Annotated in this window: 59 protein-coding genes and 1 other RNA gene (2 of these 60 cut by a window edge); 40 read left to right on the top strand and 20 right to left on the bottom strand. The window is 59.8% G+C overall.

The genetic code is table 11. The features are described from left to right. Positions 1–957: the 3' portion of a metalloprotease PmbA gene (gene pmbA / locus Q8K09_RS10990; protein ID WP_305255004.1), read on the top strand. 390 nt of this gene lie to the left of the window's left edge; the window shows 957 of its 1347 coding nt (coding positions 391–1347); its start codon lies beyond the left edge, outside the window; it ends in the stop codon at positions 955–957. 91 nt (positions 958–1048) lie between these two features. Here pmbA and Q8K09_RS10995 read toward each other — a convergent pair whose 3' ends face one another. From Q8K09_RS10995 to Q8K09_RS11040, 10 genes are all read right to left on the bottom strand, one after another. Then, complete coding sequence (locus tag Q8K09_RS10995; RefSeq protein WP_305255005.1) at positions 1049–1321, bottom strand: HPr family phosphocarrier protein; 273 nt, start codon at positions 1319–1321, stop codon at positions 1049–1051. Positions 1322–1334: 13 nt separating this feature from the next. Further along, on the bottom strand, positions 1335–2192 hold the full coding sequence (rapZ, locus tag Q8K09_RS11000; RefSeq protein ID WP_305255006.1) for an RNase adapter RapZ: 858 nt from the start codon (positions 2190–2192) through the stop codon (positions 1335–1337). Between the two features lie 2 nt (positions 2193–2194). Beyond that, positions 2195–2668: a PTS IIA-like nitrogen regulatory protein PtsN gene (ptsN, locus tag Q8K09_RS11005; protein ID WP_305255007.1), complete on the bottom strand. Its 474-nt coding sequence runs from the start codon at positions 2666–2668 to the stop codon at positions 2195–2197. Between the two features lie 16 nt (positions 2669–2684). Next, positions 2685–2993, bottom strand: a complete 309-nt coding sequence (hpf, locus tag Q8K09_RS11010; protein ID WP_305255008.1) for a ribosome hibernation-promoting factor, HPF/YfiA family — start codon at positions 2991–2993, stop codon at positions 2685–2687. Between the two features lie 155 nt (positions 2994–3148). Then, entirely contained in the window at positions 3149–4657 is a 1509-nt protein-coding gene (locus Q8K09_RS11015) for an RNA polymerase factor sigma-54 (protein WP_305255009.1), read from the bottom strand. 133 nt (positions 4658–4790) lie between these two features. Continuing rightward, positions 4791–5516, bottom strand: coding sequence for an LPS export ABC transporter ATP-binding protein (gene lptB, locus Q8K09_RS11020; protein WP_305255010.1), 726 nt, complete (start codon positions 5514–5516; stop codon positions 4791–4793). After that, on the bottom strand, positions 5517–6059 hold the full coding sequence (gene lptA, locus Q8K09_RS11025; RefSeq protein ID WP_305255011.1) for a lipopolysaccharide transport periplasmic protein LptA: 543 nt from the start codon (positions 6057–6059) through the stop codon (positions 5517–5519). It lies immediately after the preceding gene. Then, positions 6046–6615, bottom strand: coding sequence for an LPS export ABC transporter periplasmic protein LptC (lptC, locus tag Q8K09_RS11030; protein ID WP_305255012.1), 570 nt, complete (start codon positions 6613–6615; stop codon positions 6046–6048). The genes lptA and lptC overlap by 14 nt, the downstream gene beginning before the upstream one ends. A gap of 8 nt (positions 6616–6623) precedes the next feature. Continuing rightward, a complete protein-coding gene (locus Q8K09_RS11035; RefSeq protein WP_305255013.1) occupies positions 6624–7163 on the bottom strand; it encodes an HAD family hydrolase in 540 nt (179 codons plus the stop codon). Beyond that, positions 7163–8137, bottom strand: coding sequence for a KpsF/GutQ family sugar-phosphate isomerase (locus Q8K09_RS11040; RefSeq protein ID WP_305255014.1), 975 nt, complete (start codon positions 8135–8137; stop codon positions 7163–7165). Before Q8K09_RS11040 ends, Q8K09_RS11035 begins: the two co-directional genes overlap by 1 nt. Before the next feature lie 275 nt (positions 8138–8412). On the opposite strand from Q8K09_RS11040, the gene Q8K09_RS11045 reads away from it, so the two are divergent. The 10 genes from Q8K09_RS11045 (at position 8413) to hisC (ending at position 16458) form a co-directional block, all read left to right on the top strand. Further along, positions 8413–9222 carry an ATP-binding cassette domain-containing protein gene (locus Q8K09_RS11045; RefSeq protein WP_305255015.1) on the top strand — a complete coding sequence of 270 codons (810 nt, stop codon included), beginning with the start codon at positions 8413–8415 and terminating at the stop codon, positions 9220–9222. After that, the gene (gene mlaE, locus Q8K09_RS11050) at positions 9222–10019 is read left to right on the top strand and encodes a lipid asymmetry maintenance ABC transporter permease subunit MlaE (RefSeq protein WP_305255016.1); all 798 of its coding nucleotides are present in this window, start codon (positions 9222–9224) and stop codon (positions 10017–10019) included. Before Q8K09_RS11045 ends, mlaE begins: the two co-directional genes overlap by 1 nt. Next, positions 10019–10489, top strand: a complete 471-nt coding sequence (gene mlaD, locus Q8K09_RS11055) for an outer membrane lipid asymmetry maintenance protein MlaD (protein WP_305255017.1) — start codon at positions 10019–10021, stop codon at positions 10487–10489. Before mlaE ends, mlaD begins: the two co-directional genes overlap by 1 nt. 14 nt (positions 10490–10503) lie before the next feature. Then, positions 10504–11136 (top strand): phospholipid-binding protein MlaC, encoded by a 633-nt coding sequence (locus tag Q8K09_RS11060; protein WP_305255018.1) that lies wholly within the window; start codon positions 10504–10506, stop codon positions 11134–11136. Continuing rightward, positions 11133–11441, top strand: a complete 309-nt coding sequence (locus Q8K09_RS11065; protein WP_305255019.1) for a lipid asymmetry maintenance protein MlaB — start codon at positions 11133–11135, stop codon at positions 11439–11441. The genes Q8K09_RS11060 and Q8K09_RS11065 overlap by 4 nt, the downstream gene beginning before the upstream one ends. 175 nt (positions 11442–11616) lie before the next feature. Beyond that, positions 11617–11856 carry a BolA family protein gene (locus Q8K09_RS11070; protein ID WP_305255020.1) on the top strand — a complete coding sequence of 80 codons (240 nt, stop codon included), beginning with the start codon at positions 11617–11619 and terminating at the stop codon, positions 11854–11856. A 12-nt stretch (positions 11857–11868) separates the two neighbouring features. Further along, positions 11869–13134: a UDP-N-acetylglucosamine 1-carboxyvinyltransferase gene (gene murA, locus Q8K09_RS11075; protein WP_305255021.1), complete on the top strand. Its 1266-nt coding sequence runs from the start codon at positions 11869–11871 to the stop codon at positions 13132–13134. A 78-nt stretch (positions 13135–13212) separates the two neighbouring features. After that, positions 13213–13848 (top strand): ATP phosphoribosyltransferase, encoded by a 636-nt coding sequence (gene hisG, locus Q8K09_RS11080; protein ID WP_305255022.1) that lies wholly within the window; start codon positions 13213–13215, stop codon positions 13846–13848. A gap of 123 nt (positions 13849–13971) precedes the next feature. Next, the gene (hisD, locus tag Q8K09_RS11085) at positions 13972–15282 is read left to right on the top strand and encodes a histidinol dehydrogenase (RefSeq protein ID WP_305255023.1); all 1311 of its coding nucleotides are present in this window, start codon (positions 13972–13974) and stop codon (positions 15280–15282) included. 123 nt (positions 15283–15405) lie between these two features. Beyond that, positions 15406–16458: a histidinol-phosphate transaminase gene (hisC, locus tag Q8K09_RS11090; RefSeq protein WP_305255024.1), complete on the top strand. Its 1053-nt coding sequence runs from the start codon at positions 15406–15408 to the stop codon at positions 16456–16458. Positions 16459–16518: 60 nt separating this feature from the next. On the opposite strand, the gene Q8K09_RS11095 is transcribed toward hisC, so the two are convergent. The 3 genes from Q8K09_RS11095 to algW form a co-directional block, all read right to left on the bottom strand. Then, on the bottom strand, positions 16519–17235 hold the full coding sequence (locus tag Q8K09_RS11095) for a DUF4198 domain-containing protein (protein WP_305255025.1): 717 nt from the start codon (positions 17233–17235) through the stop codon (positions 16519–16521). Between the two features lie 49 nt (positions 17236–17284). Then, entirely contained in the window at positions 17285–18451 is a 1167-nt protein-coding gene (locus Q8K09_RS11100) for a DUF1624 domain-containing protein (RefSeq protein WP_305255026.1), read from the bottom strand. Between the two features lie 260 nt (positions 18452–18711). Further along, a complete protein-coding gene (gene algW / locus Q8K09_RS11105) occupies positions 18712–19854 on the bottom strand; it encodes a Do family serine endopeptidase AlgW (protein WP_305255027.1) in 1143 nt (380 codons plus the stop codon). 110 nt (positions 19855–19964) lie between these two features. Between algW and Q8K09_RS11110 the strand changes: the two genes are divergently transcribed. The 3 genes from Q8K09_RS11110 to cysN all read left to right on the top strand — a co-directional run bounded on the left by Q8K09_RS11110 (position 19965) and on the right by cysN (position 23687). Beyond that, complete coding sequence (locus Q8K09_RS11110; protein ID WP_305255028.1) at positions 19965–20723, top strand: Nif3-like dinuclear metal center hexameric protein; 759 nt, start codon at positions 19965–19967, stop codon at positions 20721–20723. A gap of 143 nt (positions 20724–20866) precedes the next feature. After that, entirely contained in the window at positions 20867–21784 is a 918-nt protein-coding gene (gene cysD, locus Q8K09_RS11115) for a sulfate adenylyltransferase subunit CysD (RefSeq protein ID WP_305255029.1), read from the top strand. A 1-nt stretch (position 21785) separates the two neighbouring features. Continuing rightward, entirely contained in the window at positions 21786–23687 is a 1902-nt protein-coding gene (gene cysN / locus Q8K09_RS11120) for a sulfate adenylyltransferase subunit CysN (protein WP_305255030.1), read from the top strand. A 241-nt stretch (positions 23688–23928) separates the two neighbouring features. Here the strand turns inward: cysN and Q8K09_RS11125 are convergent, their stop codons facing one another. Beyond that, positions 23929–24375, bottom strand: a complete 447-nt coding sequence (locus Q8K09_RS11125) for a YhcB family protein (RefSeq protein ID WP_305255031.1) — start codon at positions 24373–24375, stop codon at positions 23929–23931. Between the two features lie 133 nt (positions 24376–24508). On the opposite strand from Q8K09_RS11125, the gene Q8K09_RS11130 reads away from it, so the two are divergent. The 3 genes from Q8K09_RS11130 (at position 24509) to zapE (ending at position 27772) form a co-directional block, all read left to right on the top strand. Continuing rightward, positions 24509–25144 (top strand): alpha/beta hydrolase, encoded by a 636-nt coding sequence (locus Q8K09_RS11130; RefSeq protein WP_305255032.1) that lies wholly within the window; start codon positions 24509–24511, stop codon positions 25142–25144. Positions 25145–25167: 23 nt separating this feature from the next. Continuing rightward, positions 25168–26514: a tryptophan--tRNA ligase gene (locus Q8K09_RS11135; RefSeq protein ID WP_305255033.1), complete on the top strand. Its 1347-nt coding sequence runs from the start codon at positions 25168–25170 to the stop codon at positions 26512–26514. 163 nt (positions 26515–26677) lie between these two features. Then, positions 26678–27772 (top strand): cell division protein ZapE, encoded by a 1095-nt coding sequence (gene zapE, locus Q8K09_RS11140; protein ID WP_305255034.1) that lies wholly within the window; start codon positions 26678–26680, stop codon positions 27770–27772. Between the two features lie 17 nt (positions 27773–27789). On the opposite strand, the gene Q8K09_RS11145 is transcribed toward zapE, so the two are convergent. Beyond that, positions 27790–28695 (bottom strand): GlxA family transcriptional regulator, encoded by a 906-nt coding sequence (locus Q8K09_RS11145; RefSeq protein ID WP_305255066.1) that lies wholly within the window; start codon positions 28693–28695, stop codon positions 27790–27792. Positions 28696–28933: 238 nt separating this feature from the next. Here Q8K09_RS11145 and Q8K09_RS11150 point away from each other — a divergent pair, with 238 nt between their 5' ends. Continuing rightward, complete coding sequence (locus Q8K09_RS11150) at positions 28934–30070, top strand: acyl-CoA dehydrogenase family protein (RefSeq protein WP_305255035.1); 1137 nt, start codon at positions 28934–28936, stop codon at positions 30068–30070. A 179-nt stretch (positions 30071–30249) separates the two neighbouring features. Here Q8K09_RS11150 and Q8K09_RS11155 read toward each other — a convergent pair whose 3' ends face one another. Then, positions 30250–31287 (bottom strand): NADP(H)-dependent aldo-keto reductase, encoded by a 1038-nt coding sequence (locus tag Q8K09_RS11155; protein ID WP_305255036.1) that lies wholly within the window; start codon positions 31285–31287, stop codon positions 30250–30252. A gap of 248 nt (positions 31288–31535) precedes the next feature. On the opposite strand from Q8K09_RS11155, the gene rplM reads away from it, so the two are divergent. The 7 genes from rplM to Q8K09_RS11190 all read left to right on the top strand — a co-directional run bounded on the left by rplM (position 31536) and on the right by Q8K09_RS11190 (position 36345). Further along, entirely contained in the window at positions 31536–31964 is a 429-nt protein-coding gene (gene rplM / locus Q8K09_RS11160) for a 50S ribosomal protein L13 (RefSeq protein ID WP_305255037.1), read from the top strand. A 14-nt stretch (positions 31965–31978) separates the two neighbouring features. Further along, positions 31979–32371 (top strand): 30S ribosomal protein S9, encoded by a 393-nt coding sequence (gene rpsI, locus Q8K09_RS11165; RefSeq protein WP_172144122.1) that lies wholly within the window; start codon positions 31979–31981, stop codon positions 32369–32371. A gap of 253 nt (positions 32372–32624) precedes the next feature. Further along, entirely contained in the window at positions 32625–33218 is a 594-nt protein-coding gene (gene petA, locus Q8K09_RS11170; RefSeq protein WP_305255038.1) for a ubiquinol-cytochrome c reductase iron-sulfur subunit, read from the top strand. After that, positions 33218–34429, top strand: a complete 1212-nt coding sequence (locus tag Q8K09_RS11175; protein ID WP_305255067.1) for a cytochrome bc complex cytochrome b subunit — start codon at positions 33218–33220, stop codon at positions 34427–34429. The genes petA and Q8K09_RS11175 overlap by 1 nt, the downstream gene beginning before the upstream one ends. Next, positions 34429–35208, top strand: a complete 780-nt coding sequence (locus Q8K09_RS11180; protein ID WP_305255039.1) for a cytochrome c1 — start codon at positions 34429–34431, stop codon at positions 35206–35208. The genes Q8K09_RS11175 and Q8K09_RS11180 overlap by 1 nt, the downstream gene beginning before the upstream one ends. Before the next feature lie 89 nt (positions 35209–35297). Next, a complete protein-coding gene (locus Q8K09_RS11185) occupies positions 35298–35915 on the top strand; it encodes a glutathione S-transferase N-terminal domain-containing protein (protein ID WP_305255040.1) in 618 nt (205 codons plus the stop codon). Positions 35916–35931: 16 nt separating this feature from the next. After that, a complete protein-coding gene (locus tag Q8K09_RS11190; protein WP_305255041.1) occupies positions 35932–36345 on the top strand; it encodes a ClpXP protease specificity-enhancing factor in 414 nt (137 codons plus the stop codon). A gap of 96 nt (positions 36346–36441) precedes the next feature. On the opposite strand, the gene Q8K09_RS11195 is transcribed toward Q8K09_RS11190, so the two are convergent. From Q8K09_RS11195 to Q8K09_RS11210, 4 genes are read right to left on the bottom strand one after another with little or no spacing between them, the layout of a single operon-like run. Continuing rightward, positions 36442–36975 (bottom strand): BON domain-containing protein, encoded by a 534-nt coding sequence (locus Q8K09_RS11195; protein ID WP_305255042.1) that lies wholly within the window; start codon positions 36973–36975, stop codon positions 36442–36444. Further along, positions 36972–37565, bottom strand: coding sequence for a phosphoheptose isomerase (locus tag Q8K09_RS11200; RefSeq protein ID WP_305255043.1), 594 nt, complete (start codon positions 37563–37565; stop codon positions 36972–36974). Before Q8K09_RS11200 ends, Q8K09_RS11195 begins: the two co-directional genes overlap by 4 nt. 29 nt (positions 37566–37594) lie before the next feature. Next, on the bottom strand, positions 37595–37969 hold the full coding sequence (locus Q8K09_RS11205; RefSeq protein ID WP_370869507.1) for a YraN family protein: 375 nt from the start codon (positions 37967–37969) through the stop codon (positions 37595–37597). After that, entirely contained in the window at positions 37966–39777 is a 1812-nt protein-coding gene (locus Q8K09_RS11210) for a penicillin-binding protein activator (protein ID WP_305255044.1), read from the bottom strand. Before Q8K09_RS11210 ends, Q8K09_RS11205 begins: the two co-directional genes overlap by 4 nt. 90 nt (positions 39778–39867) lie before the next feature. Between Q8K09_RS11210 and rsmI the strand changes: the two genes are divergently transcribed. The 15 genes from rsmI to Q8K09_RS11285 all read left to right on the top strand — a co-directional run. Beyond that, on the top strand, positions 39868–40773 hold the full coding sequence (gene rsmI / locus Q8K09_RS11215) for a 16S rRNA (cytidine(1402)-2'-O)-methyltransferase (protein WP_305255045.1): 906 nt from the start codon (positions 39868–39870) through the stop codon (positions 40771–40773). A 41-nt stretch (positions 40774–40814) separates the two neighbouring features. Further along, positions 40815–41173, top strand: an RNA gene (gene rnpB / locus Q8K09_RS11220) — RNase P RNA component class A. A 309-nt stretch (positions 41174–41482) separates the two neighbouring features. Then, a complete protein-coding gene (gene mraZ / locus Q8K09_RS11225) occupies positions 41483–41938 on the top strand; it encodes a division/cell wall cluster transcriptional repressor MraZ (RefSeq protein WP_305255046.1) in 456 nt (151 codons plus the stop codon). A gap of 2 nt (positions 41939–41940) precedes the next feature. Next, complete coding sequence (rsmH, locus tag Q8K09_RS11230) at positions 41941–42882, top strand: 16S rRNA (cytosine(1402)-N(4))-methyltransferase RsmH (protein ID WP_305255047.1); 942 nt, start codon at positions 41941–41943, stop codon at positions 42880–42882. Then, positions 42879–43172, top strand: coding sequence for a cell division protein FtsL (gene ftsL / locus Q8K09_RS11235; RefSeq protein ID WP_305255048.1), 294 nt, complete (start codon positions 42879–42881; stop codon positions 43170–43172). The genes rsmH and ftsL overlap by 4 nt, the downstream gene beginning before the upstream one ends. After that, the gene (locus Q8K09_RS11240; protein WP_370869508.1) at positions 43169–44902 is read left to right on the top strand and encodes a peptidoglycan D,D-transpeptidase FtsI family protein; all 1734 of its coding nucleotides are present in this window, start codon (positions 43169–43171) and stop codon (positions 44900–44902) included. The genes ftsL and Q8K09_RS11240 overlap by 4 nt, the downstream gene beginning before the upstream one ends. Then, positions 44902–46365, top strand: coding sequence for a UDP-N-acetylmuramoyl-L-alanyl-D-glutamate--2,6-diaminopimelate ligase (locus tag Q8K09_RS11245; RefSeq protein ID WP_305255049.1), 1464 nt, complete (start codon positions 44902–44904; stop codon positions 46363–46365). Before Q8K09_RS11240 ends, Q8K09_RS11245 begins: the two co-directional genes overlap by 1 nt. Then, positions 46358–47728, top strand: a complete 1371-nt coding sequence (murF, locus tag Q8K09_RS11250) for a UDP-N-acetylmuramoyl-tripeptide--D-alanyl-D-alanine ligase (RefSeq protein ID WP_305255050.1) — start codon at positions 46358–46360, stop codon at positions 47726–47728. The genes Q8K09_RS11245 and murF overlap by 8 nt, the downstream gene beginning before the upstream one ends. Beyond that, the gene (mraY, locus tag Q8K09_RS11255) at positions 47728–48810 is read left to right on the top strand and encodes a phospho-N-acetylmuramoyl-pentapeptide-transferase (protein ID WP_305255051.1); all 1083 of its coding nucleotides are present in this window, start codon (positions 47728–47730) and stop codon (positions 48808–48810) included. The genes murF and mraY overlap by 1 nt, the downstream gene beginning before the upstream one ends. Before the next feature lie 7 nt (positions 48811–48817). Beyond that, a complete protein-coding gene (murD, locus tag Q8K09_RS11260; protein WP_305255052.1) occupies positions 48818–50164 on the top strand; it encodes a UDP-N-acetylmuramoyl-L-alanine--D-glutamate ligase in 1347 nt (448 codons plus the stop codon). Further along, on the top strand, positions 50164–51390 hold the full coding sequence (gene ftsW / locus Q8K09_RS11265; RefSeq protein ID WP_305255053.1) for a putative lipid II flippase FtsW: 1227 nt from the start codon (positions 50164–50166) through the stop codon (positions 51388–51390). Before murD ends, ftsW begins: the two co-directional genes overlap by 1 nt. Further along, positions 51380–52450: an undecaprenyldiphospho-muramoylpentapeptide beta-N-acetylglucosaminyltransferase gene (gene murG / locus Q8K09_RS11270; protein WP_305255054.1), complete on the top strand. Its 1071-nt coding sequence runs from the start codon at positions 51380–51382 to the stop codon at positions 52448–52450. Before ftsW ends, murG begins: the two co-directional genes overlap by 11 nt. 28 nt (positions 52451–52478) lie before the next feature. After that, positions 52479–53903: a UDP-N-acetylmuramate--L-alanine ligase gene (murC, locus tag Q8K09_RS11275; protein WP_305255070.1), complete on the top strand. Its 1425-nt coding sequence runs from the start codon at positions 52479–52481 to the stop codon at positions 53901–53903. Further along, entirely contained in the window at positions 53900–54850 is a 951-nt protein-coding gene (locus Q8K09_RS11280) for a D-alanine--D-alanine ligase (protein WP_305255055.1), read from the top strand. Before murC ends, Q8K09_RS11280 begins: the two co-directional genes overlap by 4 nt. Positions 54851–54853: 3 nt before the next feature. Further along, a protein-coding gene (locus tag Q8K09_RS11285) for a cell division protein FtsQ/DivIB (RefSeq protein ID WP_305255056.1) crosses the window boundary here: on the top strand, positions 54854–54976 show its start. 735 nt of this gene lie beyond the right edge of the window; only the first 123 of its 858 coding nucleotides appear in the window; its start codon is at positions 54854–54856; its stop codon lies off the right edge, out of view.

A 54976-nucleotide genomic window follows, 5' to 3' on the forward strand; every position in this document is an offset into this window, starting at 1 on the left:
AGTCCAGAGCAGGCGATCGAGCAGGCGCTGCGCTGTGAAGCGGCAGCCTTTGCCACGGATAAGCGGATCAAGAACGCCGACGGCACCACCCTCAACACCCATCAGGGTTGCCGGGTGTATGGCAATAGTCATGGTTTTATCGCAGGTTATGCCAGTACCCGGCACAGTTTGAGTTGCGTGATGATCGCCGAAGATGGCGGGCAGATGCAGCGCGACTACTGGTATGACGTTAATCGCCAGGGTGAGCTGCTGGCCGACGCCGCGGGCATTGGTCAGCGTGCTGCGCAGCGTGCGGTCAGTCGGTTGGGCGCGCGTCCGGTACCGACCTGCGAGGTGCCGGTGTTATTTTCCGCTGAGCTGGCGACCGGATTGTTCGGGCATTTTCTCGCGGCCATTTCCGGTGGCAACCTGTATCGCAAGTCATCCTTCCTCGAGGGCTCCCTGGGGCAGCAGTTGTTCCCCGAATGGCTGAGCCTTGATGAGCGTCCGCATATCCCGCGCGCCTTGGGCAGTTCGGCTTTCGATGGTGATGGTCTGGCGACCTACGCCAAGTCGTTCGTCGACGGCGGTGAACTGGTCTCCTATGTGCTGGGTACCTATTCGGGGCGCAAACTGGGAATGCCGAGTACGGCCAACGCTGGAGGCGTGCACAATCTGTTCGTCAGCCATGGGGCGGAAGATCAGCAGGCGCTGCTCAAGCGCATGGGTCGTGGTTTGTTGGTCACTGAGTTGATGGGCCAGGGCCTGAACATGGTCACCGGCGACTATTCGCGCGGGGCAGGCGGCTTTTGGGTGGAGAACGGCGAAATCCAGTTTCCGGTGCAGGAGGTGACCATCGCTGGCAACCTGCGCGACATGTTCAAGCAGATAGTCGCGGTGGGTAACGATCTGGAACTGCGCAGTAATATCCGCACCGGCTCGGTGCTGATCGAGAAGATGACGGTGGCGGGTAGTTAGGGCTATTTGCAGCAGGCCTGCGTAGGGTGCGCTGTGCGCACCAGTCTTTTAAATCAGTGGTGCGCGCGGCGCACCCTACGGGTGATTCTGCCTATTCGCCTTCATCGAAAAAGTTGTTGATCAGTTCGATAAGGGCATTGAGTGCGTCATCGTCCTGCTCACCGTCAGTGTGCAGGTGGATTGGCGTGCCTTTGCCAGCGGCGAGCATCATCACGGCCATGATGCTTTTTCCGTCCACCAGGCTCTCCGGCGCGCGACCGACCTTGATCTGGCAGGGAAAGCGTCCGGCGACACCGACAAACTTGGCCGCTGCACGAGCATGCAAGCCCAGTTTGTTGATGATGGTGATTTCGCAGGAAGGCATCGCGGCAGGATCCTTAGCTAAGGTCGCGGTGGCGAACCTGGACGTTTTTCAGAATGGGTTTTAGGGTCTCGCCCAGGCGACTGGCCAGGTATACCGAGCGGTGATGCCCACCCGTGCAACCGATTGCTACCGTGACATAGGCGCGGTTGCTTGCAGCGAAGCGCGGCAGCCATTTCTTCAGGTAGGCGAGGATGTCCTGGAACATTTCCTCGACATCGGTCTGGGCCGCCAGGTAGTCAGCCACAGGCTGATCGAGCCCGGAAAACTCGCGCAGATCCGGCCTCCAGTAAGGGTTGGGCAGGCAGCGCACATCGAACACCACGTCGGCGTCCACCGGCATGCCGCGCTTGAAGCCGAACGACTCAACCAAAAATGCAGTTCCTGGCTCCGGTTGATTAAGCAGGCGCAGCTTGAGGCTGTCGCGTAACTGGTAAAGATTAAGATGGGTGGTGTCGATCTGCAGGTCAGCGAGATCGGTTATCGGTCCAAGCAGCAGGCTTTCATCGGCGATGGCCTCGGCCAGCGAGCGGTTTTCGTTGGTCAGCGGATGGCGGCGGCGGGTCTCGGAAAAGCGTTTGAGCAGGGTTTCTTCGTCGGCATCCAGATAGACCACGTCACACTTGATGTGCCGCGCACGCACCTCTTCGAGAATTTCCGGGAAACGCTTGAGTTGGCTAGGCAGGTTGCGCGCGTCGATCGACACGGCGATTTGCGAGTGGAGCAGTTCGGTGTCCTGCAGGGTGCGCTCCGCCAGTTCGGGGAGCAGGCCAGCCGGCAGGTTGTCGATGCAGTAGAAGCCGTTGTCTTCGAGGACGTCGAGGGCGGTGCTTTTTCCGGAGCCGGAACGGCCGCTAACGATGATCAAGCGCATGATTAGGCCCGGTTGAGCTGGCTTTGTATGTCCACCACGACCTGATACAGCGCTTCGCTGCTCTGGGCTTGGCGCAAGCTTTCACGCACATCGCTGCGGTCGAGCATGCTGGCGATTTGGCGCAGAAGTTCGAGGTGTTCGTCAGTGGCCGCTTCTGGCACCAGCAGGACGAACAACAGGTCGACAGGGGCGCCGTCAATAGCGTCGAAGTCTACCGGTGCATTGAGGCGTAGAAGCGCGCTGATCGGTGCATTGCAGCCTGGAAGGCGGCAGTGCGGAATGGCTATGCCATTGCCAAAGCCGGTCGAGCCAAGCTTTTCACGGGCGATCAGGCTTTCGAAAATGTCTTGGCCATCCAGGTCGGGCAGTTCACGTGCCACCAGGTTGGCTATCTGTTCAAGTACGCGTTTTTTACTGCCACCCGGCACGTTCACCAGGGAACGGCCGGGGGTCAGAATATTTTCGAGTCGGATCATAGGAGGGGAGGCGATCTCAGCGGGCTGTAGCGCCCTGCTGGCGGTCGATCTGCTTTTCCTTGTGCTTGATGAGTTGGCGGTCGAGTTTGTCGGTAAGTAGGTCGATGGCTGCATACATGTCATCGTGCTCGGCATTGGCGACTACCTCGCCGCCAGCGATGTGCAGCGTAGCTTCGATTTTCTGCTTGAGCTTCTCGACCTCCATAGTGACTTGCACGTTGGTGATCTTGTCGAAATGGCGCTCCAATCGACCAAGCTTTTCGTCGATATAGTCGCGTAGGGCGTCGGTCACATCCAGCTGATGTCCACTGATGTTGACTTGCATACCGCTTCTCCTTGTTGCCGCGTATAAGAAGCAGGCTATCGGGCCTGCCACCGGAATACTTTGACGTGAAAGATACTGCTGAGACTTGCCTGGCACCGTCGCTCTTCGGATTCAGGCTGTGCTGCTAGCGAGAGCACGATGCTGAATCGGCCAACTTACATCAAGCGCTTGCGCTCACTGGACGGTGCTATACCAAGCGATTCACGGTACTTGGCGACTGTGCGGCGGGCTACTTGTATGCCTTGTGCTTCCAGTAAACCAGCGATCTTGCTGTCACTCAACGGCTTTTTTGCATTTTCCGCAGCGACCAGTTTTTTGATGATGGCGCGGATCGCCGTTGACGAGCATTCGCCGCCTTCGGAGGTGCTGACGTGGCTAGAGAAGAAATATTTCAGCTCATAAATGCCACGCGGCGTGTGCATGAATTTTTGCGTGGTGACCCGTGAAATAGTCGATTCATGCATGCCCACCGCTTCGGCGATGTCGTGTAGGACCAGTGGCTTCATCGCCTCGTCGCCGTAGTCGAGAAAGCCGCGCTGGTGCTCGACGATCTGGGTGGCGACCTTCATCAGAGTTTCGTTGCGACTCTGCTGGCTCTTGATGAACCAGCGCGCTTCCTGCAGCTGGTTGCGCATAAACGTGTTGTCGGCGCTGGAGTCGGCGCGTTTGACGAAGCCGGCATATTGCGCGTTGACCCGCAGGCGAGGCATGGCTTCCTGGTTTAGTTCCACCAGCCAGCGTTCGTTGTGCTTGCGCACGATGACATCGGGCACCACGTATTCTGGTTCGCTCGACTCGATCTGCGAGCCGGGGCGCGGGTTGAGGCTCTGGATCAGTTCGATGACCTGGCGCAGTTCGTCTTCCTTGAGTTTCATGCGGCGCATCAGCTGGCCATAGTCACGGCCGCCAAGCAGGTCGAGGTAGTCGTGGGCAAGGCGCTGGGCTTCGGTCAGCCAGGGCGTCTTGGCAGGCAGCTGGCGCAGTTGCAGGAGCAGGCATTCGCGTAGATCACGGGCGGCAATGCCCGCCGGTTCGAACTGCTGGATGCGGTGCAGTACGGCTTCCACTTCGTCGAGTTCGATGTCCAGTTCCGGGTCGAACGCGTCGACGACTTCCTCGAGGCTTTCTTCCAGGTAGCCCTGATAGTTGATGCAGTCGATCAGGGTGACCCCTATCAACCGATCCTTGTCGGACATCGGAGCCAGATTGAGCTGCCAGAGCAGATGGCTTTGCAGGCTTTCGCCAGCCGAAGTGCGCGTGGTGAAATCCCACTCGTCATCGTCGTTGCTTGGCAGGCTGCTGGCGCTGGTCTGGTAGACATCTTCCCAGGCCGTGTCGACGGGCAGTTCGTTGGGGATGCGCTCGTTCCAGTCGCCTTCTTCCAGGTTATCCACGGTCTGTGGGGTTTCCTGGTGGCTAGTGTCTTGGTAGGCGTCTTCTTGCTGTGTAGCGGGCGCCGGGTTTTCGGCACCGTCAGCCAGGGGGTTCGAGTTGTCGAAGTCGTCACCGTCTTCTTCGCGCTCGAGCATCGGGTTTGACTCCAGGGCCTCTTGGATCTCTTGCTGCAGATCCAGGGTGGACAGTTGGAGTAGGCGAATAGCCTGTTGCAGCTGCGGGGTCATCGTCAGCTGCTGGCCCATTTTCAGGACTAGCGATGGTTTCATTGCAGACCTTATTTGCTGGCGTCTGTGCGCAATCCACTACAGGGCGCCGCAGCGCCACTAGGAAGCAAATTATATGCCTGATCTGCAGTGGTTTGCCTAGCTCTGGCTGCTGTTCGGTTGAGAAAAACCGCTGTTACAGGCGGAACTCGTGCCCCAGGTAAACATCTTTGACCAGTTGGTTGGCCAGGATGGCGTCAGAATCGCCTTCGGCAATCAGTTGGCCGTCACTGACGATGTAAGCGGTTTCGCAAATGTCCAGGGTCTCGCGGACATTGTGGTCGGTGATCAGCACGCCAATGCCCTTGGCCTTGAGGTGGTGGATGATCTGCTTGATGTCACCCACCGAGATTGGGTCAACCCCGGCGAAGGGTTCGTCGAGCAGGATAAATTTCGGTGCGGTTGCCAATGCCCGGGCAATTTCAACCCTGCGGCGTTCGCCACCGGACAAGCTCATGCCCAGGCTGTCGCGGATGTGGCTGATATGGAATTCCTGCAGCAGGCTTTCCAGTTCCTTGCGGCGGCTGGCGCGATCCAGTTCCTTGCGGGTCTCGAGGATGGCCATGATGTTGTCGGCTACGCTGAGCTTGCGGAAGATCGATGCTTCCTGCGGCAAGTAGCCGATACCGGCGCGAGCGCGACCATGCATCGGCAGGTGGCTGACGTCGAGGTCGTCGATCAGGATACGGCCCTGATCAGCCTGTACCAGGCCGACGATCATGTAGAAGCAGGTGGTCTTGCCCGCTCCGTTAGGGCCGAGCAGGCCGACAATCTGCCCGCTGTCGATGCTCAGGCTGACGTCGCGCACGACTTGGCGACCTTTGTAGCTTTTGGCCAGATGCTGGGCTGTCAAAGTAGCCATTTACTGCGCCTGCTGTTCGGCGGGTGGGTTCTTCGGCTGAATCACCATGTCTATGCGTGGGCGTGGCGTGGTGATGTCGACGCCCGTGGCGCGGCCGGCATTGACGATCTGGCGCTGGGTGTCATAGACGATTTTCTCGCCCTCGAAGGTGTTGCCTTCCTGGACAACCTTGGCCTGGTCGATCAATACGATGCGTTCATTGGCAACGAAATACTGGATGGTCAGGCCGTAGGCCTTGACGATCTGCTTGTCTGCGGATGGCTTTTGCTCGTAGTAAGCGGGCTTGCCAACCGAGGTGAAGATTTCGATGTCGCCCTGGGCATTCTGGGTGATGGTCACGGTGTCGCCCGTGATCTTCAGGGTGCCTTGGGTGATGATTACGTCGCCGCGATAGACGGCGACGCCTTGCCGGTCATCGAGCTCGGCACTGTCGGCCTGGACGCGGATCGGCTGCTCACGGTCGGTGGGCAATGCCCAAGCGCTAGCGCTGCCGAGCGCGACGCTCAAGCTGAGCAAAAAGGGGAAGGTTTTAACGAACCTCATGCTGGCCTCTTACGTTGGACAGCAGGAGCATCCTGCCGTCATTCAAGTACGCTTTCATTCCTTGTGCCGTGGTCACTCCATTGGCCGCAACGATTCTAACGGCTTGCTCGGTCTGCGCATATTCCTTATCCGGGAATACAGTCAGGCGGCTGGTAGTCAGGATGGTTGGGCGGCCCTTGGCATCGGTGCGTTCGACGCGGACGTTGTCGATCAATTCCACTTCCTTGCCTTGTGGTGCCACTTCGGCGCGCTCGCTGTTTATTTTCCAGGGCAGTTCGGTGCCGCGATACAGGTGCAGGAACGGGTTGGTCAGCAGGCTGATGTCGCTGACCTTGATGTGTTCCAGTTTGTCGGACGTCATCTCGTAATGCAGCTTGCCGTCTAATTGGTATTGCACGGTAGTGGCATTGATTACGTAGAAGTCGATAGCGTTCTCGGCGCCGGACTGTGCCGGGCGCTCGGAGAAACTGTCAGGATTGATATTCCAGTAGCCGACGGCGGCGAGCAGTGCGGCTGCTACAACATAAAGGATGGGGGTCAGGAGTTTTCGCAGCATAGTGAGCTCTACAGGTAGGCGGCTTGGGCGGCATCGAGGCTGCCTTGGGCGCGCATGATCAGCTCGCAGAATTCGCGGGCGGCACCTTCGCCACCGCGGGCCTGGGTCACGCCATGGGCATGCTGGCGCACAAACGGATCTGCGCTGGCGACTGCCATGCCCAGGCCAATCCGGCGGATCACCGGTAGATCCGGCAGGTCGTCACCCAGGTAGGCGACCTGTTCGTAGCTCAGGCCGAGTTCGCCGAGCAGTTCGTCGAGTACCACCAGCTTGTCTTCGCGGCCCTGATACAGGTGTTGGATGCCCAGATTTTTTGCACGGCGCTCGACCACCGGGGTGGTGCGTCCGCTGATAATTGCGGTGCGCACGCCTGAGGCGATCAGCATTTTTATGCCGTGGCCGTCGAGGGTGTTGAACGTCTTGAATTCGCTGCCATCGACCAGGAAATAGAGTTTGCCGTCGGTGAGTACGCCGTCGACATCGAAAATCGCCAGCTTGATTGCCTGCGCGCGTTGTAGCAGGTCAGGGCTCTTCATCTCAGGGGTCATCACATTACTCCGGCGCGTAACAGGTCGTGCATGTTCAGGGCGCCTACTGGGCGGTCGTCGCTGTCGACTACCACCAGGCCGCTGATTTTGTGGTCTTCCATGATCTTCAGTGCTTCGGCTGCGAGCATCTCTGCGCGGGCGGTCTTGCCATGCACGGTCATGACTTCCTCGATCTTGGACTGGCGTACATCAATGCCGCGATCCAGGGTGCGACGCAGGTCGCCATCGGTAAAGATGCCCGCCAGGCGGCCGTCGGCTTCTGTGACTACGGTCATGCCCAGGCCTTTTTGGGTCATTTCCAGCAGGGCATCCCGCAGGGAAGTACCGCGCTGCACGCTCGGTAGATTGGCGCCGGCATGCATGACATTCTCAACTTTTAGCAGCAAACGTCGGCCAAGTGCGCCGCCGGGGTGGGAGAAAGCAAAATCTTCGGCGGTAAAACCTCGGGCTTCGAGCAGGGCAATAGCCAAGGCGTCGCCGAGTACCAGCGCTGCGGTAGTAGAGGAGGTCGGTGCCAGATTAAGTGGGCAGGCTTCCTGGGATACCCGTGCGTCCAGGTTGGCTTCAGCGGACTTGGCCAGTGGCGAGTCCGGGTTGCCGGTCATGCTGATCAGGGTGATGCCGAGGCGCTTGATCAGCGGCAGCAGAGTGATGATCTCCGCCGTCGAGCCCGAGTTGGACAGCGCCAGTACCACGTCGTCGCGCGTGATCATGCCCATGTCGCCATGGCTGGCTTCGGCCGGGTGGACGAAGAATGCCGTGGTGCCGGTGCTGGCCAGGGTGGCGGCAATCTTGTTACCGATATGCCCCGACTTGCCCATGCCGACCACCACGACGCGGCCCTTGCTAGCCAGGATCAGTTCACAAGCGCGCACGAAATTGCTGTCGATGCGTGGCAGCAGCTCTTCGATGGCCTCGAGTTCCAGGCGGATGGTGCGGCGTGCAGATTTGATCAGGTCGCTGGACTGGCTCATGGCGTCTTATTTAGGCGTGTTCAATAAAAGAGAGCGATTATAGCGGGAAAGATTCGCGCACTCACCTTTCAATCGTCCGAGGGCATGCGTTGAGGTTTTTTTGATGATTGGTTGTCGATACGTGTGCGGCATTAAGGTCAGTGTTCTGTAAGCAAATGTTCAGTCTTGGGCAGGGTAATTTGGCAATGCTATGATGCGCGGCCATTTTCGGCCGGCCCGGTGTCTTCTTAGTGCTGGCGCACGTCTGTCAGGGAGGCTGCATTCAAGGAGTCGATATGAGTGTCGAGCAACAATACGCGGTGGAGCTGAAAAACCTCAGTTTCAGGCGCGGCGATCGTGACATTTTCAACGATATAGATATCCGCATCCCGCGCGGCAAGGTCACTGGCATCATGGGGCCTTCCGGCTGCGGCAAGACCACGCTGTTGCGCCTGATCGGTGCGCAGCTCAGGCCGAGCAAGGGGGAGGTGTGGGTCAATGGGCTGAATCTGCCGAGCCTCTCGCGCAGCGAGCTGTTCGATGTGCGCAAGCAAATGGGTGTGCTGTTTCAGAGCGGCGCGCTGTTCACCGATCTCGATGTGTTCGAGAACGTGGCCTTTCCGCTGCGCGTGCACACCCAACTACCTGAAGAAATGATTCGGGACATTGTCCTCATGAAACTGCAGGCAGTGGGCTTGCGTGGTGCGCTCGAGCTGATGCCGGACGAACTGTCCGGTGGCATGAAGCGCCGTGTGGCGCTGGCGCGTGCGATTGCCCTTGATCCGCAGATATTGATGTACGACGAACCTTTTGTTGGCCAGGACCCGATTGCCATGGGTGTTCTGGTGCGTCTGATTCGTTTGCTCAGCGATGCCTTGGGCATTACCAGTATCGTGGTGTCCCATGACTTGGCGGAAACTGCCAGCATTGCCGACTACATCTACCTGGTGGGGGATACCAAGGTACTTGGCCAGGGCACGCCGGACGAACTGATGAACTCGGATGACCCGCGCGTTCGTCAGTTCATGAAAGGTATTCCCGACGGCCCGGTACCGTTCCATTTTCCGGCGGCAGATTACCGCGACGACTTATTGGGGGGGCGCTGATGCGCAAGACATCTACGCTCGAACGGGTTCGCCGGCTCGGGCGTGCTGGCATCGATACAGTCGCAACGCTTGGTCGTGCGACGGTGTTCCTCCTGCGTGCACTGTTTGGTCGGGGAACTGCAGGCAACCCATTTCAGTTGTTGATAAGGCAGCTTTACTCGGTGGGCGTCATGTCCCTGGCGATCATCGTGGTCTCGGGGGTTTTTATCGGCATGGTCCTGTCGTTGCAGGGCTTCAATATCCTGTCTGACTACGGTTCGGAGCAGGCCGTTGGGCAGATGGTTGCCCTGACGCTGCTGCGTGAACTCGGCCCCGTGGTCACCGCCTTGTTGTTCGCAGGTCGAGCGGGCTCCGCGTTGACCGCGGAAATCGGCAACATGAAGTCCACCGAGCAATTGTCCAGTCTGGAGATGATCGGTGTTGACCCGCTCAAGTACATCATCGCGCCACGCCTGTGGGCCGGCTTTATCTCGATGCCGTTGCTCGCCGTGATCTTCAGTGTGGTGGGTATCTGGGGCGGTGCGATGGTTGCCGTTGACTGGCTCGGTGTATACGAAGGGTCGTTCTGGTCCAACATGCAGAACAGTGTTTCGTTTCGTGAAGACGTGCTCAACGGTGTGATCAAAAGCATCGTATTCGGCTTTGTCGTGACCTGGATCGCCGTTTTTCAGGGCTATGACTGTGAGCCAACCTCGGAAGGCATCAGTCGCGCCACCACAAAAACAGTGGTTTACGCCTCGCTCGCCGTGTTGGGCCTGGACTTTATTCTGACCGCTTTGATGTTTGGAGACTTCTGATGCAAAACCGCACACTGGAGATTGGTGTCGGCCTGTTCCTCCTGGCCGGATTATTGGCTCTGCTGCTGCTGGCGTTGCGCGTCAGTGGTCTGACCGTAGGCAGCAGCACCGATACGTACAAGGTCTATGCACACTTTGAGAATATCGCGGGTCTAACCGTGCGGGCCAGGGTGACCATGGCTGGGGTAACTATCGGTAAAGTGACTGCGATCGATCTGGATCGCGACAGCTACACCGGCCGCGTCACCCTCGTGCTCGATGACAGCGTGGACAACCTGCCCATCGACTCGACTGCCTCGATTCTCACTGCCGGCTTGCTCGGCGAGAAGTACATCGGCATCAGCGTTGGCGGCGACGAAGAGGTACTCACCGATGGCAGTATTATTTACGACACCCAGTCTTCGCTGGTGCTGGAAGATCTGATCGGTAAGTTCCTGCTCAATTCGGTCAACAAAGACGACGCTAATTAACGAGGGTTCCCACTATGCTTAAAACGCTGCGTAATAGCCTGTTTGCGCTGCTGGCGGCCTTGCCCCTGCTGGCTGTCGCTGCGCCGAGCGCCCATCAAGTGGTGCAGCAGACCACCACTACCCTGCTGGAAGACCTGAAGCTCAATAAAGACAAATACCGCAGCGATCCGGCGGCTTTTTATGCCTCGCTGAACGATATTCTTGGCCCAGTGGTGGATGTTGAGGGCATTTCCCGCGGGGTCATGACCGTGCGCTACTCGCGCCAGGCCACGCCTGAGCAGATGCAGCGATTCCAGGAGAACTTCAAGCGCAGCCTGATGCAGTTCTATGGCAATGCTCTGCTCGAATACAACAACCAGGATATTCGTGTGCTGCCTGCCACGGCCAAGCAAAATCCGCAGCGGGCTGCGGTGAACATGGAAATCAAGGACGGTAACGGCACCATCTACCCGTTGTCTTACACCATGGTTAGCCAGGGTGACAGTTGGAAGATGCGTAACCTGATCATCAACGGCATCAACGTCGGCAAGTTGTTCCGCGATCAGTTTGCCCAGTCCATGCAGAACAACCGCAATGACTTGGACAAGGTCATCGATACCTGGGCCGATACCGTGGCCAAGGCCCGTCAGGCCAAGGGTGAGTCGTGAGTAGGGCCGCTATCACCGAGCAGTCGGCGGGGCTGTTTCAGCTCTCTGGTGTGCTCGATTTTCTCAGTGGTCCACTCTTGCGCAAGCAGGGCGGTCAACTGATTGCCGCCAGCCAGGCTGCTAGCTGCGTGATCGACTGTGCAGGGGTAGACAGGTCCAGCAGCGTAGGTCTGTCGCTGCTGCTGGCGTTTATGCGCGACGCTCAGGCTGCAGGTAAAAGCCTGGTGGTGCGCAGTATGCCCGCAGACATGCGCGAGATCGCCAGTGTCTCGGGGCTGCTGGACGTGCTGCCGCTGGAGCCGTAAGGCCAATCGTTGGCCCCCTGTCGGTGCAGGGTTCGCAGGCGAGTGGCTTTTTTTGTATGATGCGCGGCCGCGAGTTTGTTGGCTTGTCGGGTTTGCTGCTGAGCTACTGCGGGCAAGCCCTTCAGCGCCCAAGACTCTGCTGTGGTTAATTAATCCGTTGATTGAGGTTGTGAGCATGCAGGCCTTAGAAGTGAAAAGCCTCCTGGAGGCCGAACTGCCGAACACCCAGGTGGAAGTTGAAGGCGAAGGCTGTAACTTCCAGCTGAATCTGATTAGTGATGAGTTGGCCAGCCTGGGTCCGGTCAAACGCCAACAGCAGGTCTACGCTCACCTGAACCCCTGGATTGCCGATGGCAGTATCCACGCGGTGAGTATGAAATTTTTCAGCCGTGCCGATTGGGCCGCGCGCTCCTAAACCGAGAGAATCATGGACAAACTGATTATTACCGGCGGTGTGCGCCTCGACGGCGAAATCCGCATTTCCGGGGCGAAAAACTCCGCCCTGCCGATTCTTGCCGCCACCCTGCTGGGTGACGCGCCGGTCACCATCTGCAACCTGCCGCACCTGCACGACATCACCACCATGATCGAGCTGTTCGGTCGCATGGGTATCGAGCCGGTTATCGACGAGAAACTCAGCGTTGAAGTCGACGCGCGGGCGATCAAAACCCTGGTCGCGCCATATGAGTTGGTGAAGACCATGCGCGCCTCGATTCTGGTGCTCGGCCCGATGGTGGCACGCTTCGGTTATGCCGAGGTCGCCTTGCCAGGTGGCTGCGCCATTGGTTCGCGGCCGGTTGACCTGCACATTCGTGGCCTTGAAGCCATGGGTGCGGTCATCGATGTGGAAGCCGGCTACATCAAGGCCAAAGCCCCGGAGGGCGGCCTGCGTGGCGCGCACTTCTTCTTTGACACGGTGAGCGTGACCGGTACTGAAAACATCATGATGGCCGCTACCTTGGCCAAAGGCCGCAGCGTGCTGGAAAACGCCGCGCGCGAGCCGGAAGTGGTCGACCTGGCTAACTGCCTGATCGCCATGGGCGCTAAGATTTCCGGTGCCGGCACCGACACCATCACGATCGATGGCGTCGAGCGTCTTGGCGGTGCCCGTTTCAGCGTGATGCCGGATCGGATCGAAACCGGCACTTATCTGGTGGCCGCGGCCGTCACCGGTGGCCGGGTCAAGCTGAAAGATACCGACCCAACCACCCTGGAGGCGGTGCTGTCCAAACTGCAGGAAGCGGGTGCAGAAATCACCACCGGTGCTGACTGGATCGAACTGGACATGAAAGGCAAGCGGCCGAAAGCCGTTAACCTGCGCACCGCGCCTTATCCGGCGTTCCCCACGGACATGCAGGCGCAGTTCGTCGCCCTCAATGCGATTGCCGAAGGTACTGGCACCGTGATTGAGACGGTGTTCGAGAATCGCTTCATGCACGTGCATGAAATGATTCGTATGGGCGCGCAGATTCTGGTTGAAGGCAATACCGCGATCGTTACTGGTGTCGAGACGCTCAAAGGCGCTCCGGTCATGGCTACCGACCTGCGTGCTTCCGCCAGCCTGGTCATCGCTGCCTTGGTTGCCGACGGCGACACCCTGATTGACCGCATTTACCACATCGACCGTGGCTACGAGTGCATCGAAGAAAAACTGCAGATGCTCGGCGCAAAAATTCGCCGCGTGCCGGGTTAGGTTGGTGCCGAACGCAGTGATGCCCAATAACCAGCTCGCAAGGGCTGGTCTGGTCCCGTTCCAAAGGAAATGTGTTGCATGCTGACCATCGCGCTGTCCAAAGGCCGCATTCTTGATGACACCCTGCCGCTGCTCGCCGCGGCAGGCATTGTGCCCACCGAGAACCCGGATAAAAGCCGCAAGCTGATCATCCCTACCACTCAGGACGATGTGCGCCTGCTGATCGTGCGTGCTACCGATGTACCGACCTATGTCGAGCATGGCGCGGCGGATCTGGGCGTCGCGGGCAAGGACGTACTGCTTGAGTACGGCGGCCAGGGCATCTATGAGCCGCTTGATCTGCGCATTGCGCTGTGCAAGTTGATGACCGCCGGGGCGGTTGGTGCACCCGAGCCGAAAGGCCGACTGCGCGTGGCCACCAAGTTCGTCAACGTGGCCAAGCGTTACTACGCCGAGCAGGGCCGTCAGGTCGATATCATCAAGCTCTACGGCTCCATGGAGTTGGCGCCGCTGGTGGGCCTGGCCGACAAGATCATCGATGTGGTCGATACCGGCAATACCCTGCGCGCCAACGGTCTGGAAGCCCAGGAACTGATCGCCCATATCAGCTCGCGGCTGATCGTCAACAAGGCTTCAATGAAGATGCAGCACGCCCGTATTCAGGCGCTGATCGATACCCTGCGCGAAGCCGTAGAGGCACGACACCCCAGCTAATACCTTCAGCGCGGCAATACGCCGCGTCCGCCTATCCGTGTCATAGCCAATTATCTCGGGCGTCCATGCGGTGGGCTTGGTAGCCTAGCGACGCCCGAGCATTTGCCAATCATGAGGCCCGCTATGACTGCTGCTATCGCCATCCGCCGACTCAATGCCGCTGACCAGGACTTTGCCCGTCATCTGGATCATCTGCTCAGCTGGGAAAGTGTCTCGGACGATGCGGTCAATCATCGTGTGCTGGAGATCATCAAAGCGGTGCGCGAGCGCGGTGATGCGGCACTGGTCGAGTTCACCAAGCAGTTTGACGGCCTGGAAGTGGCCTCGATGGCGGATCTGATTCTGCCGCGCGAGCGTCTGGAACTGGCCCTGATCCGCATCACCCCGGAGCAGCGCAGCGCCCTGGAAAAAGCCGCCGAGCGCGTGCGCAACTACCACGAGAAACAGGTGCAGGATTCCTGGACCTACACCGAGGCCAACGGCACGGTGCTGGGCCAGAAGGTCACCCCGCTGGACCGCGCTGGCCTGTATGTGCCGGGCGGCAAGGCCTCGTACCCATCCTCGGTGCTGATGAACGCCATTCCGGCCAAGGTCGCTGGCGTGCTGGAAGTGGTGATGGTGGTACCGACCCCGCGTGGCGAGATCAACGAGCTGGTGCTGGCGGCTGCCTGCATCGCCGGTGTCGACCGGGTGTTTACCATCGGCGGTGCCCAGGCTGTGGCGGCGCTGGCTTATGGCACCGAGAGCGTGCCGCCGGTGGACAAGATCGTCGGTCCCGGCAACATCTATGTGGCGACCGCCAAGCGCCACGTGTTTGGCAAGGTCGGTATCGACATGATTGCCGGACCCTCGGAAATTCTGGTGGTCTGCGACGGTCAGACTGACCCGGACTGGATCGCCATGGACCTGTTTTCCCAGGCTGAGCATGACGAGGATGCGCAGTCGATTCTGCTTAGCCCGGATGCTGCTTTCCTCGATCGCGTGGCCGAGAGCATCGCCAGGCTGTTGCCGACCATGGAGCGCGCCGAGATCATTAGCGCCTCCCTGCAAGCTCGCGGCGCGCTGATTCAGGTCGCTGACATGGCCCAGGCCATCGAGGTGGCCAACCGTATCGCCCCGGAACATCTGGAACTGTCGGTGGAAAACCCCGAGCAGTACCTGCCGTTGATTCGTCACGCCGGCGCAATCTTTATGGGCCGCTACACCGCCGAGGCCCTCGGCGATTACTGCGCCGGTCCCAACCACGTGCTGCCGACTTCCGGCACCGCGCGCTACTCTTCGCCGCTGGGGGTGTATGACTTCCAGAAGCGTTCGTCGATCATCCACTGCTCGGCCGAAGGTGCGTCCGAGTTGGGCAAGGTCGCCAGCGTGCTGGCCCGTGGCGAGTCGCTGACTGCCCACGCCCGCAGCGCCGAATACCGCATCAAACCGTAAGCCAACCCGTACCTGTAGGCGCTAGCAGGCTGGCTCCTGCAGGTGGTTGATCAGGTTTTGTAGGATGGGTTGAGCGCAGCGATACCCATCAAAAACGCAACGCATTCGAGGAGAGAAGGGCAGATGAGCAAATTCTGGAGCCCCTTCGTAAAAGATCTGGTGCCTTATGTACCGGGTGAGCAGCCAAAACTGGCCAAGCTGGTCAAGCTCAACACCAATGAAAACCCCTACGGCCCGTCGCCCAAGGCGATTGCCGCCATGCAGGCTGAGGTAAACGACAACCTGCGGCTGTATCCGGACCCTAATAGCGACCGCTTAAAGCAGGCGGTGGCGGATTATTACGGCGTGCAGACGGCTCAGGTATTTGTCGGCAATGGCTCCGACGAGGTGCTGGCGCACGCTTTCCACGGCCTGTTCCAGCACGGCCAGCCGCTGCTGTTCCCGGACATCAGTTACAGCTTCTATCCGGTTTACTGCAGGCTGTATGGCATCGCCAACGAGCAGGTTCCGCTGGATGAGCAGTTCCAGATTCGCGTGGAAGATTATGCGCGCCCGAACGGTGGCATTATTTTCCCCAATCCGAATGCGCCAACCGGTTGCGCTCTTGGGCTGGAGGCGATTGAGCGTCTGCTCAAGGCCAACCCGGACACCGTGGTATTGGTTGACGAAGCCTATATCGATTTCGGCGGAGAGACGGCCATCAGTCTGGTGGATAAATACCCCAATCTGCTGGTAACCCAGACGCTCTCCAAGTCGCGCTCGCTGGCTGGCTTGCGCGTCGGTCTGGCTGTCGGCCACCCAGACCTGATTGAGGCGCTGGAGCGGATCAAGAACAGCTTCAACTCCTACCCGCTGGATCGTATAGCGATTGCCGGTGCGGCGGCGGCGTTTGCAGACAAGGCTTACTTCGAGCAGACCTGTCGGCGGGTGATCGACAGCCGTGAGGCCGTGGTGGCCGGGCTGGAAACCCTCGGTTTTGAGGTGCTGCCCTCGGCTGCCAACTTCGTGTTTGCTCGCCATCCGCGTAAGGATGCGGCGACGCTGGCTGCCGGCCTGCGTGAGCAGGGCGTGATCGTGCGCCACTTCAAGCAGCAGCGCATCGCCCAGTTCCTGCGTATCACTATAGGCACGCCGGAGCAGAATCAGGCGCTGCTGGATGCCCTGCAGGGCCTGTAATCTGTAGTCCTAAAAAAGCCGGGGCAGTGTGCTCCGGCTTTTTTATGTGCGCGATGTGGGTTATTCGCGGTGTGCTTCGCCAAGGAAGGTCAGCGAGGTGAACAGGCCGCGGGTCTCGATGTCCTTGTCCCCTGTTACCGGCAGGTCGATGGCAGCGCTGATGATATTCAGCCCCTCATTGCGCACCAGTACCTGTGCGCGGCCTTCAGTATCGGTGATGGCGCTGGTCTGATGCGGAGCCCCGCGATAGTCACCTACCAGTTCAACTCCCGCCGCGGGTTTGCCATCCACCAGCACGCGCACCGCCAGCAGCTTGCCAGGGCCAACAGTGAGCGGGTCGACCTCGGGCAAAATGACCATCTTCAGCTGCTCCAGTTTGGGCAGCTTCGCGCCTTGCTGATAGATTGCCAGGCTGTATTTGAAGGTGTGCAGTGACTCGGTAGCGTTCGGCACCTTGCTGCGTCCGGCGTTGATCCATTGTTTGTCGGGAGTCAGTGACCACATGCCGTTGTCCAGCGCCACACTGACCACGGCGGCTGGCTGGAGTGGTTGCAGGCGCGCATGGTCCGGCAGGCGCTGGACGGTGACCGGGATCATCCGGCCAGTGCGGTCGTACGCCCAGGCGCCGCTGATTTTTTCGGCATTGAAGGCTTTGTCCTCGGCACCATGGCCGTAGACGCTCTCGATATTGCCACGGCGCTCCTCCAGCCACAGGCCGTGGGCGCTGACTTGACCGATAGCCAATAGACTGCAGAGCAATAGCACTGTACGGAGCATGACGATTCCTTGTGGTTGTGGCAGGCGCTCTGCGCGCTTGCCGGGATGATCAAAAGTATTTCAACCAGGTGATGTCGCGCCGACGCGCCTTGAGTGCGGCGAACCAGCGTGTGGCGGGATACAGCGCTACGGCCAGCAGCGCCGCGCACAGCCAGACGGCGGCGACCTGGTCAAAGCCGAAGAAGTCCCCCTTGTTTAGTCCCCAGGTGGCCACTGCCGCCAGGTAGAGGAGCTTGAGCACATACAGGTGCAGGAGGTAGAAGAACATTGGTGCGCCACCAAAGGCGCTCAACGGACGAATCCAGGCGTGGTTCTGGATGCGCTCCAGCCCGCGCAGCAACAGCAAGCCCAGGCCCAGGGTGAGTGCCAGGAACTGCAGCGAGGGTGGGTACTTGGTGATATTGAAAATGCTCATCAGGGTCAGCAGGCTGCTGTCTTGTGCCTGCCAGGGCTGCTCGCCGTAGCCATTGAACAGGCGCAGAAGAGCGAACAGGCCCACTGCTAACAGGCCGCTGAGCAACAGGTAGTTCCGCCGCTGTGCAGCGGGCGTGGCGAGGGAGAACCAGGGGCCCGCGGCATAGCCGAGGGCGATCACGCCGATCCAGGGTAAAACCGGGTACGAAGTGCGCAGTCGCAGGGACTCTGACAACTCGATCCAGCCACGGTCATGCAGAATCGCCCAGGGGATGTGCAGGGCAGACTCTCTGGCGAAACTCAGCTGATCAAGCAGGTTATGGCCGCCGATGATCAGCAGGCCGAGGATCACCAGTAGCGTGCGAGGCAGCCATATCAGCACCGACAGCGCCAGCATACTCAGGCCGATGGCCCAGATCACCTGCAAGTAAATCACGCTGGGTGGGGCCTGGAAGGTCCAGGCGAAGTTGACCAGCGTGAACTCTAACGCCACCAGAAAGAGTCCGCGTTTGCACAGAAACGAGGCAACTGCCGTTTTGCTCTGATGTTTTTCGGCATACAGAAAGGCAGATAAGCCGCTCAGGAAAATAAACATCGGCGCACACAGGTGCGCCAGGCTGCGACTGAAGAACAGTGCCGGCTCGGTGTTGCTGACATCCATGGGGTCAGCCACCTGCTGGTGTAGAAAGAAGGTCTCGCGCACATGGTCGAGCAGCATCAGCAAAATTATCAGGCCGCGCAGCGCATCAATCGACTGCAGGCGGGTGCTGAGTAGGGATTTGGGTGTGTTGCCAGGGGTCATTGCGTTTCACATTCAGGGTTTCGCGGTTGCACTCTGCGCGCGTTGCGAAAGGCCGGGTTCGTGGGGCTTTTTGCGGCCTGTTATGCCGCTAGTCGAGCCGTGCAGTGCTGCAAGCAGGCCGCTGCGGGCGCATGGGGATAGCCGCAGAGGCAGGTCGGTGAGCAGGGCGTGACGGCGCCCAGTCTGCCACCAATGTAATAACATATCAATAGTATTGCGATACGTTATCATTTGTGCGTTTTGCCCGGCTAGAAGGGGGTTCAGTTGCCGTTGGCGGGAGGCCTTACGCCGATTTCCGCTGTCAGTTGCAGCGGTTTACCGTTGCGCAGGATGCCGATGCGGATCTTTTCACCGGGCTTGGTGCGGGCCACCTGGTTCATCGAGCGGCGGCCGTCACTGGCTGCTTCGCCGTCGATGTTGAGGATCAGGTCGCCGGGTTGCAGGCCGGCCTTCTGCGCCGGGCCATCGCGGTAGATGCCGGCGACGACGATGCCCGGGCGACCTTCTAGGCCGAAGGACTCCGCCAGCTCCGGGGTCAGTGGTTGCACCTCGATGCCCAGCCAGCCACGAATCACCTGGCCGTGCTCGATAATCGCTTGCATCACCTCTAGCGCCAGCTTCACCGGGATGGCAAAGCCGATGCCCTGCGAGCCGCCAGACTTGGAGAAGATCGCGGTGTTGATGCCAACCAGGTTGCCGTAGGCATCGACCAGTGCACCGCCGGAGTTACCGGGGTTGATCGCCGCGTCGGTCTGGATAAAGTCTTCGTAGGTATTGAGGCCCAGTTGGTTGCGCCCGGTAGCGCTGATTATGCCCATGGTCACGGTCTGGCCAACGCCGAAGGGGTTGCCGATGGCGAGGGTGACATCGCCGATCCTGATGTTGTCCGAGCGGCCGAGGGTAATCGAGGGCAGGTCTGGCAGATCGATTTTCAGCACTGCCAGGTCGGTCTCCGGGTCGCTACCGATTATCCGGGCCAGTGTTTCACGGCCATCGCGCAAGGCCACCACTATCTGGTCGGCGTCAGCGACCACATGATTGTTGGTGAGCAGATAGCCTTCCGGGCTCATGATCACCGCAGAGCCGAGGCTCGACTCCATGCGTCGCTGCTTGGGCAGGTTGTCGCCAAAGAACTTGCGAAATTGCTCATCCTCGAACATCGGGTGAGCCGGTTTATTGATGAACTTGGTGGTGTACAGGTTGGCTACCGCGGGTGAGGCGGTACCCACTGCGGCGGCATATGACACCGGACCTTCCTGCGTGCGGCTGTAGATGGGGGCTTGGCGCAGTTGGATATCCTGGCGAGGTAGGCCGACCCATTGCGGGTAGTACTGCATGATCAAAAGTGCCAGCAGCACACCGACCAGAAGGGGCCAGCCGAGAAAACGCAGGGCCTTGAGCATCAATGAAATCCTGAGGGTTGCTAGAGGCCGGTGCGCCCCTTAATGTGCGCCATTATAGAGGGCCGATTGCCAATAAGGCAGTGGCCTGTAACGGCAGGTGAGGAATCCACATGGCTATCGCCTTGACCACCTTGGTGGAAGAAGCACAGCGCTACTTGAACGCTGCTCGCATCAGTGATTACTGTCCGAATGGTTTGCAAATCGAAGGGCGGCCCCAGGTACGGCGTATCGTCAGCGGTGTCACCGCGAGTCAGGCGTTGGTCGACGCTGCGGTCGAAGCTGAGGCCGATGTGCTGCTGGTGCACCATGGCTATTTCTGGAAAGGCGAAAATCCGTGTATCACCGGGATGAAGCAGCGCCGCCTGAAGACCCTGCTGAGCAACGATATCAGCCTGCTCGCCTATCACTTGCCGCTGGACCTGCACCCCGAGGTTGGCAATAACGTGCAGTTAGCTGCTCGGCTCGATATTACCGTCGAGGGGCCGCTGGCCCCGGACGACCCACGTACCGTCGGTTTGCTCGGCTCTTTACGTGAGCCCATGACCCCGCGTGATTTCGCTCGGCGGGTGCAGGAGGTACTTGGTCGCGAACCCTTGTTGATTGAGGGCGTGGAATTGGTTCGCCGGGTCGGTTGGTGCACTGGTGGCGGTCAGGGCTATATCGACCAGGCCATCGCTGCCGGCGTTGACCTCTACCTGACCGGCGAGGCGTCCGAGCAGACCTTTCACAGTGCCCGTGAAAACGGCATCAGCTTTATCGCGGCAGGCCACCATGCCACCGAGCGCTATGGCGTGCAGGCGCTGGGTGATTACCTGGCGCGTCGGTTTGCCATTGAGCATCTGTTTATCGACTGCCCCAATCCTATCTGACGGCGCGTGAGTGGCTGAATCGGTGGGTATAAAGCTAGATCGTTTCGATCTAGCTGGCCCCCTGATTAGAAGCTAGCGCTGTGCTAGAGTGCGCCATCGTCCACGGCCCGCCGGCCCAATCACACTGCAAATCGTGAGTAACCATGCTCGATAAACTGACCCACCTGAAACAGCTGGAGGCGGAGAGTATCCACATCATTCGTGAAGTGGCTGCCGAATTCGACAACCCGGTAATGCTCTATTCCATCGGTAAAGACTCCGCCGTGATGCTGCATTTGGCACGTAAGGCGTTCTTTCCTGGCAAGCTGCCATTCCCAGTGATGCACATCGACACGCGCTGGAAATTCCAGGAGATGTACCGTTTTCGCGAGAAAATGGTTAACGAATATGGCTTGGACCTGATTACCCACACCAATCCAGACGGCGTGGCACAGGACATGAACCCCTTCACCTACGGCAGTGCCAAGCACACCGACGTGATGAAGACCGAGGGGCTCAAGCAGGCTCTGGACAAGTATGGATTCGACGCCGCCTTTGGTGGCGCGCGCCGCGACGAGGAGAAATCCCGCGCCAAAGAGCGGGTGTACTCGTTCCGCGACAGCAAGCACCGCTGGGACCCGAAGAACCAACGCCCCGAGTTGTGGAACGTCTACAACGGCAAGGTCAAAAAGGGCGAGTCGATCCGCGTGTTCCCGCTATCCAACTGGACCGAGCTGGATATCTGGCAGTACATCTACCTGGAACAGATTCCGATCGTGCCGCTGTACTTCGCCGCCGAGCGCGAAGTGATCGAGAAGAACGGCACGCTGATCATGATCGACGACGAGCGCATCCTTGAGCACCTCTCGGATGAAGAGAAAGCCAGCATCACCAAAAAAATGGTGCGCTTCCGTACCCTTGGCTGCTACCCGCTGACTGGCGCGGTGGAGTCCACGGCTACCAGCTTGACCGACATCATTCAGGAAATGCTGCTGACCCGTACGTCCGAGCGTCAGGGCCGCGTCATCGACCACGATGCTGCAGGTTCTATGGAAGAGAAAAAACGTCAGGGGTACTTTTAAGATGTCGCACCAATCCGATCTGATCAGCGAAGACATCCTCGCTTACCTGGCTCAGCACGAACGTAAAGAACTGCTGCGTTTTCTCACCTGCGGCAACGTCGATGACGGCAAGAGCACCCTGATCGGGCGCCTGCTGCATGACTCGAAGATGATCTACGAAGATCATCTGGAAGCCATTACCCGTGACTCGAAGAAAGTCGGCACCACCGGTGAAGACATCGATCTGGCGCTGCTGGTCGATGGCCTGCAGGCCGAGCGCGAGCAGGGCATCACCATTGATGTGGCGTACCGTTATTTCAGTACGGCCAAGCGTAAATTTATCATTGCCGACACCCCCGGCCATGAGCAGTACACCCGCAACATGGCCACTGGCGCGTCCACCTGCGACCTGGCGATCATCCTGATCGATGCACGCTATGGCGTGCAGACCCAGACCAAGCGTCACAGTTTTATCGCCAGCCTGCTGGGCATCAAACACATCGTTGTGGCCATTAACAAGATGGACCTCAAGGGCTTCGATCAAGGCGTTTTCGAGCAGATCAAGGCTGACTACCTGAAGTTCGCCGAAGGCATCGCGCTCAAGCCAAGTTCGCTGTATTTCGTGCCAATGTCGGCGCTCAAAGGCGATAACGTGGTCAACAAGAGCGAGCAGTCGCCTTGGTACACCGGCCAGTCGCTGATGGAAATTCTCGAAACCGTGGAAGTCGCCAGTGATCGTAATTTCACCGACCTGCGTTTCCCGGTGCAGTACGTCAACCGTCCTAACCTGAACTTCCGTGGTTTTGCCGGCACCTTGGCCAGCGGCATCGTGCGCAAAGGCGATGAAATCATCGCCCTGCCGTCGGGCAAAGGCAGCAAGGTTAAATCCATCGTCACCTTCGAGGGCGAGCTGGAGCAGGCTGGCCCTGGTCAGGCAATTACCATCACCCTGGAAGATGAAATCGACGTCTCTCGCGGCGACATGTTGGTGCATGCCGACAGCCGTCCGCAGGTGGTCGACAGCTTCGACGCCATGCTGGTGTGGATGGCTGAAGAGCCGATGCTGCCGGGCAAGAAATACGACATCAAGCGTGCGACCAGCTATGTGCCGGCCTCGATTGCCAGCATCGCTCACCGGGTTGACGTAAATACCCTGGAGCATGGCCCGGCGAGCAGCTTGCACTTGAACGAGATCGGTCAGGTGCGAGTGGCCCTCGATGCGCCCATCGCACTAGACGGTTATGCACACAACCGCACCACCGGCTCGTTCATCATTATCGATCGGTTGACCAACGGCACCGTGGGTGCCGGCATGATCATCGCCGAACCAGTTAGTGCTCAGGGCACAACGGGGCACCACGGTAAGTTGGCGCATGTGTCCACCGAAGAGCGTGCTGCGCGCTTTGGCCAGCAACCGGCTACCGTCCTGTTCAGCGGCCTGTCCGGCGCGGGCAAGAGCACCCTGGCCTATGCCGTGGAGCGCAAGCTGTTCGATATGGGGCGTGCGGTCTATGTGCTGGACGGCCAGAACCTGCGTCACGACCTGAATAAGGGCTTGCCGCAAGATCGTGCCGGTCGTACCGAGAACTGGCGTCGCGCCGCCCACGTTGCGCGTCAGTTCAACGAGGCGGGTCTGCTGACGCTGGCGGCCTTTGTTGCGCCGGATGCTGAAGGCCGCGAGCAGGCCAGGGCGCTGCTGGGTGCCGAGCGCTTGATCACGGTCTACGTGCAGGCTTCGCCGCAAGTCTGCGCCGAGCGTGACCCGCAGGGCTTGTATGCGGCGGCGGGTGACAATATCCCAGGCCTATCCTTCCCCTACGATGTGCCACTGGATGCCGACCTGGTAGTCGACACCCAGAGCCTGTCGCTGGAAGAGGGCGTCAAGCAAGTGCTGGCATTGTTGCGCGAGCGCGGCGCGATCTAAATTCGCCGCTCACTAAAAGCCCCGCCAATGTGCGGGGCTTTTTAGTGGGAGTGAGTTATTGCCCATGGCAGGAGCGGTGAAGTAGCCATGGGCTAGGCGTCTACACCGTTTGCTGCGCGACAGCAGGCGGGGATCTCCTGCGGGGCAATAACCGCCAGCAGCCAGGCATAAAAAAGCCCTGCGCGAGCGCTGGGCTTTTTAGTCTGTCCTCGGCCGTGTCAGGCAGTCGAGCGAGGCGCTATTACTTGTTCTTCAGTCCGTAGCTTTCATCCAGCATGCCCGGTATGTCGGCGCTTTTCGGCGCGTAGTCCTTGGGCATTTCCTGGTGAGCCGGTGGCCTCAGCCGCTCGCGCCGTTCGCGCCGCTCGCCGCCGTCTTCTCCGTGCAGGCTGGCCAGTAAGCGCTGACGGGTCAATTCGTCGAGTGCCAGGCGGTTGGCGCCTTCGGACAGGTGTTGTTGCACGTCCTGATGACTCTGGGTGAGCTTCTTCACCAGATTGGCGGTGGTATTGAAATGGGTGACCACTTCACTTTGGTAGGTGTCGAAGCGTTCCTGGATCTCATCCAACTGGCGTTGTGTGCGGCCGGGGGCTGCATTGGGCGCAAGGCGAGCGATCAGGAAACCGATGGCAATGCCGGCTACCAAGGTGATGGCCGGTAACAACCAGGCTGTGAGCGTCTGTTCCACGAGTCCTTCCTCTCTAAACGGCTTTGCTTTACGTTAACGGCTGGAACCTGCGCTGTATACCGCAATGTAATGCGATGCGGTGCAGGCTGTCAGCTAGACGAGTCGACCCTCTAAGAGGTCACGGAGTTCACTGTTGCTCACCCGCGAAACCCCAGTATTTATTGACGGCCCCTGCGGTCAGTTGGAAGCGCTACTTCTCAATGTAACCGAAGCGCGCGGCGTTGCGTTGATCTGTCATCCCAACCCTGCTCAGGGCGGGACCATGCTCAACAAGGTCGTCTCGACCCTGCAGCGCACCGCTCGTGATGCGGGTTTGGCGACCCTGCGCTTCAACTATCGGGGTGTCGGTGCCAGCGCCGGTAGCCATGACATGCACAGCGGTGAGGTGGATGATGCAGAGGCTGTGGCCCACTGGCTGCGCCAACATTACCCGCAGTTGCCCCTGACCCTGCTGGGTTTCTCCTACGGAGGCTTTGTCGCGGCCAGCCTCGGCGGGCGGCTGGAGCGTCAGGGGGTGGAGCCTGCGCATTTGTTCATGGTAGCGCCAGCGGTCAGTCGGCTAACGGTCGAGAATCCGCCCGCACAGCGCTGCCCGCTGACGCTGATCCAGCCCGAGGCCGATGAGGTGATCGATCCTCAGGCGGTTTATGCGTGGTCAGCCGGCTTGGGGCGTGCCCATGAGCTGCTGAAAGTGGCAGAATGCGGCCACTTTTTTCACGGCAAGCTGACCGATCTCAAGGATCTGCTGCTGCCGCGCCTTTCGAACTGACTGCAGCCTTATAAGCGATAGCCATGACCACTCGTATCCTGACCGGCATCACGACCACCGGCACCCCGCACCTCGGCAATTACGCAGGCGCCATTCGCCCGGCGATAGTCGCCAGCCGCGCAGCCGATGCAGACTCGTTTTATTTTCTCGCGGATTACCACGCGCTGATCAAGTGCGATGACCCAGCACGGATCCAGCGCTCGCGCCTGGAAATCGCTGCAACCTGGCTGGCCTGCGGTCTGGATGTGAGCCGGGCGACCTTCTATCGCCAGTCTGATATCCCGGAAATCCCCGAGCTGTGTTGGTTGCTCAGCTGTGTCGCAGGTAAGGGCCTGCTCAATCGCGCGCATGCCTACAAGGCCTCGGTAGACAAAAATGTCGAGCAGGGTGAAGACCCGGATGCCGGTATCACCATGGGCCTGTTCAGCTACCCGGTGCTGATGGCCGCGGACATTCTGATGTTCAACGCGCACAAGGTGCCGGTCGGTCGCGACCAGATCCAGCACGTGGAAATGGCCCGCGACATCGCACAACGCTTTAACCACCTGTTCGGCCAGGGTAAGGAGCTGTTTACCTTGCCTGAGGCGGTGATCGAGGAAGACGTCGCGACGCTGCCCGGCCTGGACGGGCGCAAGATGAGCAAGAGCTACGACAACACTATTCCGCTGTTCGGCAGTGCCAGGCAGCTCAAGGATGCCATCGCGCGCATTGTCACCGACTCCAGGTTGCCCGGCGAGGCGAAGGATCCGGACAACTCCCATCTGTTCACGCTGTATCAGGCTTTCGCCGCGCCGACCCAGCAGGCAGATTTCCGTGCCGAGCTGGAGGGTGGTCTGGCCTGGGGAGAGGCCAAGCAGGCGTTGTTCACTTTGCTGGAAGCCGAGCTGGGCGAAGCCCGCGAGCGTTATCACAGCTTTATCGAAAGGCCGGCGGATCTGGAAGATATTCTGCTGGACGGTGCCGCCAAGGCGCGCAAGATTGCCACGCCGTTTCTGGGTGAGTTGCGCGAAGCGGTTGGCTTGCGCTCCTTCCGCAGTCAGGCGGTCAGTGGTGCAGGCGAGAAGAAAAAGGCCGGCAAGAGCGCGCGCTTTGTCAGCTTCCGTGACGACGACGGCAGTTTCCGTTTCCGCCTGCTGGATGCGGCTGGCGAGCAGTTGCTGCTGTCCAAGTCCTTTGCCGATGGCAAGTCGGCTGGTCTGGTGAATAAACGTTTGCAGTCCGGCGACGCGCTGGATGTCCGCGAGCAGGACGGCGGCTTTGCTGTCTGGCTAGAGGGTGAGTGTGTCGCGCAAAGCCCGGTATTCGCCGATGGCGCTGCCTGTCAGGCGGCTATCCAGCGTTTGCGTGAAGCCTTGGCGCCGCAGGATTAAAGTCTAGGTTGGGTCGGGCGGCGCTCCGTTGAGGAGCAACGCGACGAAGCCCGACATTGCATTTTGTTGGGATTCGCTGCGCTCAACGCCAACCTGGCCGATTGCCAAGCCGCCGGGGCGTCGTTAGAGTTACGCCCCCGTTTTACTTGGCCGGCTAACGAATATGACTCCACTTGCGCGCTACCAGACCGATCTCAAGCGGCCCGACTTTTTCCACGATGCGGCCCAGGAAACTGCGGTGCGCCACCTGCAGCGCCTCTATGACGACCTGGTCGCGGCCGAAAAAGGTACGTCCGGAGTATTTGGCAAACTGTTCGCCAGAAAGCCGCAGGGTCCGGTCAAGGGTTTGTACTTCTGGGGTGGGGTCGGTCGCGGCAAGACCTACCTGGTCGATACCTTCTTCGACTCTTTGCCGTTCGAGCGCAAGGTGCGTACGCACTTTCACCGCTTCATGAAGCGGGTGCACGAGGAGCTGGCCACGCTCAAGGGCGAGAAGAATCCCTTGGTGATCATTGGTAAGCGCTTTGCCGACGAGGCGCGGGTGATCTGCTTCGATGAGTTTTTCGTTTCCGATATCACCGACGCGATGATCCTCGCCACCTTGCTCGAAGAGCTGTTCAAGAATGGTGTAAGCCTGGTGGCGACGTCCAACATCGTGCCTGATGGTCTTTACAGGGATGGCTTGCAGCGCGCGCGCTTCCTGCCCGCCATTGCTCTGTTGAAAGAGCACACCGATATCGTCAACGTCGACAGCGGTATCGATTATCGCCTGCGTGCGCTTGAGCAGGCCGAGCTGTTTCACTGGCCGCTCGATGCCGCTGCCGAAGAGAGCCTGGAGAAGAGCTTCAGGAGCTTGCTGCCCGAGCATTGCGTGATCCAGGAAAACGAAGCGCTGATGATCGAAAACCGTGCCCTCACTGCGCGCAAGGTTGGCGACGATGTGGCCTGGTTCGAGTTTCGCGAGTTGTGCGACGGCCCGCGCAGCCAGAACGATTACATCGAGCTGGGCAAGATTTTCCATGCCGTGCTACTGGCCAATGTCGAGCAGATGGGGGTGGCCAAGGAAGACATGGCCAGGCGCTTCATCAACCTGGTCGACGAGTTTTACGACCGCAACGTCAAATTGATCATCTCTGCCGAGGTCGAGTTGAAGGACCTTTACAGTGGCGGGCGCCTGAATTTCGAGTTCCAGCGTACCTTGAGCCGGCTGCTCGAAATGCAGTCCCATGAGTTCCTGACGCGGCCACACAAGCCTTAAAGAGCTACAGCGGGCGGCTAGACCCGGCCGTCCTTGTGCTGGAATTGTCGCCGGTACAGGTTGGGCGACAGCTCGGTGTGCTGGCGGAACAGGCGCGCGAAGAAACTGGCGTCGTCATAACCGACTTCATAGCTGATGGTCTTGATACTTTTGCGTGTGGCGCTGAGCAGGCTTTTCGCCGTTTCGATGCGCAGCCGTTGCAGATAATGCAGGGGTTTGTCGCCGGTGGCGGCCTGGAAGCGGCGCATGAAGTTGCGGATGCTCATGCCGTGTTCGCGGGCCACGTCCTCGAAACGGAACTTGTCTGCAAGGTGCTCTTCCAGCCATTGCTGGATCTGCAGGATGGTCAGGTCGTGGTGCAGCTTCTGCCCGCCAAAACCGATACGCCCCGGGGTGTAACTGCGCTGCACTTCGTAGAGTATGTCGCGTGCTACGCCCTGGGCCACGCTGGCGCCGCAATAGCGCTCGATCAGGTAGATGTAAAGGTCGCAGGCCGAGGTCACGCCACCTGCGCAATACAGGTTGTCGGCATCTGACAGGTGCTTGTCCTGGTTAAGCAGTACCTTGGGGAAGCGCTCGCCGAACTCTTTAAAGAAACGCCAATAGGTGGTGGCTTCCTTGCCGTCGAGCAAGCCCGCCTGGGCCATCCAGAACACCCCTTTGGCTTCGCCGCAGATCGCGCTGCCGGCGGCGTGACGCTCCTGCAGCCAGTCGAGTACCTGCGGGTGGCGCTGGCGGAGGGCGTCGAAGTCATCCCAGAAAGTGGGCAGGATAATCACATCGCTGGCGTCGAGTCTGCCGTCGACCGGGATCATGACGTTGCTGAAGCTGCGCACCGGCTGACCGTCCGGGCTGACCAGACGAATCTCGAAGGTTTCGGTCAGGCCCAGGCCTTGCTGTTTGCCGTAACGCAGGCTGGCCATGTGGAAGAAATCCTTGGCCTGCATCAGGGTCGAAGCAAAGACCCCTTCGGTGGCGAGAATGCTGACGCGGCGCAAGACTGTTGACGGCTGAGTAGGCATGGTTGGTGTTCTTATCAAGGCTAAGTGGTCATTGGCTGGCTGGATCGTCTTATTTTTTGGCGGTTGTGTCTAGTGTGACCAAGCGTTTGCTTGGTTAAAGTCGTCAGCTCTCTAATTCGTTTTGCCGCAAGGTGTCGCCATGATCCCCAGAACCCTGTTCAGCTCCGACCATGAACTTTTTCGCGACAGTGTGCGCAAGTTTCTCGAGCAGGAGGCCGTGCCTTTTCATGCGCAGTGGGAAAAGGATGGCCATATCGATCGCCAGCTTTGGAACAAGGCGGGGGAGGCAGGAATGCTCTGCTCGCATATCCCGGAAGAGTACGGCGGCATGGCGGCTGATTTTCTCTACAGTACGGTGGTGATCGAGGAGGTCGGTCGTCTGGGATTGACCGGAATAGGGTTCTCCCTGCACTCCGATATCGTTGCGCCTTACATCCTGCATTACGGCTCAGAGGCGCTAAAGCACAAATACCTGCCCAAGCTGGTTTCCGGCGAGATGGTAACCGCTATCGCCATGACCGAGCCGGGCGCCGGCTCTGATTTGCAGGGGGTGAAAACCACGGCGGTACTGGATGGCGACGACTATGTGATCAACGGCTCCAAGACGTTTATCACCAATGGCTACCTGGCTGATCTGGTCATTGTGGTGGCCAAGACCGACCCGAAAGCCGGAGCCAAGGGCACCAGCCTGTTTCTGGTCGAGGCCTCAAGCTCGGGATTCTCCAGGGGCAAGCGGCTGGAGAAGGTCGGCATGAAGGCCCAGGACACTTCCGAGTTGTTCTTCCAGGATGTGCGCGTGCCCAAGGAGAATCTGCTGGGTCAGGCGGGCATGGGTTTCGCTTACCTGATGCAGGAACTGCCCCAGGAGCGCCTGACTGTCGGTATCGGTGCCCTGGCCTCAGCCGAGGCGGCGCTGCAATGGACGCTCGACTATACCCGCCAGCGCAAGGCGTTCGGCAAGGCCATTGCGGACTTCCAGAACACCCGCTTCAAGCTGGCGGAAATGGCCACGGAAATTCAGATCGGCCGGGTCTTTCTCGATCGCTGTCTTGAGTTGCACCTGCAGGGCAAGCTGGATGTGCCGACCGCTGCCATGCTCAAGTATTGGGGTACCGACCTGCAGTGCAAGGTGCTTGACGAGTGCGTGCAGCTGCATGGCGGTTACGGTTACATGTGGGAGTACCCAGTAGCCCGTGCCTGGGCCGATGCTCGGGTGCAGCGCATCTATGCCGGTACCAACGAGATCATGAAGGAAATCATCGCGCGTTCGCTGTGAGCTTGTAGATCCTGTGTTTATGCGCCGGCCTCGCTGGACGTAAGCAGCGGCGCCTAGCCCCCGGTCGCGATAGGCCATGGCGCAAATAGCTTGGCGGGCATGGCCCGCTCCTGCGAAGCCCTGAATCCCGGATGGCGTGGCGGGGCAGCCCGGCATCTGATGATGCCGGGCTTTTTCGTTCAGGGCGCCGGGTTGGGCTGGGCCTTGTGAATCGCCTCGATGCTAGCCAGTACCTCATCGGACAGCTTTAATTCGCTGCTCGCCAGGTTGCTGTTCAGTTGCTCAAGGCTTGTGGCGCCGATGATATTGCTGGTCACGAACGGCTGGGCGGTGACGAAGGCCAAGGCCATCTGCGCCGGATCCAGTCCGTGTTCGCGAGCCAGGGCGACGTAGCCCGAGCAGGCCGTTTCGGATTGTGGGTTGGTGTAGCGGGTAAAGCGGCTGAACAGGCTGATCCGTGCGTTGGCTGGGCGGGCGCCGCCTTCGTATTTGCCGGAAAGCATGCCAAAAGCCAGTGGTGAATAAGCCAGTAGGCCGCATTGTTCGCGTATGGCTATTTCCGCCAGGCCTACTTCAAAACTGCGGTTGAGCAGGTTGTAGGGGTTCTGGATCGACGCAGTCCGCGGCCATCCGCGACTCTCTGCGAGCTGGAGGAATTTCATAGTGCCCCAGGGTGTTTCGTTGGACAGGCCGACATGGCGAATCTTGCCGGCCTTGACCTGTTCGTCGAGCACCGCCAGGGTTTCTTCCAGGGCAGTGAACTCGCTGTCCTGATGGCTATAGCCGAGTTGGCCGAAGAAGTTGGTCGGGCGTTCCGGCCAGTGTAGTTGGTAGAGATCGATCCAGTCGGTCTGCAAGCGCTTCAGGCTGGCGTCCAGCGCGGCGACCAGGTGTTCACGGTTAAATTTCAGGTTGCCGTCGCGGATATAGCCGATACCGTTGCCGGGGCCGGCGATCTTGCTCGCCAACACCCAGTCGGCGCGATCACCGTGCTGCTTGAAGTAATCACCGATGATCTGCTCGGTTTTGCTGTAGGTCTCGGCGCGCGGTGGTACCGGGTACATCTCGGCTGTGTCGATGAAATTGACGCCATGTTCTTTGCTGCGCTGTATCTGGGCGAATGCCTCGTTTGCGTTGTTCTGTTCGCCCCATGTCATGCTGCCGAGGCAGAGGGCGCTGACGCGCAGATCGGTGCGGCCTAACTGGCGATAATCCATGTGGTGCTCCTTTTTGCAAAACAACCATACAAGCAGGTTGAATTTATTTTCGCAATCGGCATAATTGCGCACCTCTTTCTGCAGTGGAAGTGATGCGCCGCCTGCCGAAGAATCTTGCCGTATTACGGACGCGCTGACCCGAGCCCCCGATAGCGCCTGTTTTCGGCTGCCTTTGACTTGTCAAAGTAAGCACTATTCAGTAAGATCCGCCGTCTTATTTATCAGGGCGGCCCCTGAGGCTATAAAGAATGAAAACTTTTACTGCTAAACCGGAAACAGTAAAGCGCGACTGGTTCGTCGTCGACGCTGCGGGTCAGACACTGGGTCGTCTGGCTACCGAAATTGCCAGCCGTCTGCGTGGCAAGCACAAGCCTGAGTACACTCCGCACGTAGATACTGGCGACTACATCGTCGTGATCAACGCTGAGCAGGTACGTGTGACTGGTGCCAAGACCACCGACAAGATTTACTACTCTCACTCCGGCTTTCCGGGTGGCATCAAGTCGATCAGCTTTGAAAAGCTGATCGCCAAGGCGCCAGAGCGTGTGCTCGAAACCGCGGTCAAAGGCATGCTGCCGAAGAACCCGCTGGGTCGTGACATGTACCGTAAGCTGAAAGTGTATGCGGGCGCTGTTCACCCACACACTGCTCAGCAGCCCCAAGAACTGAAGTTTTAACGGAATAGTTCATTATGTCGGCGACTCAAAATTACGGCACTGGCCGTCGCAAGACTGCAACCGCTCGCGTTTTCATGCGTGCCGGTACTGGTAAGATCTCCATCAACAACCGTACTCTCGACGGCTTCTTCGGTCGCGAAACTGCCCGCATGGTAGTTCGTCAGCCGCTGGAACTGGTTGAGATGACTGAAAAGTTCGATATCTACGTCACCGTTATCGGTGGTGGTGTGAGTGGTCAGGCCGGCGCAATCCGCCATGGCATCACTCGTGCACTGATGGACTACGACGAATCGCTGCGTCCTGCTCTGCGCAAGGCTGGCTTCGTGACTCGTGATGCTCGTGAAGTTGAGCGTAAGAAAGTTGGTCTGCGTAAAGCGCGTAAGCGTCCGCAGTACTCCAAGCGTTAATTCGCTACTTGCGTTCAAAAGCGCCCGGTTTCCTTTTGGAACTGGGCGTTTTTTTTGGGCGACCGGTTGCTCTGCGGCATCATGCCGCAGCCGTTCCCGCCGCTATCTGTAAGGGGTTAAGCTGTTTCCTGTAAGGTAATTACCTTGTCAGAAATGGGGCTTTTCTTTACCATTTGGCGGATTTTTCACGCAACTCGATTTTTACTTAGTAGAGGCCTGAACACAGGCCACAAAGCTGATGGGAGACGACTGAATGAGCAATGACGGCGTGAATGCAGGCCGGCGTCGCTTCTTGGTGGCGGCCACCTCTGTGGTGGGCGCTGCAGGAGCGGTGGGTGCCGCGGTCCCGTTCGTGGGGTCATGGTTCCCGAGCGCTAAGGCTAAAGCTGCCGGTGCACCTGTGAAGGTGAACGTTGGCAAGATCGAGCCTGGCCAGCAAATGGTTGCCGAGTGGCGGGGGCAGCCGGTGTTTATCCTGCGCCGTACCGAGGAAATCCTCAGCAACCTGGTAACCCTCGAGCCGCAACTGGCCGATATCGAGTCTCAGGCATCTGATCAGCCTGGCTATGTCGATCCAAAAACTCGTTCGATCAAGCCGGAGCTGCTGCTCCTGGTTGGGTTGTGCACTCACCTTGGTTGCGCACCGTCCTTCCGTCCGGAAGTGGCGCCTGCCGATCTCGGAAGCGAGTGGGTCGGGGGGTATTTTTGCCCTTGCCACGGTTCCCGTTATGACCTCGCTGGCCGGGTCTATAAAGCGCAGCCTGCGCCCTTGAACCTGCCGGTGCCACCGCACACGTACGAGTCGGATGATGTGATCATCATCGGTGTGGATCAGGAGCAAGCATGATGAGTAAGTTCATGGAATGGGTGGATGCGCGCTTCCCAGCCACCAAGATGTTTGAAGAACATCTGAGCAAATATTACGCACCGAAGAACTTCAACTTCTTCTACTTTTTTGGCTCTCTGGCACTGTTGGTGCTGGTCAATCAGATTGTTACGGGTGTCTGGCTGACCATGAGCTACACACCTTCGGCTGAAGAGGCGTTTGCTTCGGTCGAATACATCATGCGTGATGTCGAATATGGCTGGATATTGCGCTACCTGCACTCCACGGGTGCTTCGGCGTTCTTCGTGGTCGTGTACCTGCACATGTTCCGCGGCCTGCTCTACGGCTCTTACCAGAAGCCCCGTGAGTTGGTGTGGATCTTTGGCATGTTGATCTACCTGATGCTGATGGCGGAAGCCTTCATGGGCTACCTGCTGCCGTGGGGCCAGATGTCCTACTGGGGTGCCCAGGTGATCATCTCGCTGTTCGGTGCCATTCCTGTGATCGGGGCTGATCTGACCCAGTGGATTCGTGGTGATTACCTGATTTCCGGTATTACCCTTAACCGCTTCTTTGCCCTGCATGTGGTTGCGTTGCCGATCGTGATTCTCGGTCTGGTTGTCCTGCACATTCTGGCATTGCACGAAGTCGGCTCGAACAACCCCGATGGCGTCGACATCAAGAAGAAGAAAGACGAGAACGGCGTGCCGCTTGATGGTATTGCCTTCCACCCTTACTACACCGTTAAAGATATTGTCGGCGTAGTGGTGTTCCTGTTTATCTTCTGCTTCGTGGTGTTCTTCTTCCCGGAGATGGGCGGTTATTTCCTCGAGAAACCCAACTTCGAGGCGGCCAACCCGTTTAAAACGCCTGATCATATCGCGCCGGTCTGGTACTTCACGCCGTTCTACGCGATCTTGCGTGCGATCCCGGACAAGCTCCTTGGCGTAGTCGCCATGGGTGGTGCGATTGCAGTGCTGTTCGTGCTGCCGTGGCTGGATCGTAGCCCGGTCAAATCGATGCGCTACAAGGGCTGGATGAGCAAGGTCTGGCTGCTGGTGTTCTGCGTGTCCTTCGTGATTCTGGGCGTGCTGGGCGTTCTGTCGCCGACACCGGGTCGTACGTTGCTGTCGCAGGTATGCACATTCCTGTATTTCGCGTACTTCATCCTGATGCCGTTCTATACCAGGCTTGAAAAGACCAAACCGGTTCCAGAAAGGGTGACTGGCTGATGAAAAAGCTATTTGCTGCACTAGTTTTCGCTGCGCTGCCAGCCTTGGCTCTTGGGGCTGCGGGTAACTATCCGCTGGATAAAGTGGAAATTGACCTGACTGACAAGGCCGGTATGCAGGATGGCGCGCGTACGTTCGCCAACTACTGCATGGGTTGTCACTCTGCGCAGTACCAGCGCTATGAGCGTGTGGCCGATGACCTGGATATCCCGCATGAGTTGATGCTGGATAACCTGATCTTCAACGACGCCAAGATTGGCGATCATATGAAGATCGGTATGCAGGTCGAGGATGCCAAGGCCTGGTTCGGGGCTGCGCCTCCGGACCTGACTCTGGTTGCTCGCGTGCGTGGCACAGACTGGCTGTACACGTATATGCGTACTTTCTACGATGACCCGAGTCGTCCGCTGGGCGCCAATAACATGGTGTTCCCGAACGTCGGTATGCCGAACGTGCTGGTGGGCCTGCAGGGTCGTCAGTACATCGGTTGCAAGCAGGTCCAGGTGGTTGAGGGTGGCAAGAAGCAGTTCGACCCGTTGAGCGGTACGCCAATCACTCATGAGGCCTGCGATCAGCTGGCTATGGAGCCGAAAAGCGGCGCCCTGAGTGAGGAGGAGTTCGACACCAAGATCAAGAATCTGGTGACCTTCCTGGCTTACTCGGCTAATCCGGTGAAACTGGAAAGTCGGCGTGTCGGCACCTACGTGCTGCTGTATCTGGCCTTCTTCTTCGTCTTCGCCTACCTGCTCAAGCGTGAGTACTGGAAAGACGTGCATTAATCGTTTGTCGCTCCAATGTTGTCCTGCGCGCCCCTTTGGGCGCGCAGTCTTTTCTGCTCCAATAACCTAAATAAGCGAGGAGGACCGCCATGAGCGTGACCAACCGGTTAGCCTGCTACTCCGACCCCGCCGACCACTATTCCCACCGCGTACGCATCGTGCTCGCCGAGAAGGGTGTCAGCGCCGAAATCATCAGTGTCGAAAAGGGCCGTTATCCAGCGCGGTTGCTGGAGGTTAATCCCTATGCCAGCCTGCCGACCCTGGTTGACCGCGATTTGGCTTTGTACGAGTCGACAGTGGTGATGGAGTATCTGGATGAGCGTTATCCGCATCCGCCGTTGTTGCCGGTTTATCCGGTGGCGCGGGCCAATAGCCGCCTGTTAATTCACCGCATTCAGCGTGATTGGTGTGCTCAGGTCGACCTTATTCTCGACCCGCGCAGCAAGGAGCCGGCTCGCGTGCAAGCCCGCAAGGAGTTGCGCGAGAGCCTCACCGGCGTATCGCCGCTGTTCGCTGACAAGCCATTCTTTCTTAGCGATGAGTTGAGTTTGGTTGACTGCTGCTTGCTGCCATTGCTCTGGCGTTTGCCTGTGCTGGGTATCGAGTTGGCCAAGCCAGCCAAACCGTTGCTCGATTACATGGACCGTCAGTTTGCTCGCGAGGCCTTTCAGGTCAGTCTGTCACCTGTTGAGCGCGATATGCGCTGAAGTTGAGGAGACTTTGATGAACTCCAGTCGGCCCTACCTCGTTCGTGCACTTTACGAATGGATTGTCGAAAACGACTGTACTCCGCATTTGTTGGTCAATGCCGAGTTTGCCGGTGTGCGGGTGCCGCCAGGCTTCGCCAGTGATGGGCAGATCGTGCTTAACGTCTCGCCTAGCGCTGTGCGTCACTTGCATATGGATAATGACGCAGTGAGCTTCGAGGGGCGCTTCGGTGGCGCGCCACACAGTTTGTACGTCCCCGCTGCAGCCATATTGGCAGTTTATGCGCGGGAGAATGGTCAGGGTATGGTCTTCGACCCAGAGTCCCCGGCCCCAGAGCCTGACGCAGGGGATAGTGCGGCTCATCAGGGTCCACCCGATGGCGAGCCGCCGCGGCCCAATGGGCGGCCCAGTCTGAAGGTGGTCAAGTGATGCCTGGTCTGAGGTCATAAGCCATTCGCTGCAAATAAAAAGGGTGCCGTGGGCACCCTTTTTATTGCATGGCTTTCTTGCGCTGTGCGGCTATCTCTAATCCGTATATTGGAACAATTTGACGATCTTCTGCACGCCCGAGGTGCTCTGTACTAAAGAGGTCGCCTTGTTGGCCTCCTGGCGCGACACCAGGCCGAGCAGGTAGACAATGCCATTCTCGGTGACGATCTTGATCCGCGATCCCGGTACGGCAGTGTCCGTGACCATTTGGGCCTTGATCTTGGTGGTCAGCAGCAAATCGTTGCTGCGCGCGAGCAGCGAGGTTGGCTGCAGTACCTGCAGTTCGTTATGTACCTTGGTGACGCCTTGGACCCTGCGGGCTGCCTGTTCGGCGGCGCTTTTCAGTTCATTGCGGGGTGTTTGTCCCGCCAGCAGCACCACGCCGTTATAGCTGGTGATCACGACATGCGAAGTGGGGTCAGTCAAGTCGATGTGAGCACTGGAGAGATTGCTGCGCACTTGCGGGGCGATGAACTGGTCATCGATTTTGTTGCCGATGCTGCGGCTGCCGCAGCCCGCAAGTATCAAGCTGCACAGCAGCCCGGCAATGATCAGTGGCGAACGGGTCATTCTTCACTCCCAAACAGTTGGCAGTCAATCAAGTCGCACAGGCAGTGGATTACCAGCAGGTGGACCTCCTGAATGCGAGCGGTAACCTTGGACGGCACGCGAATTTCAACATCTTCCGGCAGCAGTAGCGAGGCCATGCCGCCGCCGTCGCGACCGGTCAGTGCAACTACGGTCATCTCGCGGTCGTGTGCGGCCTGGATGGCCTGGATCACGTTAGCCGAGTTGCCGCTGGTTGATATGGCCAGCAGCACATCACCCGGCTGGCCAAGGGCACGGATCTGCTTGGAGAAGATCTCGTTGTAACTGTAATCGTTGGCGATCGAGGTAATGGTCGAGCTGTCTGTGGTCAGGGCAATGGCCGGCAGGCTCGGGCGTTCGCGCTCGAAGCGGTTGAGCAGTTCGGAGGAGAAATGCTGGGCATCGCCGGCCGAGCCGCCATTGCCGCAGGTGAGGATCTTGCCCTCACTGAGCAGCGCCTGAACCATGGCCAGGCTGCCTTGCTCGATGAACGGAACAAGTACTTCCAGAGCCTGCTGCTTGGTTTCAATGCTGGCCAGGAACAATTGGCGGATGCGATCTTGCATTTCCATCGGAGATTAACCTTCAGTGTGGCGCCGGTTCAGGTATCAAAGGCGTTTTGAATCCAGTTCAGCTGGGGAGTTGGATTGCCTTCGGCGGTTATGGCTATTACGTCGAACCGGCAGGGGTGTTTAGCCCAGCGCGGTTCTTGCTGCAAAAAGTACATGGCAGCTTTTACGAGTTTTCCGCGTTTCCGTGCGTCTACACTCTCTACAGCCCCGCCCCAGGCAGAGTGTCGACGGTAGCGTACTTCGACGAATACTACTGTATCGACGTCGAGCATGACCAGATCAAGCTCGCCGCAGCGGCAGCTCCAGTTCTGTGCCAGGAGCTTCATGCCGTGTTGCTGCAGATGCAGTCGGGCCAACTCCTCGGCGGCCTTGCCGCTGCTTTGCGTGCTGCTGTGGTCGATCAATTGATGCTGTCTGGCAAGCGCTCGACGCGACCGCCGCGGAACTCGGCCCATGGCAGCTGGCGCTCGATACGCTGCGCCGGGTTGAGGCTAAGGCTGCCTGACAAGCCATCGATTCGGGTGTCTGGTAGGGCTTTTAGTTGGCCCAGTCGCGGTGCTAGCAGGTAGGCGTCGGCACCCATCGCGTAGAGTCGGCCGAGGCTGCCGCCGGCCTGTGGCCACTGGCTTTCAACTTGTTGGCGCATTGGGTCGTTGACGTTCAGTAGCCAGGGCGTCTCGCAAAAACGGATACCGTTGAGGTCTTGGTACTGTGCGTCGCTATGGTTGCCAGTGAACAGGTGCGAGGTGGCGTAAACAGGCACGTCGCCGGCGTACTGGAAGGCCAGGATCGGTTTGATTTGTTGCGCTTGCTGTGGGGTGGCGGCCAGGAAGATGAAGTCGATGTCCTGGCGTCGCGCTGGCTGTGCCGCGACTGGCGTGCCGAGGGTGCTTTTCAGGCGCTTGGAGCGTGCTTCGCTTTCACGTAGCTGGAATAGCTCAGCGATTTGCCGGGCCATCTCAACCGGTTGGTCAATGTGTTCGGCGGCGATCAGGGTGCCGCCCTGGGCTTGCCAGCTCTGCCGGAAGGCCTCGAGTACCCGGTCGCCCCAGTCGCCACGCGGCACCAGGGCGACTGCCCGGCGCATACCGTCGGCCCAGGCGCGGCGTGCTGCTTCGCGCGCTTCGTCTTCGGCGGCAAGGCCGAACTGGAACAGTTGGGCGGGGCCTTCCTGGCCTGGTTCGCTGTAGTTCAGGGCCAGGGTGGTGATCGGCAATTGCTCACGATCGCTGAGCTGCTTGACCAGTGGTTTTTCCAGGGGGCCGATCACCAGTTGTACGCCGGCGGCCTGTGCCTGGCGGTAGAACTCGTCGAGTGAGCTCAGGCGAGTACTGTCGTAAAACTGAATGTTTGGTGGGTTCTGTCCTGCTTGCTGAGCCTGATAGTGGGCCGAGAGGAAGCCGTCACGCAAGGCGCGCGCTACGCCCGCAAGCGGGCCTTCTTGGGGTAGCAGCAGGGCAATTTCTTGCAAGGGCTGGCTGGACAGTTGCTGCAGTTTGCTCAGCGCTGGCGGCAGTTGCAGTGCGGCGGGGTGCTGAGGATTTTGTGTCAGCCAGTCATCAATGGCTGCCTGCTGCTGTTGCAGGGTGCCAGAGGTTTTGGCAGCACGCGCCAGGCCTAACCATCCGGTCAGGTCGGCATCGTCACTGGATTGCAGCTGCTCGCTGGGTAAGCCTGAGACCAGGCTCCAGATGTTCTCGTGGTTGCGCGTGGCTGCTGCGCCGCTGAGTAGCGGGGCGATGTAAACGCGTTCGCGGGCGGCGGCAAGGGGCTGCCCGTCGGCCTGCAGGGCATTGGCACGAGCCAGCTGGGTGCGCACTTGCTGCTCAATCGGAAGCTCGCCCAAGCGTTGCAGGCTCGGATGACTGAGTGCTTTCAGGGCGGCTTTGGGTTTTTCGCGCGCCAGGGCCAATTCGGCGATCAAGGTGCTCGCGTAGATCTGTTGGGCGGGTTTAAGGCTGGTGAGTTGCACCTGCTCGAGAATGCTGGCGGCGCGAGCATTTTTTTTCTGCTGGTAAGCCAGGTCTGCGGCAGCCAGGCGCAGTAGTGAGGCCTGCTCGGGCTGGCTCTGGTCGGCCTGCAGCAGCAGCTGCTCGATGCTGGCTTGAGGGGTGCGCGGCAACTCTCCCAACGTGGAAGAGGGTGTGCTGGCGCAGGCAGTAAGCAGGGCAGCGAGGCACAGCGCGAGAAGTGGGCGCAGACGGACGATCATGTAAGCGTTCCTGATACTTGATCAAATGATCGGCGAATTGTACCCAAGGCTTGGCCCTGGCGCGATGTCGATGGCGTGAAACGGGCTACAATGCGCGCTTTTGCGATTGAAGAGGCACGTGCTGTGACCGCTCCCGGGGCATCGAATTCCACTCTTGGCACTCTTTATGTGGTGGCCACGCCAATTGGTAATCTGGATGACATCAGTGCGCGGGCACTCAAGGTGCTCGCTGATGTGGCCCTGATTGCTGCCGAGGACACCCGTCACTCTGTGCGCCTGATGCAGCATTTTGGTATTGCTACACCGCTGGCCGCCTGTCACGAGCATAACGAGCGTGATCAGGGCGGACGCTTTGTCACGCGATTGTTGGCGGGCGAGGATGTGGCGTTGATTTCTGACGCGGGCACGCCGTTGATTTCAGATCCTGGCTATCACCTGGTGCGCCAGGCGCGTGCGGCGGGAATTGCGGTGGTGCCGGTGCCGGGAGCCTGTGCGTTGATTGCTGCGCTGTCGGCTGCCGGCTTGCCGTCCGACCGGTTTATTTTCGAGGGGTTTCTGCCGGCCAAGACCGCCGGCCGTCGCGCGCGCCTGGAGCAGGTGAAGGAGGAGCCGCGCACGCTGATCTTCTATGAGGCGCCGCACCGCATTCTCGAGTGCCTGGAGGATATGCAGGCGGTGTTCGGCGATGAGCGCCCGGCATTACTCGCGCGGGAGATCAGCAAAACCTTCGAGACGCTCAAGGGGCTGCCCTTGGCCGAGCTGCGTGCCTGGGTGGCGGCAGACAGCAATCAGCAGCGCGGCGAGTGTGTGGTGCTGGTCGCTGGCTGGCAGGCGCCGGAGGGCGAGGCGGCGGTGAGTGTTGAGGCGCTGCGCGTACTTGAGTTGCTGCTCAAGGAGATGCCGCTTAAAAGAGCTGCGGCGTTGGCGGCGGAAATAACCGGGGTGCGCAAGAACCTGCTCTATCAGGTGGCGCTGGAGCGGCAGAAAGACGCTTGAGCCTTGTTCTATTGAGACCGAGCCGTTAACCTTGTCGGCGGAGAGTCGATTGGACAGTCGCTGCCGTGTTTCGTTCTGCGAAATGCGGGGGAGGAAAGTCCGGGCTCCATAGGGCAGAGTGCCAGGTAACGCCTGGGAGGCGTGAGCCTACGGAAAGTGCCACAGAAAATAACCGCCTAAGCGCTTCGGCGCCGGTAAGGGTGAAAAGGTGCGGTAAGAGCGCACCGCGCGACTGGTAACAGTTCGTGGCTAGGCAAACCCCACTCGGAGCAAGACCAAATAGGGTTCCATTGGCGTGGCCCGCGCTGGAACCGGGTAGGTTGCTAAAGGCGTGCAGTGATGTACGTCGTAGAGGAATGACTGTCCTCGACAGAACCCGGCTTACAGATCGACTCTCCACCTCTCCTTTCTCTTCGCGACACCATTACTCCTCGCTTTTCTAAGATCAAAAAAATCTTACTCTTAACAAATCACTTTAAGTTCGAAGTGTAGCTTTCTGTGCGCGCTCAGTTTGCCTTGCTACGCGCCCTGCAATGCTCTGTTCTTACACCTATTTAGTTTGCTAAATCGCCGATCTGTAAGGGTTTTTCCCTACAGCCGCGCCTTGACGGTGGGGTGTGGGCGTTCCTATAGTGTGCGCATGTGGTAGGAAGTGGTGTGAAGTGGGATTTTTTGGGCATGGATAGCTAATTCAAGGGGAAGCGCAGCTGTGTTTCGTGGAGCCAACGCCATCAGTCTCGACGCCAAAGGGCGACTCGCGATGCCAAGTCGGTATCGGGACGAGCTCGTGTCGCGTTGTGCAGGCCAGCTTATCGTGACCATTGATGCCATCGACCCCTGTTTATGTGTCTATCCGCTTGCTGAGTGGGAGCTGATTGAGCAAAAGCTGCGCGAGTTAGCTTCTTTTCGAGAAGAGAACCGTCGTTTGCAGCGCTTGCTGATCGGTAACGCCGTTGATCTCGAGCTGGACGCAAGTGGCCGTTTTCTGGTGCCGCCACGCCTGCGCGAATACGCCAAGCTGGATAAGCGCGCGATGTTGGTCGGCCAACTGAATAAATTTCAACTGTGGGATGAAGATGCCTGGAATGTCGTCGCCGATGCCGATTTGGCGGCGATCAAGCAGCCGGGTGCCTTGTCCGACGAACTACGTGACCTGAACCTGTGACTATGACCAGCAACTTTCGCCATATTACTGTGCTACTCGACGAGGCGGTCGAGGGGTTGGCTGTGCGTACTGATGGTTGCTACCTGGACGGTACCTTTGGTCGTGGCGGGCACAGTCGGTTAATCCTCGAAAGGCTCGGGCCAGACGGGCATTTGCTGGGGTTTGATAAGGACCCCTTGGCGATTGCCACGGGGAATGAGCTAGCGGCCGAAGACGGCCGCTTTGTCGTTGTGCAGCGCAGCTTTGCGGAACTTGGTGAGGAAGCTGCTGTCCGCGGCCTGGCTGGTAAGGTCAGTGGCATTCTGCTGGACCTTGGTGTGTCCTCGCCGCAACTCGACGATGCCGAACGTGGTTTCAGCTTCCTCAATGACGGCCCGCTGGACATGCGCATGGACCCGACACGTGGCGTCAGTGCGGCTCAGTGGGTCGCCAGCGCCAGCGAAGAGGAAATCGCCAGAGTCTTTAAAGAGTACGGCGAAGAGCGTTTTGCACGGCGCATGGCCCGTGCCGTGGTGTTGCGGCGTGCGGAACAGCCTTTTGAGCGTACTGCCGACCTGGCGCAGGTACTTACCGTGGCCAATCCCGCCTGGGAAAAGGGTAAGAATCCGGCGACCCGCGCGTTCCAGGGGCTGCGTATTTACATCAATAACGAGCTTGGCGATCTTCAGCGTGGTCTAGATGCCGCGCTGGAGGCGCTTGAAGTTGGCGGCCGCTTGGTGGTGATCAGCTTTCACTCCCTTGAGGATCGTATCGTCAAGCAATTCATGCGCAAGCACGCCAAGGGCGAGCAGGACACCTACCCGCGCGACCTGCCGATCATTCCGAAGGCCTTCGAGCCTCGCCTGAAGTTGATCGGTAAGCCGCAATATGCGTCCGACGCCGAGCTCAAGGCCAATCCGCGCTCGCGTAGCGCGGTAATGCGTGTGGCGGAGAAAATGCGATGAGTGCGGTTTTCGCCAAGCCATTGCCAAAGGGCAGCCTGCTGATGCTGGTGCTGTTTATTGGCGTGCTCGGCAGCGCGCTGGCGGTCTCCTACAGTGCGCACTGGAATCGTCAGTTGCTCAACGGTCTGTATGCAGAGCTGAGTACCCGTGACCGGGCTCAGGCAGAGTGGGGCCGTCTGATTCTCGAGCAAAGCACCTGGACTGCCCACAGTCGTATCGAAACCCTGGCCAGCGAACAGCTGAAAATGCGCATTCCCGAAGCTGCCGAAGTGCGCATGGTGGCGCCATGATCAGGCTTGAGGGCGCGCTCTATCCTTGGCGTTTTCGCCTGGTGTTGCTGCTCCTCGCGCTGATGGTCGGTGCGATTGTCTGGCGCATCGTCGATCTACATATATTCGACCATGACTTCCTTAAAGCCCACGGTGATGCGCGCAGCGTGCGCCATATTCCTATTCCTGCGCACCGTGGCCTGGTTACTGATCGCAATGGCGAGCCGTTGGCGGTAAGTACCCCGGTAACCACCTTGTGGGCTAATGGTCGCGAGTTACAGGCAGGTAAAGCCCAGTGGCCGGCCCTGGCAGCTGCACTGGGGCAGGAGCCAAAAGCCCTTGCCGTGCGTATTCAGGCCAATGCCGAGCGCGAATTCATGTACCTGGTGCGTGGTTTGACGCCGGAACAGGGTCAGCGTGTCCTCGACCTGAAGCTGCCGGGTGTATACGCCATCGAAGAGTTCCGGCGTTTCTATCCGGGTGGCGAAGTGACCGCACACGTGGTCGGCTTCACCGATATCGATGATCGCGGGCGCGAAGGTATGGAGTTGGCTTTTGAGGAGTGGCTAGCCGGCGTGCCGGGCAAGCGCCAAGTGCTCAAGGACCGCCGTGGTCGTTTGATCAAGGATGTACAGGTTACCCAGAACGCCAAGGCGGGCAAGGCGCTGGCGCTGTCTATCGACCTGCGTCTGCAGTATCTGGCGCACCGCGAACTGCGTAACGCGTTGGTCGAGTTTGGGGCCAAGGCGGGCAGTCTGGTGATGATCGATGTGAAGACTGGTGAAGTGCTGGCGATGGTCAATCAGCCCACCTACAACCCGAATAACCGCCGTAATCTGCAGCCGGCCGCCATGCGGAACCGGGCGATGATCGATGTGTTCGAGCCAGGTTCGACCATGAAGGCATTCTCCATTAGCGCTGCGCTTGCGAGCGGTCGTTGGAAGCCGACCGATACGGTCGATGTCTATCCGGGCACGCTGCAGATTGGCAGGTACACGATTCGTGACGTTTCACGTAGCAACGGACCGTTGAGCCTGACTGAAATCCTGATCAAGTCGAGCAACGTCGGCATGAGCAAGATCGCCTTCGACATCGGTGGCGAATCTATCTACTCGATGATGCAGCAGGTTGGTCTGGGTCAGGATACCGGCCTGGGTTTTCCAGGTGAGCGGATCGGCAATTTGCCCAATCACCGCGAGTGGCGCAAGGCTGAAACCGCCACGCTGTCATACGGCTACGGCCTGTCGGTGACGGCTGTGCAGTTGGCGCATGCCTATTCGGTACTGGCCAATGATGGTCGCAGCGTGCCGTTGTCGCTGACTCGAATGGATCGCAAACCGGATGGCGTGCAAGTAATCCCGCAAGACATCGCCAAGACCATGCAGGGCATGCTCCAGGAAGTGATCGAGGCTCCCGGTGGGGTGTACCGGGCCAAGGTGCCGGGCTATCACGTCGCGGGCAAGAGCGGTACCGCACGCAAGGTGTCCACCGACTCGCGGGGCTATCGCGAGAACGCCTACCGCTCGTTGTTTGCCGGCTTCGGCCCGGTCAGTGATCCACGGATTGCCGTTGCCATTGTCATCGACGAACCAAGCAAGGGCGGTTACTACGGTGGCCTGGTGTCTGCGCCGGTATTTGGCAAGGTGATGGCCGGCGCTCTGCGCCTTATGAATGTCGTGCCGGATAACCTGGTGCCGCCCGTCGAGACGCAAACGACGGCGGTGAACGCAGTCAATGGAGGGCGTATCTGATGCCTATGCCCCTGAATCAATTGTTGCCTGAAGCTGCCAGTGCAGTGCTGATCCGTGAATTGACCCTGGATAGTCGCAAGGTGCGCCCCGGTGATCTGTTCCTTGCCGTGCCGGGTAGCCAGCAGGATGGCCGCGTGCACATCGCCGATGCGATTGCCCGCGGCGCCGCCGCAGTGGCCTATGAAGCCGAAGGTGCGCCAGCGATGACGGCCAGCAGTGCCGAACTGGTGGCGATCAAGGGTTTGGCCGGCCAGCTGTCAGCCATCGCCGGGCGCTTCTACGGTGAGCCGAGTAGAGGGATGCATCTGGTCGGTATCACCGGTACCAACGGCAAGACCAGTGTCAGCCAGCTGTTGGCCCAGGCACTGGATCTGCTGGGCGAGCGCTGTGGCATCGTCGGTACCCTGGGCAACGGTTTTTACCATGCGCTGGCCCTTGGTCGGCACACCACGCCGGATCCGATTGGCGTGCAAGCGACCCTGGCCGACATGAAGAATGCTGGCGCTCGCGCCGTGGCCATGGAGGTTTCTTCCCACGGTTTGCACCAGGGTCGGGTAACCGCGCTGGCGTTCGATGTGGCGGTATTTACCAACCTGTCGCGCGATCACCTGGATTATCACGGTTCAATGGAAGCCTATGGCGAGGCCAAGGCCGCCTTGTTCGCCTGGCCGGGTTTGCGTTGCCGCGTGCTCAATCTGGACGACGCGTTCGGCCGCGAATTGGCCCGAGCGGAGCATGACTCGCGGCTGATCAGCTACAGCCTGGAAGACCCAACCGCATATTTGTACTGCCGTGATGCGCAGTTCGACGAGCAAGGCGTACGCGTCAAGCTGGTGACGCCGCGTGGCGAAGGTAATGTGCGTAGCGCGCTGTTGGGGCGCTTTAATCTGAGCAACCTGTTAGCGGTGGTTGGTGCGCTGCTGGGCATGGATTATCCGCTCGACGAGATTCTCCGGGTGCTCCCGCAGTTGCAGGGGCCGGTGGGGCGCATGCAGCGCCTTGGCGGCGTCGAGCAGCCATTGGTGGTGGTTGATTATGCGCACACTCCCGATGCCCTGGAAAAGGTGCTGGAGGCTCTGCGGCCGCATGTCAAAGGCCGCTTGCTGTGCCTGTTCGGCTGTGGTGGCGACCGTGATCGCGGCAAGCGTCCGCTGATGGCCGCCGTGGTCGAGCGTCTCGCCGATGGCGTGCTGGTCACTGACGACAATCCGCGCAGCGAGGCTCCCGAGCAGATATTCAGCGACATTCGCGCAGGTTTTACCGTGCCTGAATGCGTGCAGTTCGTGCATGGTCGCGGCCAGGCCATTGCCCAGCTGATCGCCTCTGCGAGCCCGGCCGATGTGCTAGTGCTGGCTGGTAAGGGCCACGAGGACTATCAGGAAATAAACGGCGTGCGCCAGTCATTCTCCGACCTGGTCGAAGCCGGCAAAGCCCTCGCGACATGGGAGGTGCCGCATGCTTAAAGCCCTGCGTTTGAGCGAAATCAGCGCGCCGCTGGACGCGCGTTTGATCGGTGAAGATTGCGCCTTCGATGCAGTCAGCACCGACAGTCGGGCAATTAAGCCCGGTGAACTATTTATCGCCCTGTCCGGACCTAACTTCGACGGTCACACCTACCTGGCCGATGTCGCCGCCAAGGGCGCGGTGGCCGCGCTGGTCGAGCGCGAAGTGGCGGGCGTGGCATTGCCGCAGTTGGTGGTGGCGGACACGCGCTTGGCGCTAGGCCGGCTCGGTGCTCTGAACCGTCAGGCTTATGGCGCGCCGTTGGTTGCGATAACCGGATCCAGTGGTAAGACCACGGTCAAGGAAATGCTCGCGAGCATCCTGCGGGCCGGTCTGCGCGGTTTGGTATTGGCCACCCGCGGCAACCTCAACAACGAGCTTGGCGTACCGCTGACACTGCTGGAACTGGCGCCCGGGCATGTCGCTGCAGTGATCGAGCTGGGGGCCAACCATGTTGGCGAGATCGCCTACACCGTCGGCTTGACCCGGCCCCACGTGGCGATTATCACCAACGCAGGCAGCGCCCATGTCGGCGAGTTCGGCGGCCCGGAGAAAATTGTCCTGGCCAAGGGTGAGATCCTCGAAGGCCTGAGCGACAGCGGTGTGGCCGTGCTCAACCTGGACGATCAGGCCTTCGCCACCTGGCAGCAGCGTGCCAAGGGCCGTGCTGTGACGAGTTTCTCTCTGAGCAATCCTGCGGCGGATTTCTACGCCAGTGATCTGCAGCGCGATGCCCGCGGTTGCTCGGTCTTTACCCTGCATTGTTGTCAAGGCCAGGCGGTGGTTCAGCTCAACCTGCTCGGCGAACATAACGTGGCCAATGCCTTGGCTGCCGCAGCTGCGGCTGCGGCCCTGAGCGTGCCGCTGGTGGATATCAAAGCCGGCCTTGAAGGCCTGCAACCGGTCAAGGGCCGTGCGGTGGCGCAACTCGCACCGAACGGCATGCGTGTGATCGACGACAGCTATAACGCCAACCCCGCCTCCATGTGCGCGGCGGTGGATATCCTCGCCGGTTTTGCCGGGCGCACTGTGCTGGTTCTTGGCGATATGGGCGAGCTGGGCGAGTGGGCCGAGCAGGGCCACCGGGACGTTGGTCGCCATGCCGCCGGTAAGGTATCGGCGCTTTATGCGGTTGGCCCGCTGATGGCCTGCGCCGTAAGCGAATTTGGGACTCAAGGTCGGCATTTCGCCGATCAGGCCAGTCTGATCGCCGCGCTTGCCGGTGAGTCGGGCGACACCACCATTCTAATAAAAGGTTCACGCAGCGCCGCGATGGAAAATGTCGTGGCGGCGCTCTGTGGCACATCCGGGGAGAGTCACTAATGCTGCTGCTGCTGGCCGAATACCTGCAACAGTTCCACAAAGGCTTCGCGGTCTTTCAGTACCTGACCATGCGCGGGATTCTCGGCGTGCTTACCGCCCTGGCGCTGTCGTTGTGGCTTGGGCCGTGGATGATCCGCACTCTGCAGATCCGTCAGATCGGCCAGTCGGTGCGCAATGATGGCCCACAGTCGCACCTGTCGAAGAAGGGCACGCCGACTATGGGCGGTGCGCTGATTCTGTCTGCCATTGCCATCAGCACCCTGCTTTGGGCCGACCTTAGCAATCGCTATGTGTGGGTGGTGCTGGTAGTGACCCTGCTGTTCGGCGCGATTGGCTGGGTCGACGACTACCGCAAGGTGATCGAGAAGAATTCGCGCGGCCTGCCGAGCCGCTGGAAGTATTTCTGGCAGTCGGTGTTCGGTTTGGGAGCGGCGTTCTTCCTCTATACAACGGCACAAAGTCCAGTGGAAACCACCCTGTTTCTGCCGCTGCTCAAGGATTTCAGCCTTGAGTTGGGCCTTGGCTTCGTGGTGCTGAGCTACTTTGTGATCGTCGGTTCGAGCAACGCGGTCAACCTGACTGACGGTTTGGATGGTCTGGCCATTCTGCCTACCGTGATGGTCGGCGGCGCCCTGGGGATCTTCTGCTACCTGTCGGGTAACGTGAAGTTTGCCGAATACCTGTTTATTCCCTATGTGCCGGGTGCGGGCGAGTTGATCGTGTTCTGCGCAGCGCTGGTGGGCGCGGGCCTGGGCTTTCTCTGGTTCAACACTTACCCGGCGCAGGTGTTTATGGGCGACGTTGGCGCACTGGCGCTGGGTGCAGCGTTAGGCACGATTGCCGTGATCGTCCGCCAGGAAGTGGTGTTGTTCATCATGGGTGGCATCTTCGTGGTGGAAACCCTGTCGGTGATCATCCAGGTCGCGTCGTTCAAGTTGACCGGCAAGCGGGTGTTCCGCATGGCGCCGATTCATCACCACTTCGAACTGAAAGGCTGGCCTGAGCCGCGCGTCATCGTACGTTTCTGGATCATCACCGTAATTCTGGTGCTGATCGGTCTAGCCACCTTGAAATTGCGTTGAGGAGACTATGAGCCTGATTGCTTCCGACCAATTCCGCATCGTTGTCGGCCTCGGCAAGAGCGGCATGTCCCTGGTGCGTTTTCTCGCACGCCAGGGCTTGGCTTTTGCGGTGGTCGATACCCGAGCCAATCCGCCCGAGCTTGCTAACTTGCGTGAGCAGTTCCCGCAGGTCGACGTGCGTTGTGGCGAACTGGATGTGGACTTCCTCTGCCGTGCCAGCGAATTGCTGGTCAGCCCAGGTCTGGCGCTGTCTACGCCAGCCTTGCAGCAAGCAGCGGCGCGTGGCGTGAAGCTTTCCGGTGACATTGATCTGTTTGCCCGCTATGCCAAGGCGCCGATCATCGCGATCACCGGCTCCAACGCCAAGAGCACGGTCACCACATTGGTCGGCGAGATGGCTGTGGCGGCCGGCAAGAAGGTCGCGGTCGGCGGTAACCTCGGGGTGCCCGCACTCGACCTGTTGAGCGATGACATCGAACTCTATGTCCTGGAGTTGTCCAGTTTTCAGTTGGAAACCACTGATCAGCTGAACGCCGAAGTGGCAACCTGCTTGAACATCAGCGAAGACCATATGGATCGCTACGCCTCGCTGGCGGCGTATCACCTGGCTAAGCACCGGATCTTCCGTGGCGCCCGGCAGGTGGTGGTGAACCGCGACGATGCCCTGTCGCGGCCGCTGGTGGCCGAGCAGATGCCCTGCTGGTTGTTCGGTCTGGGCAAACCGGACTTCAAACGTTTTGGCTTGCTCACCGAGAGCGGCGAGAAATACCTGGCCTATCAGTTCGACGCACTGCTGCCGACCGCTGCGCTAAAAATTCGTGGCGCGCATAACCAGTCCAACGCCCTGGCGGCGCTGGCCTTGGGGCATGCGGTAGGTTTACCGATGGCGCCGATGCTGGAGGCCCTGAAGCGTTTCGCCGGCCTGCCGCACCGTTGCCAGTGGGTCGGTGAACGTCATGAAGTGAACTACTACGACGACTCCAAGGCGACCAATGTCGGTGCCGCCCTGGCGGCCATCGAAGGCCTGGGCGCGGACATCGTCGGCAAGCTGGTGTTGATCGCCGGTGGCGATGGCAAGGGGGCCGACTTCTCTGCCTTGGCCAAGCCGGTCGCGCAGGTCTGCCGCGCCGTGGTGTTGCTCGGTCGCGACGCCGAGCGCCTGGCCGCTGCACTTGGTGAGGGCGTGCCGCTGATCCGCGTGGCGACCCTTGAAGAAGCCGTGCAACGCAGCGCCGAACTGGCTCAGCCGGGCGATGCCGTGCTGCTTTCGCCGGCCTGCGCCAGCCTGGACATGTTCAAGAATTTCGAAGAACGCGGACGTCTGTTCGCTCAAGCCGTGGAGGCGCTCGCCTGATGCTCGCCTTCCTGCGCCCATACCCGTCCCCGCTGTTCAGCCGCCGTGGCCTGGACCTGGACTTCCCGCTGCTGGCCGGTTGCCTGGCGCTGCTCGGCCTGGGCCTGGTAATGATTGCGTCTGCCTCGACCGAAGTGGCGGCAGTGAATGTGGGCAGCCCGATTTATTACATGCTTCGCCACCTTATTTACCTGCTGATCGGCCTGGGTGCCGCCGCTGTGGTGTTGTTGATTCCCTTGGAAACCTGGCAGCGCTTCAGCGGAATGGCGCTGTTGGCCGCCTTTGCCATGCTGGTGCTGGTGCTGGTGCCGGGTATCGGCCGCGAAGTGAATGGTTCGATGCGCTGGATCGGCTTTGGCGCATTCAACGTACAGCCGTCGGAAATCGCCAAGCTGCTCGTGGTGGTCTATCTGGCCGGCTACCTGGTGCGCCGTCAGGCAGAAGTCCGCGAAAGCTGGGCCGGCTTCTTCAAACCCTTTGTGGTGCTGTTGCCGATGGCCGGCTTGCTGCTGCTGGAGCCGGACTTCGGCGCCACCGTGGTGATGATGGGCTCTGCGGCGGCGATGCTGTTCCTCGGCGGGGTCGGCCTGCTGCGTTTCGGGTTGATGGTTTCTCTGGCAGTCGGTGCAGTCTTTGTCCTGGTACAAACCCAGGAGTACCGCCTGCAACGCCTGATCACCTTCACCGACCCCTGGGCTGATCAGTTCGGCTCTGGCTACCAGTTAACCCAGGCGTTGATCGCTTTCGGGCGTGGCGAGTGGTTCGGTGTCGGCTTGGGCAACAGCATTCAGAAGCAGTTCTATTTGCCTGAAGCACACACCGACTTCGTGTTTGCCGTGCTTGCCGAAGAACTGGGCATGCTGGGCGCTTTGATTACCGTCGGCCTGTTCGCTTTCGTCTGCGTACGTGCCCTGTATATCGGATTGTGGGCGGAGAAGGCCAAGCAGTTCTTCGCCGCCTATGTCGCTTACGGCCTGGCGTTCCTGTGGATCGGCCAGTTCCTGATCAATATCGGGGTGAACATCGGCCTGCTGCCGACCAAGGGTCTGACCCTGCCGTTCCTCAGCTACGGTGGCAGTTCCCTGGTGATCTGCTGCGTCAGTCTGGCGTTGTTACTGCGCATCGAGTGGGAGCGGCGCACCCAGTTGGGCAGCGAAGACGTCGATTTTCAGGAGTCGGATTTTTTTGATGGCAATACCGCCAAGGAGTCTGCCAATGGCCGCTAATGTGCTGATCATGGCCGGCGGTACGGGAGGCCACGTGTTCCCGGCGTTAGCCTGCGCGCGCGAGTTCCAGGCACGTGGTTATCGCGTGCATTGGCTGGGTACCCCGCGCGGCATCGAGAACGAATTGGTACCGGCCGCCGGCCTGCCGCTGCACCTGATCAACGTCACGGGCCTGCGTGGCAAAGGTAAGTTGTCGTTGCTCAAGGCGCCGTTCCAGTTGCTCAAGGCATTGTTTCAAGCCCGTAAAATCGTGCGCGAGTTGCAGCCGGTGTGTGTGCTCGGCATGGGCGGCTTCGTCACCGGCCCTGGCGGCCTGGCGGCCAAGCTGGGCGGCGTACCGCTGATTATCCACGAGCAGAACGCCGTTGCCGGGACGGCCAATCGCAGCTTGGTGCCGTTCGCCAGCCGCGTGTGTGAGGCCTTTCCGAATACCTTCGCCGCGTCGGCCAAGCGCCGCACCACCGGCAATCCGGTGCGCGAAGAGTTGTTTCTGAAAACACCGCGCGACGCACTAGGCGAGCGTCGGTCGCGCCTGTTGATTTTGGGCGGCAGCCTGGGCGCTGAGCCACTGAACAAGCTATTGCCCGCAGCCCTGGCTTTGTTGCCAGGCGATTTGCGTCCGGAAGTGTTTCACCAGGCCGGCAAGCAACACGATGTGATTACCGGCGAACGTTACCGCGATGTTGGCGTCGAAGCGCAGGTAGCGCCCTTTATCAAGGATATGGCCCGCGCCTACGCCTGGGCCGATCTGGTGGTGTGTCGCGCCGGTGCCTTGACCATCAGTGAGCTGGCCGCCGCCGGTCTACCGTCGTTCCTGCTGCCGTTGCCACATGCGATTGACGATCATCAGACGCGTAACGCCGACTATCTGGCCAGGGAGGGCGCCGCCGTCCTTCTGCCGCAACACGCCACAGACGCCGCCACGCTGGCCGCCCAGCTGTCCGAGGTTTTAATGCACCCTGAACGAATGAAAGAAATGGCGCGCACCGCCCGGCGCCTGGCCAAGCCCGATGCAACCCGTAGTGTTGTCGATATTTGTCTGGAGGTGGCCCGTGGTTGAGAGTCGTAAAGCTTTCCCGCAGCCTGAAATGCGCCGTATCCGCCGCATCCATTTCGTCGGCATCGGCGGGGCTGGCATGTGCGGCATCGCCGAAGTGCTGCTCAATCTGGGCTATCAGGTGTCCGGCTCGGACCTCAAGTCTTCGGCGGTCACCGAGCGCTTGGAAAGCTTCGGCGCGCAGATCTTTATCGGCCACAGCGCCGAGAACGCCGAGAGCGCCGATGTGCTGGTGGTTTCCAGCGCGGTGAATACCTCCAACCCGGAAGTGGCCGCTGCTCTGGAACGGCGTGTGCCGGTGGTGCCACGTGCGGAAATGCTCGCCGAACTGATGCGTTACCGGCATGGCATCGCTGTGGCCGGCACCCATGGCAAGACCACTACTACAAGTTTACTGGCTTCAGTGTTCGCTGCTGGCGGCCTGGATCCGACCTTCGTCATTGGCGGACGCTTGAATGCGGCGGGCACCAATGCCCAGTTAGGCACCAGTCGCTACCTGATTGCCGAAGCGGACGAAAGCGATGCCAGCTTCCTGCATCTGCAGCCGATGGTCGCGGTAGTCACCAACATCGATATGGACCACATGAGCACCTATGAGGGCGACTTCAACAAGTTGAAGAAAACCTTCATCGAGTTCCTGCATAACCTGCCGTTTTATGGCCTGGCCGTGATGTGCGTCGACGACCCGATTGTGCGCGAGATTCTGCCGCAGGTGGCGCGCCCGACCATGACCTACGGCTTCGGCGAAGATGCAGACGTGCGTGCGATCAATGTCCGCCAGCAAGGCATGCTGACCTTCTTCACCGTGTTGCGTGTCGGTCACGAGCCGCTGGATGTCTCGGTCAATATGCCCGGTAACCACAACGTATTGAATGCCTTGGCGACCATTGCCATCGCCACCGATGAAGGCATCAGCGATCAAGCCATCGTCCAGGGTCTTTCCGGCTTCCAGGGTGTCGGTCGGCGCTTTCAGGTCTACGGCGAACTGCCAGTGCCCGACGGCAGTGTGATGCTGGTCGACGACTATGGTCACCACCCGCGCGAGGTGGCAGCGGTGATCAAGGCGGTGCGCGGTGGTTGGCCGGGTCGTCGTCTGGTCATGGTCTATCAGCCGCACCGTTTCAGTCGGACCCGCGACCTCTATGAGGATTTCGTTCAGGTGCTGGCGGAAACCAACGTCCTGTTGCTGATGGCGGTCTATCCGGCCGGCGAAGAGCCGATCCCGGGGGCGGACAGCAAGCACCTGTGCCACAGCATTCGCCAGCGTGGCCAGTTGGACCCGATCTACATCGAGCGTGGTGTCGAGTTGGCGCCACTGATCAAGCCGCTGCTGCGTGCCGGTGACATCTTGCTCTGTCAGGGTGCCGGCGATATCGGTGGCCTGGCCCCGCAGTTGCTGCAAAGCGCATTGTTCGCTGTAGCTGGCGGCGAGCTGAAAGAGGCAGAGTCTAAATGAGTGCCGAAATCTTGAAATCGAACCTGCCTGTTACGGCTTTTGGTCGCGTCGCCGTGTTGTTCGGTGGCAAGAGCGCCGAGCGTGAGGTCTCGCTGAACTCCGGCAATGCCGTGCTCAAAGCCCTGCAGGGCGCGGGTGTGGACGCATTCGGTATTGATGTCGGTGACGATTTCCTGGGGCATCTGCTCAACGAGAAAATCGATCGCGCCTTCATCGTGCTGCACGGCCGTGGCGGTGAAGACGGCAGCATGCAGGGCTTGCTCGAGTGCGCCGGTATTCCTTACACCGGCAGCGGTATTCTGGCTTCCGCCCTGGCCATGGACAAACTACGCACCAAGCAGGTCTGGCAAAGCCTTGGCCTGCCGACGCCGCGCCATGCCGTATTGGCCAGTGCCGACGACTGCCGCGCCGCTGCCGCTGAGCTGGGCTTTCCGCTGATCGTCAAGCCGGCCCATGAAGGTTCCAGCATCGGCATGGCAAAAGTCGACGATGTCGACGGCTTGATCGCTGCATGGCAGAACGCCAGCCAGTTCGACTCGCAAGTGCTGGTCGAACAGTGGATCCATGGCCCGGAATACACCATTGCCCTGTTGCGCGGTCAGGTGTTGCCACCGATTGCCCTGGGCACTCCGCATTCGTTCTACGACTACGACGCCAAGTACCTGGCCAATGACACCCAGTACCGCATTCCCTGTGGCCTCGATGTGGCCAAGGAAGAAGAGCTGAAACTGCTCAGTGCGCAGGCCTGCGAGGCGGTCGGTACCCAGGGCTGGGCACGGGTCGATGTGATGCAGGACGCTGGCGGACAATTCTGGCTGCTGGAGGTTAATACCGTGCCGGGCATGACCGATCACAGTCTGGTGCCGATGGCGGCGCGTGCTGCCGGTCTGGATTTTCAGCAGCTGGTGTTGGCAATCCTCGCCGACAGCCTTGAGACCCGAGGTTAAGTCATGGCCGCCACTTTGCGCCATCAGCCAGGTTCAGTACGCGCACCGTTGCGCGGCAAGCCTGCGCAGCGCGGTGCCAGCCGCCTGGTGGCCAAGGAGCCGATCAGCCAGCGGTTGCCTAAACCG

Origin of the sequence: Pseudomonas sp. (assembly GCF_030683065.1) — a bacterium.
In the GTDB taxonomy this organism is placed as follows: domain Bacteria; phylum Pseudomonadota; class Gammaproteobacteria; order Pseudomonadales; family Pseudomonadaceae; genus Aquipseudomonas.

Bases quoted from the DNA above. Each gene is read 5' to 3' on its own strand.
- Q8K09_RS10995 (WP_305255005.1), bottom strand. From the start codon at position 1,321: ATGCCTTCCTGCGAAATCACCATCATCAACAAACTGGGCTTGCATGCT.
- rapZ (WP_305255006.1), bottom strand. From the start codon at position 2,192: ATGCGCTTGATCATCGTTAGCGGCCGTTCCGGCTCCGGAAAAAGCACC.
- ptsN (WP_305255007.1), bottom strand. From the start codon at position 2,668: ATGATCCGACTCGAAAATATTCTGACCCCCGGCCGTTCCCTGGTGAAC.
- hpf (WP_305255008.1), bottom strand. From the start codon at position 2,993: ATGCAAGTCAACATCAGTGGACATCAGCTGGATGTGACCGACGCCCTA.
- Q8K09_RS11015 (WP_305255009.1), bottom strand. From the start codon at position 4,657: ATGAAACCATCGCTAGTCCTGAAAATGGGCCAGCAGCTGACGATGACC.
- lptB (WP_305255010.1), bottom strand. From the start codon at position 5,516: ATGGCTACTTTGACAGCCCAGCATCTGGCCAAAAGCTACAAAGGTCGC.
- lptA (WP_305255011.1), bottom strand. From the start codon at position 6,059: ATGAGGTTCGTTAAAACCTTCCCCTTTTTGCTCAGCTTGAGCGTCGCG.
- lptC (WP_305255012.1), bottom strand. From the start codon at position 6,615: ATGCTGCGAAAACTCCTGACCCCCATCCTTTATGTTGTAGCAGCCGCA.
- Q8K09_RS11035 (WP_305255013.1), bottom strand. From the start codon at position 7,163: ATGACCCCTGAGATGAAGAGCCCTGACCTGCTACAACGCGCGCAGGCA.
- Q8K09_RS11040 (WP_305255014.1), bottom strand. From the start codon at position 8,137: ATGAGCCAGTCCAGCGACCTGATCAAATCTGCACGCCGCACCATCCGC.
- Q8K09_RS11045 (WP_305255015.1), top strand. From the start codon at position 8,413: ATGAGTGTCGAGCAACAATACGCGGTGGAGCTGAAAAACCTCAGTTTC.
- mlaE (WP_305255016.1), top strand. From the start codon at position 9,222: ATGCGCAAGACATCTACGCTCGAACGGGTTCGCCGGCTCGGGCGTGCT.
- mlaD (WP_305255017.1), top strand. From the start codon at position 10,019: ATGCAAAACCGCACACTGGAGATTGGTGTCGGCCTGTTCCTCCTGGCC.
- Q8K09_RS11060 (WP_305255018.1), top strand. From the start codon at position 10,504: ATGCTTAAAACGCTGCGTAATAGCCTGTTTGCGCTGCTGGCGGCCTTG.
- Q8K09_RS11070 (WP_305255020.1), top strand. From the start codon at position 11,617: ATGCAGGCCTTAGAAGTGAAAAGCCTCCTGGAGGCCGAACTGCCGAAC.
- murA (WP_305255021.1), top strand. From the start codon at position 11,869: ATGGACAAACTGATTATTACCGGCGGTGTGCGCCTCGACGGCGAAATC.
- hisG (WP_305255022.1), top strand. From the start codon at position 13,213: ATGCTGACCATCGCGCTGTCCAAAGGCCGCATTCTTGATGACACCCTG.
- hisD (WP_305255023.1), top strand. From the start codon at position 13,972: ATGACTGCTGCTATCGCCATCCGCCGACTCAATGCCGCTGACCAGGAC.
- hisC (WP_305255024.1), top strand. From the start codon at position 15,406: ATGAGCAAATTCTGGAGCCCCTTCGTAAAAGATCTGGTGCCTTATGTA.
- Q8K09_RS11095 (WP_305255025.1), bottom strand. From the start codon at position 17,235: ATGCTCCGTACAGTGCTATTGCTCTGCAGTCTATTGGCTATCGGTCAA.
- Q8K09_RS11100 (WP_305255026.1), bottom strand. From the start codon at position 18,451: ATGACCCCTGGCAACACACCCAAATCCCTACTCAGCACCCGCCTGCAG.
- algW (WP_305255027.1), bottom strand. From the start codon at position 19,854: ATGCTCAAGGCCCTGCGTTTTCTCGGCTGGCCCCTTCTGGTCGGTGTG.
- Q8K09_RS11110 (WP_305255028.1), top strand. From the start codon at position 19,965: ATGGCTATCGCCTTGACCACCTTGGTGGAAGAAGCACAGCGCTACTTG.
- cysD (WP_305255029.1), top strand. From the start codon at position 20,867: ATGCTCGATAAACTGACCCACCTGAAACAGCTGGAGGCGGAGAGTATC.
- cysN (WP_305255030.1), top strand. From the start codon at position 21,786: ATGTCGCACCAATCCGATCTGATCAGCGAAGACATCCTCGCTTACCTG.
- Q8K09_RS11135 (WP_305255033.1), top strand. From the start codon at position 25,168: ATGACCACTCGTATCCTGACCGGCATCACGACCACCGGCACCCCGCAC.
- zapE (WP_305255034.1), top strand. From the start codon at position 26,678: ATGACTCCACTTGCGCGCTACCAGACCGATCTCAAGCGGCCCGACTTT.
- Q8K09_RS11145 (WP_305255066.1), bottom strand. From the start codon at position 28,695: ATGGCCAGCCTGCGTTACGGCAAACAGCAAGGCCTGGGCCTGACCGAA.
- Q8K09_RS11150 (WP_305255035.1), top strand. From the start codon at position 28,934: ATGATCCCCAGAACCCTGTTCAGCTCCGACCATGAACTTTTTCGCGAC.
- Q8K09_RS11155 (WP_305255036.1), bottom strand. From the start codon at position 31,287: ATGGATTATCGCCAGTTAGGCCGCACCGATCTGCGCGTCAGCGCCCTC.
- rplM (WP_305255037.1), top strand. From the start codon at position 31,536: ATGAAAACTTTTACTGCTAAACCGGAAACAGTAAAGCGCGACTGGTTC.
- rpsI (WP_172144122.1), top strand. From the start codon at position 31,979: ATGTCGGCGACTCAAAATTACGGCACTGGCCGTCGCAAGACTGCAACC.
- petA (WP_305255038.1), top strand. From the start codon at position 32,625: ATGAGCAATGACGGCGTGAATGCAGGCCGGCGTCGCTTCTTGGTGGCG.
- Q8K09_RS11175 (WP_305255067.1), top strand. From the start codon at position 33,218: ATGAGTAAGTTCATGGAATGGGTGGATGCGCGCTTCCCAGCCACCAAG.
- Q8K09_RS11180 (WP_305255039.1), top strand. From the start codon at position 34,429: ATGAAAAAGCTATTTGCTGCACTAGTTTTCGCTGCGCTGCCAGCCTTG.
- Q8K09_RS11185 (WP_305255040.1), top strand. From the start codon at position 35,298: ATGAGCGTGACCAACCGGTTAGCCTGCTACTCCGACCCCGCCGACCAC.
- Q8K09_RS11190 (WP_305255041.1), top strand. From the start codon at position 35,932: ATGAACTCCAGTCGGCCCTACCTCGTTCGTGCACTTTACGAATGGATT.
- Q8K09_RS11195 (WP_305255042.1), bottom strand. From the start codon at position 36,975: ATGACCCGTTCGCCACTGATCATTGCCGGGCTGCTGTGCAGCTTGATA.
- Q8K09_RS11200 (WP_305255043.1), bottom strand. From the start codon at position 37,565: ATGGAAATGCAAGATCGCATCCGCCAATTGTTCCTGGCCAGCATTGAA.
- Q8K09_RS11210 (WP_305255044.1), bottom strand. From the start codon at position 39,777: ATGATCGTCCGTCTGCGCCCACTTCTCGCGCTGTGCCTCGCTGCCCTG.
- rsmI (WP_305255045.1), top strand. From the start codon at position 39,868: ATGCGCGCTTTTGCGATTGAAGAGGCACGTGCTGTGACCGCTCCCGGG.
- rsmH (WP_305255047.1), top strand. From the start codon at position 41,941: ATGACCAGCAACTTTCGCCATATTACTGTGCTACTCGACGAGGCGGTC.
- ftsL (WP_305255048.1), top strand. From the start codon at position 42,879: ATGAGTGCGGTTTTCGCCAAGCCATTGCCAAAGGGCAGCCTGCTGATG.
- Q8K09_RS11240 (WP_370869508.1), top strand. From the start codon at position 43,169: ATGATCAGGCTTGAGGGCGCGCTCTATCCTTGGCGTTTTCGCCTGGTG.
- Q8K09_RS11245 (WP_305255049.1), top strand. From the start codon at position 44,902: ATGCCTATGCCCCTGAATCAATTGTTGCCTGAAGCTGCCAGTGCAGTG.
- murF (WP_305255050.1), top strand. From the start codon at position 46,358: ATGCTTAAAGCCCTGCGTTTGAGCGAAATCAGCGCGCCGCTGGACGCG.
- mraY (WP_305255051.1), top strand. From the start codon at position 47,728: ATGCTGCTGCTGCTGGCCGAATACCTGCAACAGTTCCACAAAGGCTTC.
- murD (WP_305255052.1), top strand. From the start codon at position 48,818: ATGAGCCTGATTGCTTCCGACCAATTCCGCATCGTTGTCGGCCTCGGC.
- ftsW (WP_305255053.1), top strand. From the start codon at position 50,164: ATGCTCGCCTTCCTGCGCCCATACCCGTCCCCGCTGTTCAGCCGCCGT.
- murG (WP_305255054.1), top strand. From the start codon at position 51,380: ATGGCCGCTAATGTGCTGATCATGGCCGGCGGTACGGGAGGCCACGTG.
- murC (WP_305255070.1), top strand. From the start codon at position 52,479: ATGCGCCGTATCCGCCGCATCCATTTCGTCGGCATCGGCGGGGCTGGC.
- Q8K09_RS11280 (WP_305255055.1), top strand. From the start codon at position 53,900: ATGAGTGCCGAAATCTTGAAATCGAACCTGCCTGTTACGGCTTTTGGT.